58 protein-coding genes and 2 tRNA genes (1 of these 60 only partly in view) are annotated in these 56,460 nt (G+C 60.1%); 10 read left to right on the top strand and 50 right to left on the bottom strand.

Annotated elements, in window-relative coordinates:
- From ACCD00_RS05665 to ACCD00_RS05585, 17 genes are all read right to left on the bottom strand, one after another.
- Positions 1–389: the 5' portion of a FadR/GntR family transcriptional regulator gene (locus tag ACCD00_RS05665; protein WP_413422677.1), read on the bottom strand. The gene continues 328 nt to the left of window position 1, outside the view; 389 of the gene's 717 nt are visible here — the first part of the coding sequence; the start codon lies at positions 387–389; its stop codon lies off the left edge, out of view.
- A gap of 207 nt (positions 390–596) precedes the next feature.
- Positions 597–1,157 carry a DUF1285 domain-containing protein gene (locus ACCD00_RS05660; protein WP_413422675.1) on the bottom strand — a complete coding sequence of 187 codons (561 nt, stop codon included), beginning with the start codon at positions 1,155–1,157 and terminating at the stop codon, positions 597–599.
- Positions 1,158–1,173: 16 nt separating this feature from the next.
- Complete coding sequence (locus tag ACCD00_RS05655) at positions 1,174–1,782, bottom strand: DUF4823 domain-containing protein (protein WP_413422673.1); 609 nt, start codon at positions 1,780–1,782, stop codon at positions 1,174–1,176.
- Positions 1,783–1,932: 150 nt separating this feature from the next.
- Positions 1,933–2,901: a GTP 3',8-cyclase MoaA gene (locus tag ACCD00_RS05650; protein ID WP_413422671.1), complete on the bottom strand. Its 969-nt coding sequence runs from the start codon at positions 2,899–2,901 to the stop codon at positions 1,933–1,935.
- Positions 2,902–3,038: 137 nt separating this feature from the next.
- Positions 3,039–3,677, bottom strand: a complete 639-nt coding sequence (locus tag ACCD00_RS05645) for a TetR/AcrR family transcriptional regulator (protein WP_034149949.1) — start codon at positions 3,675–3,677, stop codon at positions 3,039–3,041.
- A 341-nt stretch (positions 3,678–4,018) separates the two neighbouring features.
- Positions 4,019–4,804 carry a TatD family hydrolase gene (locus ACCD00_RS05640; protein ID WP_413422668.1) on the bottom strand — a complete coding sequence of 262 codons (786 nt, stop codon included), beginning with the start codon at positions 4,802–4,804 and terminating at the stop codon, positions 4,019–4,021.
- Between the two features lie 72 nt (positions 4,805–4,876).
- Entirely contained in the window at positions 4,877–5,863 is a 987-nt protein-coding gene (locus ACCD00_RS05635; protein ID WP_413422666.1) for a DNA polymerase III subunit delta', read from the bottom strand.
- The gene (gene tmk / locus ACCD00_RS05630) at positions 5,856–6,488 is read right to left on the bottom strand and encodes a dTMP kinase (protein WP_413422664.1); all 633 of its coding nucleotides are present in this window, start codon (positions 6,486–6,488) and stop codon (positions 5,856–5,858) included. Before tmk ends, ACCD00_RS05635 begins: the two co-directional genes overlap by 8 nt.
- 19 nt (positions 6,489–6,507) lie before the next feature.
- Positions 6,508–7,740, bottom strand: coding sequence for an endolytic transglycosylase MltG (gene mltG / locus ACCD00_RS05625; RefSeq protein WP_413422662.1), 1,233 nt, complete (start codon positions 7,738–7,740; stop codon positions 6,508–6,510).
- 3 nt (positions 7,741–7,743) lie between these two features.
- On the bottom strand, positions 7,744–8,559 hold the full coding sequence (gene pabC, locus ACCD00_RS05620) for an aminodeoxychorismate lyase (RefSeq protein ID WP_413422660.1): 816 nt from the start codon (positions 8,557–8,559) through the stop codon (positions 7,744–7,746).
- Positions 8,559–9,803 carry a beta-ketoacyl-ACP synthase II gene (gene fabF, locus ACCD00_RS05615; protein WP_413422658.1) on the bottom strand — a complete coding sequence of 415 codons (1,245 nt, stop codon included), beginning with the start codon at positions 9,801–9,803 and terminating at the stop codon, positions 8,559–8,561. The genes pabC and fabF overlap by 1 nt, the downstream gene beginning before the upstream one ends.
- A 108-nt stretch (positions 9,804–9,911) precedes the next feature.
- A complete protein-coding gene (gene acpP, locus ACCD00_RS05610; protein ID WP_003175607.1) occupies positions 9,912–10,148 on the bottom strand; it encodes an acyl carrier protein in 237 nt (78 codons plus the stop codon).
- A 197-nt stretch (positions 10,149–10,345) separates the two neighbouring features.
- The gene (fabG, locus tag ACCD00_RS05605; RefSeq protein ID WP_008016438.1) at positions 10,346–11,086 is read right to left on the bottom strand and encodes a 3-oxoacyl-ACP reductase FabG; all 741 of its coding nucleotides are present in this window, start codon (positions 11,084–11,086) and stop codon (positions 10,346–10,348) included.
- A gap of 17 nt (positions 11,087–11,103) precedes the next feature.
- The gene (gene fabD / locus ACCD00_RS05600) at positions 11,104–12,042 is read right to left on the bottom strand and encodes an ACP S-malonyltransferase (protein ID WP_413422655.1); all 939 of its coding nucleotides are present in this window, start codon (positions 12,040–12,042) and stop codon (positions 11,104–11,106) included.
- Positions 12,043–12,165: 123 nt separating this feature from the next.
- Entirely contained in the window at positions 12,166–13,176 is a 1,011-nt protein-coding gene (gene plsX / locus ACCD00_RS05595; RefSeq protein ID WP_413422653.1) for a phosphate acyltransferase PlsX, read from the bottom strand.
- A 4-nt stretch (positions 13,177–13,180) separates the two neighbouring features.
- A complete protein-coding gene (gene rpmF / locus ACCD00_RS05590; protein WP_003179396.1) occupies positions 13,181–13,363 on the bottom strand; it encodes a 50S ribosomal protein L32 in 183 nt (60 codons plus the stop codon).
- Between the two features lie 13 nt (positions 13,364–13,376).
- A complete protein-coding gene (locus ACCD00_RS05585) occupies positions 13,377–13,904 on the bottom strand; it encodes a YceD family protein (RefSeq protein ID WP_007942001.1) in 528 nt (175 codons plus the stop codon).
- 105 nt (positions 13,905–14,009) lie between these two features.
- On the opposite strand from ACCD00_RS05585, the gene ACCD00_RS05580 reads away from it, so the two are divergent.
- A complete protein-coding gene (locus ACCD00_RS05580) occupies positions 14,010–14,588 on the top strand; it encodes a Maf family protein (RefSeq protein ID WP_413422651.1) in 579 nt (192 codons plus the stop codon).
- Positions 14,589–14,642: 54 nt separating this feature from the next.
- On the opposite strand, the gene ACCD00_RS05575 is transcribed toward ACCD00_RS05580, so the two are convergent.
- The 3 genes from ACCD00_RS05575 to rluC are packed head-to-tail and all read right to left on the bottom strand — an operon-like array spanning position 14,643 to position 17,268.
- A complete protein-coding gene (locus ACCD00_RS05575) occupies positions 14,643–15,632 on the bottom strand; it encodes a S49 family peptidase (RefSeq protein WP_413422649.1) in 990 nt (329 codons plus the stop codon).
- Positions 15,633–15,656: 24 nt separating this feature from the next.
- The gene (locus tag ACCD00_RS05570) at positions 15,657–16,319 is read right to left on the bottom strand and encodes an HAD-IA family hydrolase (protein WP_413422647.1); all 663 of its coding nucleotides are present in this window, start codon (positions 16,317–16,319) and stop codon (positions 15,657–15,659) included.
- Positions 16,306–17,268, bottom strand: coding sequence for a 23S rRNA pseudouridine(955/2504/2580) synthase RluC (gene rluC, locus ACCD00_RS05565; RefSeq protein WP_413422645.1), 963 nt, complete (start codon positions 17,266–17,268; stop codon positions 16,306–16,308). The genes ACCD00_RS05570 and rluC overlap by 14 nt, the downstream gene beginning before the upstream one ends.
- A 702-nt stretch (positions 17,269–17,970) precedes the next feature.
- Between rluC and rne the strand changes: the two genes are divergently transcribed.
- Positions 17,971–21,177 carry a ribonuclease E gene (gene rne, locus ACCD00_RS05560; RefSeq protein ID WP_413422643.1) on the top strand — a complete coding sequence of 1,069 codons (3,207 nt, stop codon included), beginning with the start codon at positions 17,971–17,973 and terminating at the stop codon, positions 21,175–21,177.
- Between the two features lie 68 nt (positions 21,178–21,245).
- Here the strand turns inward: rne and ACCD00_RS05555 are convergent, their stop codons facing one another.
- From ACCD00_RS05555 to ACCD00_RS05500, 12 genes are all read right to left on the bottom strand, one after another.
- A complete protein-coding gene (locus ACCD00_RS05555) occupies positions 21,246–21,860 on the bottom strand; it encodes a nucleotidyltransferase family protein (RefSeq protein ID WP_413422641.1) in 615 nt (204 codons plus the stop codon).
- A complete protein-coding gene (locus ACCD00_RS05550) occupies positions 21,857–22,840 on the bottom strand; it encodes an XdhC family protein (protein WP_413422639.1) in 984 nt (327 codons plus the stop codon). The genes ACCD00_RS05555 and ACCD00_RS05550 overlap by 4 nt, the downstream gene beginning before the upstream one ends.
- On the bottom strand, positions 22,840–25,170 hold the full coding sequence (locus tag ACCD00_RS05545) for a molybdopterin cofactor-binding domain-containing protein (protein WP_413422637.1): 2,331 nt from the start codon (positions 25,168–25,170) through the stop codon (positions 22,840–22,842). The genes ACCD00_RS05550 and ACCD00_RS05545 overlap by 1 nt, the downstream gene beginning before the upstream one ends.
- Positions 25,167–25,637 (bottom strand): (2Fe-2S)-binding protein, encoded by a 471-nt coding sequence (locus tag ACCD00_RS05540; protein WP_413422635.1) that lies wholly within the window; start codon positions 25,635–25,637, stop codon positions 25,167–25,169. The genes ACCD00_RS05545 and ACCD00_RS05540 overlap by 4 nt, the downstream gene beginning before the upstream one ends.
- Before the next feature lie 244 nt (positions 25,638–25,881).
- The gene (gene murB, locus ACCD00_RS05535; protein ID WP_413422633.1) at positions 25,882–26,901 is read right to left on the bottom strand and encodes a UDP-N-acetylmuramate dehydrogenase; all 1,020 of its coding nucleotides are present in this window, start codon (positions 26,899–26,901) and stop codon (positions 25,882–25,884) included.
- Positions 26,898–27,362 carry a low molecular weight protein-tyrosine-phosphatase gene (locus tag ACCD00_RS05530; RefSeq protein WP_413422631.1) on the bottom strand — a complete coding sequence of 155 codons (465 nt, stop codon included), beginning with the start codon at positions 27,360–27,362 and terminating at the stop codon, positions 26,898–26,900. Before ACCD00_RS05530 ends, murB begins: the two co-directional genes overlap by 4 nt.
- Positions 27,362–28,126 (bottom strand): 3-deoxy-manno-octulosonate cytidylyltransferase, encoded by a 765-nt coding sequence (kdsB, locus tag ACCD00_RS05525; RefSeq protein ID WP_413422629.1) that lies wholly within the window; start codon positions 28,124–28,126, stop codon positions 27,362–27,364. Before kdsB ends, ACCD00_RS05530 begins: the two co-directional genes overlap by 1 nt.
- Positions 28,123–28,308: a Trm112 family protein gene (locus ACCD00_RS05520; RefSeq protein WP_003179363.1), complete on the bottom strand. Its 186-nt coding sequence runs from the start codon at positions 28,306–28,308 to the stop codon at positions 28,123–28,125. The genes kdsB and ACCD00_RS05520 overlap by 4 nt, the downstream gene beginning before the upstream one ends.
- Before the next feature lie 24 nt (positions 28,309–28,332).
- Positions 28,333–29,343 carry a tetraacyldisaccharide 4'-kinase gene (gene lpxK / locus ACCD00_RS05515; protein ID WP_413422627.1) on the bottom strand — a complete coding sequence of 337 codons (1,011 nt, stop codon included), beginning with the start codon at positions 29,341–29,343 and terminating at the stop codon, positions 28,333–28,335.
- On the bottom strand, positions 29,343–29,771 hold the full coding sequence (locus ACCD00_RS05510) for an ExbD/TolR family protein (RefSeq protein ID WP_413422625.1): 429 nt from the start codon (positions 29,769–29,771) through the stop codon (positions 29,343–29,345). Before ACCD00_RS05510 ends, lpxK begins: the two co-directional genes overlap by 1 nt.
- A complete protein-coding gene (locus ACCD00_RS05505; protein WP_057400367.1) occupies positions 29,768–30,403 on the bottom strand; it encodes a MotA/TolQ/ExbB proton channel family protein in 636 nt (211 codons plus the stop codon). The genes ACCD00_RS05510 and ACCD00_RS05505 overlap by 4 nt, the downstream gene beginning before the upstream one ends.
- Before the next feature lie 98 nt (positions 30,404–30,501).
- Positions 30,502–32,736 carry a DNA internalization-related competence protein ComEC/Rec2 gene (locus ACCD00_RS05500; RefSeq protein ID WP_413422623.1) on the bottom strand — a complete coding sequence of 745 codons (2,235 nt, stop codon included), beginning with the start codon at positions 32,734–32,736 and terminating at the stop codon, positions 30,502–30,504.
- A gap of 135 nt (positions 32,737–32,871) precedes the next feature.
- On the opposite strand from ACCD00_RS05500, the gene ACCD00_RS05495 reads away from it, so the two are divergent.
- Positions 32,872–33,387, top strand: a complete 516-nt coding sequence (locus ACCD00_RS05495; protein WP_413422621.1) for a DUF2062 domain-containing protein — start codon at positions 32,872–32,874, stop codon at positions 33,385–33,387.
- Between the two features lie 153 nt (positions 33,388–33,540).
- On the opposite strand, the gene ACCD00_RS05490 is transcribed toward ACCD00_RS05495, so the two are convergent.
- From ACCD00_RS05490 to ACCD00_RS05475, 4 genes are all read right to left on the bottom strand, one after another.
- Complete coding sequence (locus ACCD00_RS05490; protein WP_007991638.1) at positions 33,541–34,320, bottom strand: ABC transporter permease; 780 nt, start codon at positions 34,318–34,320, stop codon at positions 33,541–33,543.
- The gene (locus ACCD00_RS05485; RefSeq protein ID WP_007991636.1) at positions 34,317–35,249 is read right to left on the bottom strand and encodes an ABC transporter ATP-binding protein; all 933 of its coding nucleotides are present in this window, start codon (positions 35,247–35,249) and stop codon (positions 34,317–34,319) included. The genes ACCD00_RS05490 and ACCD00_RS05485 overlap by 4 nt, the downstream gene beginning before the upstream one ends.
- 133 nt (positions 35,250–35,382) lie before the next feature.
- Positions 35,383–36,006, bottom strand: a complete 624-nt coding sequence (locus ACCD00_RS05480) for a glutathione S-transferase family protein (RefSeq protein ID WP_413422618.1) — start codon at positions 36,004–36,006, stop codon at positions 35,383–35,385.
- A gap of 43 nt (positions 36,007–36,049) precedes the next feature.
- Complete coding sequence (locus tag ACCD00_RS05475) at positions 36,050–36,709, bottom strand: transglutaminase-like domain-containing protein (protein WP_413422616.1); 660 nt, start codon at positions 36,707–36,709, stop codon at positions 36,050–36,052.
- Between the two features lie 251 nt (positions 36,710–36,960).
- Here ACCD00_RS05475 and ACCD00_RS05470 point away from each other — a divergent pair, with 251 nt between their 5' ends.
- Positions 36,961–39,408 (top strand): acyl-CoA dehydrogenase, encoded by a 2,448-nt coding sequence (locus ACCD00_RS05470; RefSeq protein ID WP_413422614.1) that lies wholly within the window; start codon positions 36,961–36,963, stop codon positions 39,406–39,408.
- A 74-nt stretch (positions 39,409–39,482) separates the two neighbouring features.
- Positions 39,483–39,890, top strand: coding sequence for a PA2817 family protein (locus ACCD00_RS05465; RefSeq protein WP_007991629.1), 408 nt, complete (start codon positions 39,483–39,485; stop codon positions 39,888–39,890).
- Positions 39,891–39,949: 59 nt separating this feature from the next.
- On the opposite strand, the gene ACCD00_RS05460 is transcribed toward ACCD00_RS05465, so the two are convergent.
- Positions 39,950–40,948: a LysR substrate-binding domain-containing protein gene (locus tag ACCD00_RS05460; protein WP_413422612.1), complete on the bottom strand. Its 999-nt coding sequence runs from the start codon at positions 40,946–40,948 to the stop codon at positions 39,950–39,952.
- A gap of 89 nt (positions 40,949–41,037) precedes the next feature.
- Here ACCD00_RS05460 and ACCD00_RS05455 point away from each other — a divergent pair, with 89 nt between their 5' ends.
- From ACCD00_RS05455 to ACCD00_RS05440, 4 genes are all read left to right on the top strand, one after another.
- On the top strand, positions 41,038–41,664 hold the full coding sequence (locus tag ACCD00_RS05455; protein WP_413422610.1) for an alanyl-tRNA editing protein: 627 nt from the start codon (positions 41,038–41,040) through the stop codon (positions 41,662–41,664).
- A gap of 636 nt (positions 41,665–42,300) precedes the next feature.
- A complete protein-coding gene (locus tag ACCD00_RS05450) occupies positions 42,301–43,524 on the top strand; it encodes a type II and III secretion system protein family protein (RefSeq protein ID WP_413422608.1) in 1,224 nt (407 codons plus the stop codon).
- Between the two features lie 119 nt (positions 43,525–43,643).
- The gene (locus tag ACCD00_RS05445; RefSeq protein ID WP_413422606.1) at positions 43,644–44,357 is read left to right on the top strand and encodes a tetratricopeptide repeat protein; all 714 of its coding nucleotides are present in this window, start codon (positions 43,644–43,646) and stop codon (positions 44,355–44,357) included.
- Between the two features lie 18 nt (positions 44,358–44,375).
- Positions 44,376–44,645, top strand: coding sequence for a DUF3613 domain-containing protein (locus ACCD00_RS05440; RefSeq protein WP_413422604.1), 270 nt, complete (start codon positions 44,376–44,378; stop codon positions 44,643–44,645).
- 199 nt (positions 44,646–44,844) lie between these two features.
- Here ACCD00_RS05440 and ACCD00_RS05435 read toward each other — a convergent pair whose 3' ends face one another.
- The 11 genes from ACCD00_RS05435 to ACCD00_RS05385 all read right to left on the bottom strand — a co-directional run bounded on the left by ACCD00_RS05435 (position 44,845) and on the right by ACCD00_RS05385 (position 54,969).
- On the bottom strand, positions 44,845–45,810 hold the full coding sequence (locus tag ACCD00_RS05435) for a type II secretion system F family protein (protein ID WP_413422602.1): 966 nt from the start codon (positions 45,808–45,810) through the stop codon (positions 44,845–44,847).
- 29 nt (positions 45,811–45,839) lie between these two features.
- Positions 45,840–46,826, bottom strand: a complete 987-nt coding sequence (locus ACCD00_RS05430) for a type II secretion system F family protein (RefSeq protein WP_413422600.1) — start codon at positions 46,824–46,826, stop codon at positions 45,840–45,842.
- Positions 46,823–48,265, bottom strand: coding sequence for a CpaF family protein (locus tag ACCD00_RS05425; RefSeq protein ID WP_413422598.1), 1,443 nt, complete (start codon positions 48,263–48,265; stop codon positions 46,823–46,825). Before ACCD00_RS05425 ends, ACCD00_RS05430 begins: the two co-directional genes overlap by 4 nt.
- Before the next feature lie 3 nt (positions 48,266–48,268).
- Positions 48,269–49,489, bottom strand: a complete 1,221-nt coding sequence (locus ACCD00_RS05420; protein ID WP_413422596.1) for an AAA family ATPase — start codon at positions 49,487–49,489, stop codon at positions 48,269–48,271.
- Complete coding sequence (locus ACCD00_RS05415; protein WP_413422594.1) at positions 49,483–49,977, bottom strand: TadE/TadG family type IV pilus assembly protein; 495 nt, start codon at positions 49,975–49,977, stop codon at positions 49,483–49,485. Before ACCD00_RS05415 ends, ACCD00_RS05420 begins: the two co-directional genes overlap by 7 nt.
- On the bottom strand, positions 49,977–50,456 hold the full coding sequence (locus tag ACCD00_RS05410) for a TadE/TadG family type IV pilus assembly protein (RefSeq protein WP_413422592.1): 480 nt from the start codon (positions 50,454–50,456) through the stop codon (positions 49,977–49,979). The genes ACCD00_RS05415 and ACCD00_RS05410 overlap by 1 nt, the downstream gene beginning before the upstream one ends.
- Positions 50,457–50,464: 8 nt before the next feature.
- Positions 50,465–51,808, bottom strand: coding sequence for a TadE/TadG family type IV pilus assembly protein (locus tag ACCD00_RS05405; protein WP_413422590.1), 1,344 nt, complete (start codon positions 51,806–51,808; stop codon positions 50,465–50,467).
- Positions 51,809–51,883: 75 nt separating this feature from the next.
- Positions 51,884–52,702 (bottom strand): Flp pilus assembly protein CpaB, encoded by an 819-nt coding sequence (cpaB, locus tag ACCD00_RS05400; RefSeq protein WP_413422588.1) that lies wholly within the window; start codon positions 52,700–52,702, stop codon positions 51,884–51,886.
- Positions 52,703–52,717: 15 nt separating this feature from the next.
- Positions 52,718–54,046 (bottom strand): AAA family ATPase, encoded by a 1,329-nt coding sequence (locus ACCD00_RS05395; protein ID WP_413422586.1) that lies wholly within the window; start codon positions 54,044–54,046, stop codon positions 52,718–52,720.
- Positions 54,047–54,048: 2 nt separating this feature from the next.
- Positions 54,049–54,573: a prepilin peptidase gene (locus ACCD00_RS05390; protein ID WP_413422584.1), complete on the bottom strand. Its 525-nt coding sequence runs from the start codon at positions 54,571–54,573 to the stop codon at positions 54,049–54,051.
- A gap of 192 nt (positions 54,574–54,765) precedes the next feature.
- A complete protein-coding gene (locus ACCD00_RS05385) occupies positions 54,766–54,969 on the bottom strand; it encodes a Flp family type IVb pilin (protein WP_008003669.1) in 204 nt (67 codons plus the stop codon).
- Positions 54,970–55,376: 407 nt separating this feature from the next.
- On the opposite strand from ACCD00_RS05385, the gene ACCD00_RS05380 reads away from it, so the two are divergent.
- On the top strand, positions 55,377–56,246 hold the full coding sequence (locus tag ACCD00_RS05380) for a helix-turn-helix domain-containing protein (RefSeq protein ID WP_413422582.1): 870 nt from the start codon (positions 55,377–55,379) through the stop codon (positions 56,244–56,246).
- A 58-nt stretch (positions 56,247–56,304) separates the two neighbouring features.
- Here the strand turns inward: ACCD00_RS05380 and ACCD00_RS05375 are convergent.
- Positions 56,305–56,380 (bottom strand) — tRNA-Gly (locus tag ACCD00_RS05375).
- 3 nt (positions 56,381–56,383) lie between these two features.
- Positions 56,384–56,459: transfer RNA gene (locus tag ACCD00_RS05370), tRNA-Glu, on the bottom strand.
- Position 56,460 lies beyond the last annotated feature (1 nt).

The following is a 56,460-nucleotide window of genomic DNA, read 5'->3' as shown; positions in this document are numbered from 1 at the left end:
TTGCAGGCCATCAGGATAGCGTCCACTTGCTCGCCCGTTGCGCGCTCGCAAGCCCAGCGCACGGCCATCGGTTCGATGGTGCGACGCAGGTCGAGCAGATCGTCGACGAAGTTTTCCGGCAAGCCGCTGCGCGACAACCAGCCGACGACCTGTGGATCGAAGAGGTTCCAGCGCCGCACCGGCAACACCCGCGTGCCTACTTTCGGACCGACCTCGAGCATGCCTTTGGCAACCAGGGTCTTGATCGCTTCGCGGATCACCGTGCGGCTCACGCCAAGTTGTTCGCCGAGGTCGGCTTCGACCTTGAGCGACTCACCCGGCTTGACCTGCCCCGTGGCGAGCCAGCATCCCAACCAGTCAACCGTCGATGCATGAAAACTGCTGGACATGGACACCTCAAAGCCGTTCGCAATGGAAGCCCACGCTAATCATCATACGATTGGATGTCAATTTGATTCTTTGGAGAAACTCATAAGCCTAATGTGGGAGCGGGCTTGCTCGCGAAGACGGAGTCACATCCGACAAAGATGTCGGCTGACCCGGCGCCTTCGCGAGCAAGTCGAATCGTCGCACCGCCGCTCCCACAGGGTTATGCGTCAGGGCTCAAGACCGATGGGGAAGAACTCGCCGCCACTCCAGACACCGAGCCAGCGCTGGCCGTCGATTTCGCGACTCACCGCCAGCTCCACCAATTGATAGAACACATTGCGGTGAATCAACGCTTCGAGGTTGCTGCGCACATGCACATAGGGAGACGGCTCCTGTGTGTCGGGATCGATCATGACGCGCATTGGATGCTCGACACCGGCCTCAGTGGTTTCATCGACGTTGGTGGTAAAGCGCAACACCTGAGCCTCGCCTTCGCCTTCCACATCCACCGCAATCGCCACGAACGGCGCATCGTCGACCTTGATGCCGACCTTTTCCACCGGAGTGATCAGGAAATAATCATCGCCATCGCGGCGGATGATGGTGGAGAACAGCTTGACCATCGGCTTGCGCCCGATCGGCGTGCCCAGGTAATACCAGGTGCCGTCGCGGGCAATGCGCATATCGATGTCGCCGCAGAAATCGGGATTCCACAGGTGCACCGGCGGCAAGCCTTGGGTCTTGGGGATTTGCCCCAGCAGGTCGTTGGCTTTTTGCGGGCCACTCATGGCGTTCTCCTTGGCATTACTGGTCGCTGATCCCCAGCAGGCTGCGCGCATATTGTTCCAGCGGCGGGCCCATCAGGTCTTCGGGTTTTTTATCGTGGAACGTCAGTAAACCGCCACGACTCTTGATGGTTGCAGTATCAATCAAATACTGGGTGCTGGTCTCGATCAACATGATCTGAATCATACCGCTGTCGATGCCGAGGCGGTCCAGGGCTTCCTGATCCAGCCACTCGTCAGAGTTGCCGATACGGTCGTCAGACTTGGCAAATCGGGTGTAGAGCAGGTAGTGCGCACCGGCGGCACGGGCTTCGCCCATGGCCTGGTCGAGGCCCTCCGGTGTACGGGCCCGGCGGACCATCGGGAAGTATTCGACGAAGCCATCGAATGCGACTTCGGCAATCACGTTGGGCCGTGGGTAAAGGGCGCTGCCCGGCGGCATGAAAGCGCCTTGGGCGATATAGACGAACGAGTCCGGCTGAATGCGCAGGTTGTTTACGCGACGGCTGTCGCTGTGATCGAGCAACCCCGCATCGCTCATATGGTAACGAGTCCCTTCGGCCATATCGCTGACGTTCATGCAGCCACCAAGTGCCAAAACGGCCAGCAGCAAAACCAGGCTACGCATCCTATCCTCCAGAGGCCAGTGTCGGAAAACCGGCGAATGGCCGTAGGATGCAGCTTTTGCGCCAGCTCATGAGCATTGTTGGCTTATCTATAGCCATCGCGAGCAAGCTCGCTCCTACACGGAGCGTGGCTTGCCCGCGATGAGGCCGGTTCAACCGCCGATGATTTTCATGACAGTCGCGCCACCAGAGAACGCCACTTCCTGCTTGTCGCCCAAGGCTTTCACCAGAAGGCGTTGCAAGGCCGGCAGCGCCTGGTGACGGGGCTTGTCCAGCAGGTCGCCGATGTAATGGCGATTGCTCGACGACAGGCAGCCATGCAGCCACCCGGTGGAGGACAGACGAAGTCGCGAGCAGGTGCGGCAGAAAGGCACGCTTTCGTTGGCGATCACGCCGAAATGACCCTGGCCGGGAATTTCATAGCGAACGGCCGTCGCATCGATCGGGGCATCGGCCTGCAGATATTCGTAGCGCTCGCCGATCAGGCTCAGCAGTTGCTGGAGGCTGACGAACTGTTGCAGAAAAGCATTGGAATCGTTGGCCAGGTGGCCCATGCGCATCAGTTCGATGAAGCGCAATTCATAACCGCGCTCCAGACAGTAGTCGAGCAACGGCATCACTTGATCGAGGTTCTGCCCGCGCAGCGGTACCATGTTGACCTTGATCTTCATGCCGGCCGCACTGGCCTCGCTCATGCCGTTGAGCACGGTGGCCAAGTCGCCGCCCCTGGCAATGCCGCGGAACGCACTGGCGTCGAGGGTATCGAGGGAGACGTTGAGGCGCCGAATGCCGGCGTCCACCAGCAGCGGCAGTTTCTTCGCCAGCAACTGACCATTGGTGGTCAGGCTGATGTCTTCCAGGCCCATCTTCCCGACCGCCGTCATGAACGCCTCGAGTTTCGGGCTGACCAGCGGCTCGCCGCCGGTAATGCGCAGACGCTCGATCCCCGCCGCTTCAATCAGGTAAGCCACACCGCGCGCCATGGCTTCGGCCGACAATTCATCCTGCGCAGCCACCAGCCGCTTGCCGTTGGGCACGCAGTAGGTGCAGGCGTAATTGCAGGCAGAGGTCAGACTGATTCGCAAGTTGCGAAAACGCCTGCCTTGACGGTCAACGATCATGGTCACTCCGGCGGAAGAATATCGGGCCGCTAAAACTTGACTCAGAAATCAAGTTTTAGCAAGTCCTCTACCTGAGTATATTCCTGCGGTACCGCGCCAAGTAGCGAAATCATGGCGCAATAAGGCAACTGAATGGCTCAGCTGCTCGGAGTGTCGGTGTCGCGCTTGCGCTTGTTGCCCATGCGCACGCCGATGTCCATGAGGAACTGGAAGAAACCTTCCTGGTCTTCCAGCACGTTGCTCCAGAACGGCGAGTGATACAGCGCGACGGCACCGTGCACCAGCGCCCAGGACGCGCAGTAATGGAAGTACGGTGGCACGTCTTCAAGCTTGCCTTCGCTGATCCGGCCCTTGATCAGCAAGGTCAGGCGTTCGAAGTTCGAGGCACGGATCTTGTGCAGCTCCTCGATCATCTCCGGTACCTGGTTGCCCTTGACCACTTTCTCTTCGAGGCGGTCGAACAGGCGATAGCGTTGAGGATCGCGCATGCGGAATTCGAAGTACGCACGGGACAGGGCTTCCTTGTCCTTGTCGACATCGGCCGAATGCAGCAATTCGTTCAAATCGCGCTCGTAGTCGAGCATCAGGCGCAGATAGATTTCCGCCTTGGATTTGAAGTGCTTGTAGATCGTGCCTTTGCCGATACCGACGGCATCAGCAATCATCTCGACGGTGACACTGTCTTCACCTTGTTCGAGGAACAGCTTGAGCGCGGTATCGAGAATTTCCTGCTCGCGGCGACGAAACTCACGGACCTTACGAGGTTCTTTATGCATAAGAAAAGGTCTGTCGGGTCAAAATTCGAAGCCGCGTATTATGCCTAACTTGCGCAAAAATGCACGGATCATCCGACCATATCTGTGCTTTCTGGTCATTCCGCGCACGTTTACAGCCTGATGAGAACGCTTCCGAAGCGCACGTATTCCAAATTTGTTTAAAAACCCGTGCCACCAAACTGGACTAGGCGCAATCCTGATCAATACTTGAAATGTCGGCGGGGCATCTCCCCCAAGTGTCACGCTGATATTGGTACCAACGGACCGCGTGCCATTGTTTTACTCCTAATGGTCTTAACCCGGATTCACCCCCCAGAACCCGGGTTTTTTTTGCCTGCGATTTAACCTTTTACGTGTGCCAGCGGGAACAGCCGCTTGAAATTGGCCGTGGTCTGCTCGGCAAACCGCTCGTAGGATTCACCGCGCAACATTGCCAGGAATTCCGCTACTTCACGCACGTACTGCGGCAGGTTTGGCTTGCCCCGATAGGGAATCGGCGCCAGGTATGGCGAGTCGGTTTCCACCAGCAGTCGGTCGGCCGGCACCTTGCTGGCCACATCGCGCAACGCATCGGCATTGCGGAAAGTGACAATTCCGGACAGGGAAATGTAATAGCCCATGTCCAGCGCGGCCTTCGCCATTTCCCAGTCTTCGGTAAAGCAGTGCAATACGCCAGCCTGGGGCAGCGCCGCCTCACGCAGCAAGTCCAGGGTATCGGTGCGGGCCCCACGGGTGTGGATGATCACCGGCTTGCCGGTCTGCTGCGCCGCCTGCAGGTGCAGGCGAAAGGATTCCTGCTGCAACTGCGCCGCTTCCGGCTCGTAATGGTAATCGAGGCCGGTTTCGCCGATGGCGACCACACGCGGGTGATTGAGCTCCTGCAACAGCCAGTCCAGCGCTGGCGCGGCACCCGGCTGCACATCCAGAGGGTGCACGCCCACCGAGCAGTCGACGTCTTCATAACGTTCGGCCAGGGCCTTGACGTCGGCCGCGTTGTCCGCGCTGACACCGATACACAGAAAGTGCCCTACCCCGCGTTGCCGGGCAGCCTCCAGGGCAGCATCCAGGGAGCCGTCGTGGGCGGCCAGGTCGAGACGATCAAGGTGACAATGGGAATCTACGAGCATAAAGGGCTGCAACTTACATCGAATGGGTGGGACGGTCGGGTGTTCTGATAATCAGAGTCTAGGCGCAGGCAGTCATCTTTGGGCAGGCAACGACGCCCATTGCACCAGCAATGCCTCCAGCAGCAGGGCTGGATTGAGGTTGGCCTTGCTCAAGACTTTCTGGCGCTGAGCGAGGATCCAGTCCTGAATATCGAGGACTTTGCCCTGGGCGCTTTTCTGCGCCAGGTATTGCACGACTTTGCGCATGTCGGCCAGGCCGAGGCCGGCTTCGTCCTGGGTCAACTGATAGCGCAGGATCAGGTTCGACCAATCGCAGAACCAGTCGAACAGGCGCAGCATCGGAATGTTTTTCCATTCCTCTGCCAGTAGCGTTGGCGACTGCTGTTGCTTGAGGAGTTTCTTCACCCCTTCGACCACTTGCGTGCGCTGTTCACGCACGCCCTGGGCCTGAAGGTTGACCGCCGCCAGTGGCGAACCGGCGGCCAGCGTCAGCAGTTCGACGCGCTCTTCTTCGGAACACTCCGGCAACGCCTGAGCCAGCCACTTCAAGCTCATGGCCTCGCCCGGCAGCGGACAGGCCTGCTGAACGCAACGACTCTTGATGGTTGGCAACAAACGGCTCGGCTGATGACTGACCAGCAACAGAACCGTATCGCCGGACGGTTCTTCAAGGCTCTTGAGCAAGGCATTGGCGGCGTTGATGTTCATCGACTCGACCGGCTCGATCAGCACCACTTTGCGACCGCCCAACTGCGCAGTCTGCACCACGAAACTGACCAGATCGCGAACCTGATCGACCTTGATCGCCTTGTCGGCTTCTTCCGGCTCCAGGATGTAGTTATCCGGGTGGCTGCCAGCCTTGAGCAACAGGCAGGATTTACATTCGCCGCAGGCGTCCAGCGCGATCGGGCGCTGGCACAGCAGGCTGGCCATCAGGCGCTCGGCCAGTGCCCGCTTGCCGATCCCGGCCGGGCCATGCAGCAGGTAGGCGTGCGCATGCTGGGCGCGACCCGCCAGGTGCTGCCAAAGGGTTTCCTGCCACGGATAGGCCTCAGCCACGGCTCAACTCCAGCAGGCGCGGCAACAAGGCATCCAGCGATTGCTGAACCTGTGCCAAAGGTTGGGCAGCATCGACCAGCACATAACGCGCCGGATCCGCCTCGGCCCGCTTGAGGAAGGCATTGCGCACGGCATCGAAAAAGGCCCGGCCTTCGAGCTCGAAGCGATCCAGGCGACCGCGAGCACTGGCGCGGGCCAATCCCACCTCGACTGGCAGATCGAAAATCAGCGTGAGGTCCGGGCGCAGATCGCCTTGAACGAAGGTTTCCAGGGTCGCAATGCGCTCCAGCGACAAGCCGCGACCACCGCCCTGGTAGGCGTATGTCGAATCGGTAAAACGATCACACAAGACCACGGCACCGCGGGCCAGCGCCGGGCGAATCACTTCAGCCAGGTGCTGGGCACGCGCGGCGAACACCAACAGCAGTTCCGTATCCGGGTTCATGACTTCGGCGACGGGGGCCAACAGAACATCACGGATGCGCTCGGCCAATGGCGTGCCGCCCGGCTCGCGGGTCAGCAACACCTCGATGCCGGCAGCGCGCAAGCGCTCGGCCAGGTATTCGCGATTGGTGCTCTTGCCGGCGCCTTCCGGGCCTTCCAGAGTAATAAACAAGCCAGTCACAGGCAGTCCTTAGTCAGAGTCATTGCGGGCTTTTCGGTGCGCTGGCATCGAGGACCGGCGTTTCAGGGGCCGGCGCAGGATCTTGCGACGGCACCTGCGGCAGCGCCTCGGGGGCCGTGTTCGGTGAAGCCGCCGGGATCGGCACCTGCTCTTGCGAAGCCTGCGCCTCCTGCGTTCCGGCTTGTTCAGCCTGGTTTGGCGGTGTCTCTGACACGGAAACGGGCGCCGGGCTGGAGCGGTAATCGGCGCGACGCTTGAGCTGGAACTCCTTCACTGCATTGTTGTGGGCATCCAGGTCATCGGAGAACACGTGAGTGCCGTCACCGCGCGCCACAAAGTAAAGGCTGTTGCCCTCCACCGGATTCAGTGCCGCATGGATGGCTTCGCGACCGACCATCGAAATCGGCGTCGGTGGCAGGCCCGCATTCATATAGGTGTTATAGGGCGTCGCTTCCTTGAGGTGAGCCCGGGTCAGCTTGCCGCTGTAGCGGTCGCCGAGGCCGTAGATCACCGTCGGGTCGGTCTGCAGCAGCATGCCTATCGCCATGCGCCGGACAAACACACCGGCAATCTGCCCACGCTCCTGCGGTACGCCGGTTTCCTTCTCGACCAGCGAGGCCATGATCAGCGCTTGATAGGGTTCGGTGTACGGCGCATCCGCGGCGCGCTGCTCCCATTCCTTGGCGAGCACTTCGTCGAGGCGGTCGTAAGCGGTTTTCAGCAGCTCGATGTCGGACATGCCGCGCACGTAACGATAGGTGTCAGGGAAGAAGCGCCCTTCCGGAAAAATCCCGGTGTGACCGAGCTTGTCCATGACCTGGCTATCGCTCAAACCATTGAGGCTGTGATCGAGCTTCTCTTCCTTGGCCAGCGCTGCGCGGACCTGACGGAAATTCCAGCCTTCGACCAGGGTCAGGCTGTACTGAACCATTTCCCCGCGTTTCCACAGGTCGATCAGGCCTTCGACGGTCATGCCCGGTTGCATGCGATATTCGCCGCTGTGCAGGGGTTGTTTGGCGAGATTGAAGCGCCAATACACGCGTAGCCAGAATGCGTCCTTGATGACGCCATTGGCTTCGAGTCGGTAGAAGGTGCGAGTCGGTGTGGTGCCCTTGGGCACATTCAGCAATTGTTCCTGGGCAATGTTCAGCGGCTGTACCAGCGCCGAATGAATTTTCCAGGCTGAAGCACCCAACAGCAGCCCTGCCAGAACCAGTCCGGTTTCCAGCAGCAGCAAGAATTTACGTCTCACGTATCAAGCATCCAGTAGTGCATGGGCAATGGATTGAAGTTTACGGGTGAGCGGCCCAACCGGCCAGCTCAGTGCTGCATAGGCACGCACCGGCCAAACGCCATATACGCTGTTGCAAACAAAGACTTCGTCAGCCCATTGCAGCTGCTCAAGAGGAATATCGGTGATTTGCGTGGGGATTCCCAGCGACTTGGCCTGAAACAATACTTCGGCACGCATTACGCCGGCCACGCCGCAGCGCTTGAGGTCAGCGGTGACGAGTACACCGTCACGCACCAGGAACAAATTGCTGAACACGCCTTCAATCACGCGCCCGGCCTGATCGAGCATCAAGCCTTCGGCATGCTCGGCGTCCTGCCATTCGGCACGGGCGAGGACTTGTTCAAGGCGATTGAGGTGCTTGAGGCCGGCAAGTAACGGCTGTCTGGACAATCGCGTGGCGCAAGGGAACAAACGAACACCCTGCTCACCATGCGCGGCAGGGTAAGCCGCAGGTGGATTGCCTTGCAGAATGCGTCGGGCCTGAGCCGAAGGATCGGGGGCATAACCGCGCAGACCGTCACCACGGGTGAGGATCAGCTTGAGCACACCATCACCCAGTGCTGCGGCGTAGGCCAGCAGTTCGCTGCGGATCAGCTCATGCCCGGCTGTTATTGCCAGGCGCGAACAGCCTTCCGCCAGACGCGCCAGATGCCGGTCCAGCAACACTGGCTGCCCGTTGCGCACGGCGATGGTCTCAAACAGACCATCGCCGTAAGCCAGGCCGCGATCCTTCAGCGACAAAGCGTCAGCCGGCTGACCGTCGACCCAGCTGTCCATCAGCCTGCGAACCGGCGGAACACCAGCGAGCCGTTGGTGCCGCCAAAACCGAATGAGTTGGAAACGACCACATCGATATCCATGTTGCGCGCCGTGTGCGGCACGAAATCGAGGTCGCAGCCTTCGTCCGGCTCATCAAGGTTGATGGTCGGCGGCGCTACCTGACTGTTGATTGCCAGCACGCTGAAGATCGCCTCGACTGCGCCCGCCGCACCCAGCAGGTGACCGGTCATGGACTTGGTGGAGCTGATCGCCAGCTTGTAGGCGTGATCGCCGAACACCGACTTGATCGCATTGACTTCGGCCAGGTCGCCAGCGGGAGTCGAGGTGCCATGGGCGTTGATGTACTGCACTTGATCGCCATTGATTTTGGCGTCGCGCAGCGCATTGGTGATGCAGCGCGCAGCACCCGCGCCATCTGCAGGCGGCGAGGTCATGTGGTAGGCATCGCCACTGGTGCCGAAACCGATCAGCTCGGCGTAGATGGTCGCACCGCGGGCCTTGGCGTGCTCGAGTTCTTCGAGCACCAGCGCACCGGCGCCATTGGACAATACGAAGCCATCGCGGCCCTTGTCCCATGGACGGCTGGCGCGGGTCGGCTCGTCGTTGCGGGTCGACAGTGCGCGCGAGGCACCGAAGCCGCCCATACCCAGGCCGCAGGCCGCCATCTCGGCGCCACCGGCAATCATCACGTCGGCTTCGTCGTACATGATGTTGCGGGCTGCCATGCCAATGCAGTGGGTACCGGTGGTACAGGCCGTGGCGATGGCGTAGTTAGGTCCCTGTGCCCCCAGGTGGATCGACAGGAAACCGGAAATCATATTGATGATCGAGCCCGGCACGAAAAACGGGGAAATCCGCCGTGGGCCGGTCTCATGCAGGGTGCGGCTGGTCTCTTCGATATTGGTCAGTCCGCCAATACCCGACCCCATGGCCACGCCGATGCGCTCACGGTTGGCGTCGGTGACTTCCAGGCCGGCGTTGCGTACCGCCTGAAAACCTGCGGCCAGACCGTATTGAATGAACAGGTCGAGCTTGCGGGCTTCCTTGAGCGACAGGTACTCCTCGACATTGAAGCCCTTTACCGAGCCGCCAAAACGGGTGGAATAGGCAGAAAGGTCGGTGTGTTCGATCAGACCAATGCCACTGCGGCCAGCCAGAATGCCCTGCCAGCTGCTCGGCACATCCGTGCCCAGTGGCGACAACATACCCATACCGGTGACTACGACGCGTCTACGCGACACAGCACTCTCCTTTTTCAAATGACGACTTTGCATCAGGCCTAAAGAAAAAACCGCACGCCATGATGGCAGTGCGGTTTTTCCATGACAGCGAGCAACGATTACAAACTATTACGCCTGGTGGCTAGTAACGTAGTCGATTGCAGCTTGTACAGTAGTGATCTTCTCGGCTTCTTCGTCAGGGATTTCGGTCTCGAATTCCTCTTCCAGAGCCATCACCAGCTCAACGGTGTCAAGGGAGTCGGCACCCAGGTCTTCTACGAAGGAAGCAGTGTTGACCACTTCTTCTTCTTTAACGCCCAGTTGCTCAGCAACGATTTTCTTGACGCGCTCTTCGATGGTGCTCATACCTTGTTTTCACTCCTAATGGACAAATTCAGGCAGCTGGCCAGTGGGTAAGTGTATAGAAAGGCTTTTCAGCTTTTCAACTGAAAGCTTCACTCCTCAAACCCGGTGACCCTATGCCTATAAAATAGATTGCAGCTTTATAACGGATTTTAGACAGCTCGTATGACATTTTTTTGAAGCAATCCGTCACATTTGAATTACATGTACATCCCGCCGTTCACCGGGATTGTAGCTCCGGTAACGTAAGCCGCACCGTCCGACGCAAGAAAAGCGACCACGGACGCGATCTCTTGAGCCTGCCCCAGACGACCCAGCGGAATCTGCGTCTGCAAGGCTTCACGCTGCGCCTCGGGCAATTCACGAGTCATATCGGTATCGATGAACCCTGGGGCCACCGAGTTTACCGTAATCGAACGCGAACCGACTTCACGCGCCAGTGCACGGCTGAAACCTTCCAGGCCGGCCTTGGCGGCAGCGTAGTTTACTTGGCCTGCGTTGCCCATGGCACCCACAACCGAACCAATACTGATAATTCGGCCCCAACGGGCTTTGGTCATGCCACGCAAAACGCCCTTGGACAGGCGGAACAGACTGTTCAGATTGGTATCGACAACGTCGTGCCACTCGTCGTCTTTCATGCGCATCATCAGGTTATCGCGGGTGATACCGGCATTATTGACCAGGATCGCCGGCGCACCGAACTGCTCCTGAATGCTCGCCAGGACTGCCGCCACGGACTCGTCGCTGGTGACATTGAGTTCCAGGCCGGTGCCCTGAATACCATTTTCCTTCAGGGTGGCGGCAATGCGTTCAGCACCCGACGCGGAGGTCGCAGTACCGATAACGATGGCGCCTTGACGACCCAGTTCCAGGGCGATGGCCTGGCCGATGCCACGGCTCGCACCAGTGACCAGTGCAACTTTACCTTGCAGACTCATGCAAGCTTCTCCTGAGTTCAGGCCAACGCTGCGCGGGCGGCAGCGAAAGCGTCTGGGGTATTGAGGTTGGATGTCGACACGCCTTCGGCGCAACGCTTGTTCAGACCGGCGAGCACTTTACCCGGGCCGCATTCGACCAGATTGGTCGCGCCCCTGGCTGCCAGCGCCTGCACGGATTCGACCCAGCGTACCGGCTTGTACAGCTGCTCGAGCAGATCGCGCTTGAGGGTTTCCAGATCGGCCGGCACTTCGGCACTGACGTTCTGGACCACAGGAATCTGCGGTGCCTGCCAGTCGATTGCCGCGATCGATTCGGCGAAACGCTCGGCAGCCGGACGCATCAGTTCACAGTGCGATGGCACGCTCACCGGCAGCGGCATGGCGCGCTTGGCGCCACGGGCCTTGCAGCCTTCGATGGCGCGATCAACCGCAGCCTTGGCGCCGGCAATCACTACCTGGCCCGGGGAGTTGAAGTTGACGGCGCTGACCACTTCGCCCTGCGCCGCTTCGGCACAGGCAGCCAGCACATCGGCATCTTCCAGACCGAGGATGGCAGCCATGCCACCCTGTCCGGCCGGCACCGCTTCCTGCATCAATTGGCCGCGGCGCTCAACGAGCTTCACCGCGTCTGCCAGCGTCAGGCTACCGGCAGCAACCAGCGCGCTGTATTCGCCCAGGCTGTGCCCGGCAACGTAAGCCGGACGCGCACCGCCTTCCGCCAGCCACAAACGCCACAAGGCGATCGAAGCGGTCAGAATGGCCGGCTGGGTTTTATCGGTTTGATTGAGTTGCTCTTCCGGCCCTTGCTGGGTCAGTGCCCACAGGTCGTAACCCAGTGCTTCGGAAGCTTCTTTGAAGGTTTCGAGGATCAGCGGATGTTGCGCGCCCAGCTCGGCCAGCATGCCGAGGGACTGCGAACCCTGTCCTGGAAAGACGAATGCGAGGGAAGCAGACATGTAACAAGCCCCTAATGATCTTGTCGTCGGAGAATGACGCCCCGCTTGGGGACGCAAGAAACTGACAGTTGGATGGCCCTTTGAACCGGGCAGTCACATTTAAGCATTGTCCGACGAAAACGCCTAAGACAACAAATCCTCCAGACGGCCATGGAGGCGCTCAGGCAAGTTCTCCTGAATCTCTATCAACGCGCGTTGAATTGCACTCTGGAAGCCCTGAACCCCGGCCGAACCGTGACTTTTCACCACGATGCCCTGCAAGCCGAGGAAGCTTGCGCCATTATGTCGCGCCGGCGCCAGATCGGCCTGCAAGCGTTTCATCAAAGGCAGCGCCAAGGCACCGACAGCGCGGGAAGCGAGGCTTTTCCTGAACAAGGCTTCGATGCGCGCGGCAATCATGGTCGCGAGACCTTCGCTGGACTTGAGCAGGATATTACCGACAAAGCCATCGCAGACCACCACGTCCGCCTCACCGCGATACAAACCATCACCTTCGATGAAGCCGATGTAGTTGATACCTCGGGCGGCTTGCAGCAACGTCGCAGCCAGCTTGACCTGCTGATTCCCCTTGATGTCTTCGGTACCGATGTTCAGCAGCGCTACCCGTGGACGGGTGATACCCAGGGTCTCGGCCGCAACCGAGCCCATGACCGCAAACTGCAACAGGTGCTCGGCACTGCAATCGACGTTGGCACCCAAGTCAAGCAGTTGGCAGTAACCCTTTTGTGTCGGAATCGCCGCCACCATGGCCGGGCGGTCAATACCCGGCAGGGTTTTGAGTACGAACCGCGACAACGCCATCAGCGCACCGGTATTGCCGGCACTGACGCAGGCCTGGACCTTGCCGTCACGCAGCAGCTCAAGGGCCACGCGCATCGACGAGTCCGGCTTGCCACGCAAGGCCTGGGCAGGTTTTTCGTCCATGGTGATGACTTCACTCGCCGGAGCAATCGACAGGCGCGCGCGATCCACAGCCGAATGGCCAGCGATCAATTCTTCAAGAAGGGAGGGTTGACCGACGAGGGTCAGGTACAGCGAGGGCGTGGCAGACAGGCAAGCAAGGCTGGCCTGGACAATGCTGCGGGGACCGAAGTCCCCGCCCATTGCGTCAATCGCGATGACTTGAGCGGACAAGTGATTACTCGTCAGCGCCCTTGTCGATCACTTTACGGCCACGGTATACGCCTTCTGGCGATACGTGGTGACGCAGGTGAACTTCACCGGTGGTTTTTTCTACAGACAGGGTGCTAGCCTCGAGAGCGTCGTGCGAACGGCGCATGTCACGGGCAGAGCGGGATTTTTTGTTCTGCTGAACAGCCATAATTGATTAACTCCTAAACGTTTGGGTCACGCTTTAACTGCGCCAATACACTGAACGGGTTGGACCGCGTTACCTCGTCCTCGCTCGGTTCGGGCTCATCTGCTCCCGCCGGCTGCTGGCATTCTTCCGGATGATGAGCAGGCACAATGGGCAAGGCGAGCAGAAGCTCCTCCTCGATCAGTGACTGCAGATCCAAAGGATCTTCGCCCAGTTCCAGCACGTCATAACCTTTCGGCAACGACTGGGTATTCGCACCCTCCTTCACCACAGCGTAACTGCATTCGCTATGGATCGGCAGGGTGACCAGCTCAAGACAACGCTGGCAAACCATTTTGACTTCAGTGTCGATAAAGCTGTGGATGACCACAGATTTACGTTCATCTCGTTCAAAAACGAATTTAGCCTGCACCGTACCGACATTGTCGGAAAGCGGGTCGCAGAGTCTCTCCAAATCGGCCAGCAGCATTTCACCTTGAAGGGTGGTGCCACGATCAGCCAATTTGCGCGGGTCAACGTGAGGTGGAATCGGGTCATTCAACATAGGCGCAGCATTATAGGGATGCACCCGCCCATGTCAAAGGAAATTCAGCCCTGTCCGTCACTTGGAAGCCTCGCTAGAATTCGCACCTGCCTTCTGGAGATGCGCATGCTGCCTTTATTACTCGCTTCCGGCTCGGTCTATCGCCGGGAATTATTGACTCGCCTGCAGCTGCCTTTCACGTGCAGCTCGCCGGATATCGACGAAAGCCATCGTCCCGGCGAATCGGCCATGGAACTGGTCAAGCGCCTCGCCGAAGAGAAAGCGCGCGCCCTGGCCGACAGCCATACCGCTCATCTGATAATCGGCTCCGACCAGGTCGCAGTGTTGGCAGACCGGATAATCGGCAAGCCCCACACGTTCGAAAGAGCCCGCGAGCAATTGCTGGCCTCCAGCGGTGCCAGCGTGACGTTTCTGACCGGTCTGGCCCTGCTCAACAGCCAGACCGGGCACTGTCAGGTCGACTGCGTGCCGTTCACCGTACACATGCGCACACTCGACACGCCCCGCATCGAACGCTACCTGCGCGCCGAGCAACCCTATGACTGCGCAGGCAGCTTCAAGGCCGAAGGCCTGGGGGTCAGCCTGTTTCGCAGCACCGAGGGACCCGACGCCACCAGCCTGATCGGCCTGCCGCTGATTCGCCTGATCGATATGTTGCTGGCCGAAGGCGTACAAATCCCCTGAGTCCAAATATTAAAAAACCGGCCTCGCAGGCCGGTTTTTCATGTCACTCCACAATCAGCGCAACGACGGACCGTTGAACCCCATCCACATCGCCAAATGCTCAGCCACGCTGGCACCGAGCTTTTTCGAGAAGCGATCGAATGCCGACTCCTGAACGGTAAAGTCCACCAGTTCTTTCTCGCCGATCACATCCCGCGCAACCGAACTGGCATTACCCAGCCCATCGATCAATCCCAGTGGCAGCGCCTGCTCGCCGGACCAGACCAGACCAGAGAAAAGCTCCGGATGCTCTTTGTCCTTCAGGCGATCGCCCCGCCCCTGCTTGACGCTATTGATGAACTGCTTGTGGGTCGTATCGAGCACACCCTGCCAGAAGGCGGTTTCTTCCGGCTTTTGTGGCTGGAACGGATCGAGGAACGACTTGTGCTCGCCAGAGGTATAAGTGCGACGCTCGACACCCAGCTTCTCCATGGTGCCGACAAAGCCATAACCGGCTGCCGTCACACCGATGGAACCGACCAGGCTGGCCTTGTCGGCATAGATCTGATCCGCCGCACTGGCGATGTAGTAGGCACCGGAAGCCCCCAGGTCGGAAATGACCGCATACAGCCTGGTATCCGGATGCAGGCCGCGTAGACGCTTGATCTCGTCATAGACATAACCCGACTGCACCGGACTGCCGCCAGGACTATTGATCCGCAGGATGACACCCTTGACCTTCTCGTCCTCGAAAGCCGCGCGCAGGCTGCCAACGATATTGTCTGCACTGGCCGGCTCCTTGTCGGCAATCATGCCCGTCACATCGATCAGCGCCGTGTAATGGGCACTGCGGGTGGCGGCTTTTTCCACATCCATCAGCGGCGAAAACAGAACAATAGCGCCGAACAGATACACAAAAGTCAGAAGCTTGAAGAATATGCCCCAGCGACGGGACCGACGCTGCTCCTGCACGCCAGCCAGCAGCGTCTTCTCCAGCAGCGCCCAGCTTTTGTCGTCACCGCTCTCTGCGCTCGCCTTGGCGGGCGCTTTCCATTCGTCGGTCATGCCATCCACCCCAAAAACAACCGGTTAAGCCTGCTGACTCAGCCAGGCATGCAATTCTGAAAAGCGGTCGATGGCCAGTCGCGGCTCATATAACTTCAACGCATCGATCGTTTGAGCACCATAGCTGACTGCCACCGAGTCCATACCGGCGTTGCGCGCCATCTGCAAATCAAAGGACGAATCACCGACCATCAACGCCTGTTCCGGGCGAACCTCGCAATGCGCGAGAATCTGCTCGAGCATCAACGGATGAGGCTTGCTGGCGGTCTCGTCAGCGGCACGGGTGATATCGAAGTAATTCTCCCAGCCATGGGACTTCAACACCCGGTCCAGCCCGCGACGGGCCTTGCCGGTCGCCACAGCCAGATGATAACCCTCGGCACGGAATGCCTCGAGCGACTCGACCACACCCTCGAACAACGGTGAAGGCACAGCCTCCGACGCAATGTAATGTTCGGCATAATGCTCGCGGAACGCGATCAGTTCGGTGTCGCCAATCTCGGGGTACAGGGTGCGGATCGCTTCCGGCAAGCCCAGCCCGATAATACCTTTGACGGCAAAATCATCGCGCTGTTCAAACCCGGAACGCTGCGAGGCAACGTGCATTGCCTCGACAATCCGACCGATGGAATCGGCCAGCGTCCCGTCCCAATCGAAGATCAGCAGTTTGTAATCAGATGGGCGCACTCAATCGCTCCACGGTTTTGGCCCACATCTCGTCGACCGGTGCCTGCAACTTCAGCTCGCCACCGTCAGGCAGCGGCACAGTCAGCATGTAGGCGTGCAGGAACAGGCGCTTGCCGCCCAGATCGCGGATTTCCTTGCTGAAACCTTCGTCGCCATACTTGGTGTCGCCAGCGATGCAATGCCCGGCGTGCAAGGTATGGACGCGGATCTGGTGAGTCCGACCGGTAATCGGCTTGGCTTCGATCAGGGTGGCAAAGTCGCCGAAGCGGCGCAGGACCTTGAACACGGTCACGGACTCCTTCCCCTCCTCCTCGTCGACCTCGACCATGCGTTCGCCGGAGCGCAGATTGCTCTTGCCCAGCGACGCACGGACTTGCTTGATCGAGCTCGCCCAGTTACCGCGGACCAGCGCCATGTAGCGTTTGTCGACGCCATCACCGCGCAACGCGGTATGCAAGTGGCGCAACATGCTGCGCTTCTTGGCGATCATCAACAGGCCGGACGTATCACGGTCGAGACGGTGAACCAGCTCGAGCTCCTTGCAATCGGGGCGCAACTGACGAAAGGCTTCGATCACACCGAAAGTCAGCCCGCTGCCGCCGTGCACCGCAATGCCCGCAGGCTTGTTGATCACGATCAGCGCCTTGTCTTCGAAGACAATCGAGGCTTCGAGTCGCTGCAGCAGGCCTTGTGCCAGTGGCACCGGCTCGTCGCGTTCAGGCACGCGCACCGGCGGCACGCGCACGATATCGCCCGTCTGCAGCTTGTACTCGGGCTTGATCCGACCTTTGTTCACGCGCACTTCGCCCTTGCGCAAAATGCGGTAAATCAAGGTCTTGGGCACGCCTTTGAGTCGGGCGAGAAGGAAATTATCAATGCGTTGGCCGGCATATTCCGGCGAGACCTCAAGCAGTTGTACGCCTGGAGTCGGGGGGGTAGTCGTCGTCATGGCGCGGATGATAACAATTTTTTATGGAATTGAAGCACTTAATCATTGCTGCTATAGTCGCGAACGTCGCCAAAAGCGGCCTGGACAGCGGACCAACGGTCAAAAACCGGCCCTGACCAACGCAATTCACCAGGACGCGAGGCCGTCCTACGGGGCTTTCGCTACGTAACGGTGGAGTTTGCAGGTGTAACGAGCGCAGGTGACATGAGGCCTGAATCACGCCACAAAGCAGAGTTTTCCACTCGTTTTGCGAGCCATATTCACGGCCAGTTCACAAAGTGCAGTCAGCTGCGAATGACCCCGAGCGAAGGCATCGGAAACAACGCCTAAATTAGCCATGATGCGTGACCTCCCCTTTCGGAGCTCACGGTAAATGCCAACCCGCTGCGGATTCTGCGCGCGGCAGCACCCGAATTATCAGGGATACGTGTAGGGTGGAGATGCACAACCGCCGGACTGTGTAGCAACAGGATTTCTCAAGACGCTTCATCTCGTCCACAGCCGCTGGTTGATTCCTCCTCCTGACTGAGTGCTTAAGTAGCCACAGCAAGCAGGACGCGTACGTCGCGATGAAGGCCCACATTGGCCGGACTTCGCTGGACACGGGAAATGGCCAACCACTCCCGACGCACCTGACACCGACCGTGAGAAGTCGTGTGTGCCGAACGCCGTTTCCGGCAGCCCGGAAACCGACGGTACTACATGAAAAGAATGCTGATTAACGCAACTCAACCCGAAGAGTTGCGTGTTGCACTGGTAGATGGCCAGCGCCTCTACGACCTGGACATCGAATCCGGTGCACGCGAGCAGAAGAAGGCCAACATCTATAAAGGCCGGATTACTCGCATCGAACCAAGCCTTGAGGCTGCCTTTGTCGATTTCGGCTCTGAGCGCCATGGCTTCCTGCCCCTCAAAGAAATCTCCCGCGAATACTTCAAGAAAGCCCCGGAAGGTCGCGTCAACATCAAGGACGTCCTGAGCGAAGGCCAGGAAGTCATCGTTCAGGTCGAGAAAGAAGAACGTGGCAACAAGGGCGCCGCCCTGACCACCTTCATCAGCCTGGCCGGTCGTTACCTGGTGCTGATGCCGAACAACCCGCGTGCCGGCGGTATCTCCCGTCGCATTGAAGGCGAAGAGCGCAACGAACTGCGTGAAGCCCTGAACGGCCTGGTTGCCCCGGCCGACATGGGCCTGATCGTGCGCACTGCCGGCCTGGGCCGCAGCAGCGAAGAAATGCAGTGGGACCTCGACTACCTGCTGCAACTGTGGACCGCCATCAAGGAAGCCTCGCTGGACCGCGCCGCGCCGTTCCTGATCTACCAGGAAAGCAACGTGATCATCCGCGCGATCCGCGACTACCTGCGCCAGGACATCGGCGAAGTGCTGATCGACAGCGTTGAAGCCCAGGACGAAGCCCTGACCTTCATCCGCCAGGTGATGCCGCAGTACGCCAGCAAGATCAAGCTGTACGAAGACAGCGTTCCGCTGTTCAACCGTTTCCAGATCGAAAGCCAGATCGAAACCGCTTTCCAGCGCGTTGTCGAACTGCCTTCCGGCGGCTCCATCGTGATCGATCCGACCGAAGCCCTGGTGTCCATCGACATCAACTCGGCGCGCGCCACCAAAGGCAGCGACATCGAAGAAACCGCGCTGCAAACCAACCTTGAAGCGGCCGAAGAAATCGCCCGTCAGTTGCGCCTGCGTGACATCGGCGGCCTGATCGTCATCGACTTCATCGACATGACCCCTGCCAAGAACCAGCGCGCCGTGGAAGAGAAAGTCCGCGAATGCCTGGAAGCCGACCGCGCTCGCGTGCAAGTCGGTCGCATCTCGCGCTTCGGCCTGCTGGAAATGTCCCGTCAGCGCCTGCGTCCATCCCTGGGCGAAAGCAGCGGCATCGTCTGCCCGCGTTGCAACGGCACCGGCATCATCCGTGACGTTGAATCGCTGTCCCTGGCGATCCTGCGCCTGATCGAAGAAGAAGCCCTGAAAGACCGTACCGCCGAAGTTCGTGCACAAGTGCCGATCCCGGTGGCTGCGTTCCTGCTCAACGAAAAACGCAACTCGATCACCAAGATCGAACTGCGCACCCGCGCCCGCATCGTCATCCTGCCGAACGATCACCTCGAAACGCCGCACTTCGAAGTGCAGCGCCTGCGTGATGACAGCCCGGAAGCCGCGACCAACCAGTCCAGCTACGAAATCGCCGCTGCCGCTGCCGAAGTCGAAGAAGTCCAGCCAGCTGCTGCAACCCGCACCCTGGTTCGCCAGGAAGCGGCGGTCAAGACAGCCCCGGCCCGCGCCAACGCTCCGGTTCCGACCGAAGTCGCCGCTCCGGCCCCTGCTCCGGTCGCCGTGCCAGAGCCAAGCCTGTTCAAAGGCCTGGTGAAGTCGCTGGTGAGCCTGTTCGCCACCAAGGAAGAGCCTGTCGCGCCGGTTGTCGTTGAAAAACCTGCCGTCGAGCGTCCGGCCCGCAACGAAGAGCGTCGCAACGGTCGCCAGCAAAGCCGCAACCGTACTGGTCGCCGCGATGAAGAGCGCAAACCTCGCGAAGAACGTGCCCCGCGTGAAGAACGCGCACCGCGCGAAGAGCGTCAGCCTCGCGAAGTTCGCGAGCCTCGTGAGTCCCGCGAAGAAACGCCGGCAGTCGCCCGCGAAGAACGCGCACCGCGCGCTCCTCGTGAAGAACGTGCACCGCGCGCTCCGCGCGAAGACCGCAAGCCTCGTGGCGAGCGCGAAGAACGCGTTCGTGAACTGCGCGAGCCTCTGGATGCCGCTCCGGCCGCTCCGGCCGCTGCTGCTACCGCTGAAGAGCGTCCAGCTCGCCAGCCACGCGAAGAACGCGCTCCACGCCCGCCGCGTGAAGAACGTCAACCACGTGCCGAACAAGCTGCCGCAGCCGCAGCCGAAGAAGAACTGACCACCAACGAAGAGCAACTGCAGGAAGAGGGTCAGGAAGCCGCCGAAGGCGATCGTCCGCGCCGTCGTTCCCGTGGCCAGCGTCGTCGCAGCAACCGTCGCGAGCGTCAGCGTGACGCCAACGGCAACGTGATCGAAGGTTCGGAAGAGTCCGAGTCCGGTGAAAACGCTGAAGCACCAAGCGTTGCCGACCTGGCCGCCGGCCTGGCTGTCACCGCAGCCGTCGCCAGCAGCGTGATCAGTGCTCCGGCTGAAGCAGAAGCCAACGTGCAAGCCGAACGCGCCACTGCCGCGACCCTGGAGTCTGCTCCAGTTGAAGCGCCAGTCGTTGAAGCGACCACGCCGGTTGAAGTCACCGCATCGCCGGAAATCGAACTGGCGCCAGCGCCTGAGGCACAGCCTGCCGTTGAAGCGGCCGCCGAGCCGGCTCCCGTGGTTGAAGCACCTGCCGTGGTTGCAGAGGCCGTCGTCGAGACCGTGACTGAAACCGTTCGCGAAGTACGTGAAGAGCAAACCGCGTTCAACTGGGTGGCCGAGCCAGCCGTCGCTGAAGCAGCTGCACCAGCCGCTGAAACCCAAGTGGCTGAAGCCATGGTTTCCGAGCCGGTAGTTGCCGCAGCGGAGCCGACTCCAGCGCCGGTGGTTGAAGCACCGGTCGTTGAAGCACCGGTCGTTGCCGAAGCGCCTGCACCGGTAGTCGAGGCCGCGCCTGTCAGCGCCCTGACCCCAAGTGGTCGTGCGCCTAACGACCCGCGTGAAGTGCGTCGTCGCAAGCGTGAAGCCGAGCGTCTGCAGAAGGAAGCCGAACTGGCCGCCGCTGCTGCTCCGGCTGAAGCGGTTGTCGCTGCCGAACCCGCACCGGTTGCCGCTGAAGTGGCTGCCGAGCCGGTTGAGTCAGTGATCCACGAAGCACCACGCTCCGTTCAGGAAGCGGTCGAGCAACACGAACAGGCCCAGGAAAAAGAGCACGAGCCTAAACCTCTCGTCTGATTCCAACGGCTACTAAAAAGCCCCGCCTGGTGATCCAGGCGGGGCTTTTTCATGTCTCGAATTCACAGTTATCCCTTGTCGGAGATCCAGGCGGGTTTGAAGATCAATGCCTGCGGCACATCCACATCCCACAACACACCGGGATCATCCAGCACAACTTCAACCACCCGCCCCTGCGCAAACAGTGCCTTGGCCCCACGATCACCCGATAGAGCCATCAACCCTGGGCCGAAGCTGCGTCCAAATCCTACCGGGTGCGCGTATTCGCCGCCCTGAAGCGGCACACTGATGCAATCATCTGCCATCTGCTCCACCACTTGCTCAATGCTCGAGGGAAGGATGAACGGCATATCCCCCAGCACCATCAACCAGCCATTGAGTTGCGCACACGACGCCACCCCGGCCGCAATGCTGTCACCCATTCCCGTCGATTCGATCAGGACGATCTCGCAGCCATACGCCTTGGCCATACGGATGACTTGCGGGCGATCCGCGGTTGTTACCAGGACACGCTTGTCCAGAGCGACAGGCAGATTGACCAATGTGTGCTCAATGACGGATCGAACCGCACCGTCACGACCGGTGCAATCGGCCAGCAATTTATCCTTTTCGACGCCCGCCACCTGACGAAACCGACTGCCCCGCCCCGCCGCCAATACGATGACGCCGATCGACTCGCTCATACCCTCTCCTGCAGGATCTTCTTCTGCTTCAGTTCGACGCCATTTTTGACCGCGACGATTTCCGCCATGAGCGACAGGGCAATCTCCGCCGGATTATGACTGCCGATGTGTAAACCGATCGGACCATGCAAGCGGTCAATCGCCGATTGCGACAAACCCAGTTGAGCCAGGTTCTCCCGGCGCTTCTGACTGTTGACCCTCGAACCCAGCGCCCCGACGTAGAAAGCCCTGGAATCCAGGGCCGTGAGCAGTGCCATGTCGTCCAGACGCGGATCATGGGTCAAGGCCACGATGGCCGTGCGTTCGTCGGTCTGGATATTCAATACCGCCTCATCCGGCATGCCCGAAACGAATCTTCCGTGCTGCTCCTCCCAGCCGTAGACGAACTCGGTACGCGGATCGCAAATCAACACCTCGAAATCCAGCAGGCGGGCCATTTCAGCGACGTAGCGCGACAGCTGCCCCGCGCCGATCAGCAGCAGGCGCCAGCGTGGACCGTAGATTGAGCGCAAGGTCTGGCCGTCGAACGTCAACACGTCAGTTTTATTGGCCGACTGCAACAGCACTTCGCCAGTGGCCAGGTTCAGTTCACGCGCAACGATTTCATGGGCCTCGCAACGAGCGAGCAATTGCTCGACCCAATCCCCATCGTCGATACGTTCCTCGGTCAAGCGCAAGGTGCCACCGCAGGGCAAGCCGAAACGTGCGGCTTCCTCGCGGGTCACGCCGTACGTGATCAATTGCACCGGCGGCCCGTCTAGCGCCAGGCGCCCGTCGTGCAGCCGGGCGATCAAGTCATCCTCGACGCACCCGCCCGAGACCGAACCAATCACCATCCCGTCTTCACGCAAGGCCAGCATGGCACCGGGTGCCCGGGGCGCAGTGCCCCAGGTTTCGACCACGCTGTACAACACCACCCGCTGACCAGCGCGATGCCACTGCAACACGCTGCGCAGGACATTCAGATCGGCGCTGTCCATCAGGCTCTGGCCTGCTGCCAGCCCGACAGCTGATAACGAACCGGCAAGTTGCGGATGCGTTTGCCGGTGGCAGCAAAGATCGCATTGCACAATGCCGGCGCAATCGGTGGCACGCCCGGTTCACCGACACCGCCCAACGGGACATTGCCCGGCGGCATCACCAGATGCACGGCCACCTCTTTCGGTGCCAGGGACATGCGTGCCACTTCGTACATGTGGAAGTTATCCTGCTGGACCTTGCCGTCCTTGAAGCTGATTTCCCCCAGCACCGCATTGCCCAGGCCCATGACGCAGGCGCCCTCGAACTGCGCGCGAATCCGCTCGGGGTTGATCTGCGGTCCGCAATCGACGGCGATGTCGGCCTTGTGCACCACCAGCGTGCCGTCGTCCTTCACCTCCACCTCGATTACCGCCGCCACATACGTCACGAAGCTGTAATGCACCGCCAGGCCCAGACCGCGCCCCTTGGGCAACTCGCGCCCCCAACCGGCGGCTTTGGCGGCGGTCTCCAGTACCGTGCGCAGTCGCGCGGTATCGATCGGATAACGCTCGGGGGATTCGCCGTAGTTCCACTCTTCACTCAAGGTGCGCGGGTCAATCTGACGATCGGGGCCGAGCAATCTGATCTGGTATTTCAGCGGGTCTTCCCCGGCCTTGTGCGCCAGTTCATCGATAAAACTCTGGATCGCGAAGCCATGGGGAATGTTCGACACCGAGCGATACCAGCCGACCCGGGTATGCACCGTTGCCTCGGGGTTTTCCAGGCGAATGTTGGGGATTGCGTACGCCATGTTGGTGAATCCCATGCCCAGTTCGAACGCCGCCTCATGCTTCATGCCCGGCGCAAACAACGCAGTGATGCTCGGCGCCACCGTACGGTGCAACCAGCCGGACGGCAGGCCATCCTTGTTCAGGCCGGCCTTGAGGTATTCGACCGATACCGTGTGGAAGTACGAACAGTGGATATCGTCTTCGCGGGTCCATTGCACCCGCACCGCTTTGCCGGGGAATTCCTTGGCGAGGATAGCGGCTTCGATGATGAAGTCGGGCTTGGACTTGCGCCCGAATCCGCCACCGAGCAGGGTCACGTTGAACATGACGTTGTCGAACGGCAGGCCCAGGCGTTCAGCGATCCGCTCCCGGGTGACCTGCGGTGCCTGGCTTGGCCCCCAGGCTTCGCACGCACCGTCCTTGAACCGGGCAATGGCGACCATCGGCTCCATCGGCGACTGTGACAAATGCGGCAAGTAGTAGGACGATTCCAGCGTGCTATCGGCGCTGGTCATGGCCTCATCGAGGTTGCCGGTATTGCGTACCACCTTGCCGGGCTTGAGCGAGGCGGTTTCAAGCTCCTTGCGATAGGCGATCGAGTCGTAGCTGGCGTTAAGCCCGTCGTCCCACTCGATTTTCAATGCCTCGCGGCCCTTCATCGCCGCCCAGGTATTGCTCGCCACCACGGCGATACCGCCGAGTGGTTGAAACTCCGAAGGCAAAGGCCGGCTTTCGATCTGCAGCACTTTGACCACGCCCGGGACTTTCATCGCCGCGCTGCCATCGTAGCTTTTGACTTTGCCGCCATACACCGCGGGCCGCGCAATGGTCGCGTACAGCATGCCGTCGAGATGCACATCGGCGCCGTACACCGCACGGCCGTTGACAATGTCTTCACCATCGATGGCCTTGGTGCCTTCCTTGCCAATGTAGCGAAATTCCGAAGGCTGCTTGAGTTTCAGGCTGTCCCGCGCAGGAACGGGCAACGCAGCTGCAGCGGCAGCGAGCGCCCCATAGCCCAACTCGCGACCGGAAGGTTCATGGATGACTTTATGCAGTTGCGCGTGACACTCGCCTGCCGGCACTTTCCACTGGTTGGCAGCGGCTTGTTCGAGCATGGTCCGCGCGGCGCCACCGCAGCGGCGCATCGGCTCGTACCAGTGACGCATGCTGCGCGAGCCGTCGGTGTCCTGGTTGCCGAAGCGCACTTCATCGCCTGGGGCCTGCCGCACCCTGACCATCGCCCAGTCGGCTTCCAGTTCATCGGCCACCACCATGGTCAAACTGGTACGCACGCCCTGGCCCATCTCCGAGCGGTTGCAGATCACGGTCACCGTGCCATCCGCAGCAATGCTCACATAGACTTTCGGATCGTCGACCCAGCCGTGGGGCATGCCGTCGGCGCCGAACTTCTTGTCTTTTTCTTCGGCAAAAGCGTCTTGCCAGCCCCAGCTCGCCGCCAATACCAACGCACTGGTGGCGCCTACGCCTTTCAGAAAACCACGGCGACTGAGCTGGCTCAGATTGCTCAGGGCGAAATCATTCGGTAACCGGCTCATGCCTTGGCCTCCTTCAGGTGAGTGGAGGCCTGGCGGATCGCCGTCTTGATACGGTTGTAGGTGCCGCAGCGGCAGATGTTGCCGACCATGGCCTCTTCGATCTGCTCGTCGCTCGGGTTCGGGTTGGTCTTGAGCAGCGCGGTGGCAGACATGATTTGCCCGCCCTGGCAGAAACCGCATTGGGCGACCGCCGTGTCGAGCCAGGCCTGCTGCACGACTTTGCCGACCGGGTCGGCGTGCAGGTTGTCGATGGTGCTGACGTTCTGCCCGACGACTGAACCGATGGGCGTGATGCAACTGCGCGCCGGAGCCCCTTCGATATGAATGGTGCAGGCCCCGCACAGGCCCATGCCGCAGCCGAATTTGGTGCCGTTGTAACCGGCCACGTCGCGGATGGCCCAGAGCAGCGGCATGTCCTCGCTGACGTCGAGTTGATGGTCTTGACCGTTGAGCTTCAGGGTAATCATGGGCACGCCCGCATAGTATTGGGTTATGGGGTCGAGCAATCTGCCGCCCGAACATCGGCGGTTGGCATTACGCAGATCGACTCAGGCTAATGGGCTCTCTTGTGCAGACGCAAACGGTCTGCACCGGGCCTTTGATGGAACAAGTGTGTGCATCGTTAGCTGACTAAGTTAACCGAGCATTAACAAAAAAGCCCTGCACAATAAACACTGTGCAGGGCTTTTTGATCCGTCCGGAAAGCTTAGCTCAATACCGGTTCGGCTCCATTTCCAGGTCAACATGGAAACGTTCTGAAATGTCTTTCTGGATACGCTGCGCCAGGTCGAGCAACTGCAAACCGGTCGCTCTGCCGTAGTTGACCAGCACCAGCGCCTGCAATTTATGCACGCCCGCATCGGCTTCGCGGAAACCTTTCCACCCTGCACGCTCGATCAACCAACCCGCGGCCAGCTTCATCTGCCCGTCGGGTTGCGCATAGGCCACCAGGTCCGGGTATTCGCCCTTGAGCCGTGCAGCCAGCGCCGCCGATACCAAAGGGTTCTTGAAAAAGCTGCCGGCGTTACCGAGCACGGCCGGATCTGGCAGTTTTTCGTTGCGGATGCTGCAAATGGCCTGGCTGACCTCACTGGCGGTCGGATGCTCGATGCCTTGTTCGGTCAGGCGCTGACGCACCGGGCCGTACTCCAGATGCAAATGCGCGGCGCGGTCGAGGGCGAAACGCACACGCAGGATCAGCCAACGCCCCGGTTCCTGCTTGAACAGGCTGTCGCGGTAAGCGAAGTTGCATTGCGCCAGGCTGAAGTCGCGCAGTTCGCCGGTCTGGCGATCGAGTGCGGTCAGGCCGGCGAACACGTCCTTGATCTCGACTCCATAGGCGCCGATGTTCTGCATTGGTGCCGCACCGACGGTACCGGGAATCAGGCTGAGGTTTTCCAGGCCGGACAACCCCAGGGCCAGTGTGTGTTGCACAAATGGATGCCAGGGCTCGCCCGCCTCGGCCTCGATCACCACTTTGCCGGCGTCATCGCTCAACACGCGAATCCCGCGAGTGGCCATGCGCAGCACCAGTGAATCGATATCCGCCGTCAGCAACAGGTTGCTGCCTCCGCCGATCACCAGCACCGGGACATTGTGTTCCAGGCCATAGGCCAGGGCTTCACGCACATCGGCGTCGCTACGGGCCTCGGCAAACAGCCGGGCCTGGACATCCACGCCAAAGCTGTTGAACGGCTTGAGCGAAACCTGCGATTGAACCTGCAAACTCATAACCGTCCCTTCAGTTCGATGACCAGCAGATCGCTGGCGCGCTCGATCAGGTCCAGCACCTGCTCGAAGCCTTGTTCGCCGTCGTAGTAAGGGTCCGGCACTTCATCGATTGGCGACTGGTAGCGACGCAGGAACAGGTCGAGTTCGGCCTTGCCCTGGGCCGGCTGCAAAGCCTTGAGATGGCGCAGGTTGCTGTTATCCATCGCCAGGATCAGATCGTAGGTGGCGAAATCGGCGCGGGTGACTTGCTGGGCGCGCTGGGCGGACAAGTCGTAACCGCGCAGCTTCGCCGCGGCCTGACTACGCTTGTCCGGTGCCTTGCCGACATGCCAGTCACCGGTGCCGGCGGAAGCGACTTCGACCAGTTCAGCCAGCCCCGCTTCACGCAACTTGTGCCGCAGCACGCCTTCGGCCGTGGGAGAGCGGCAGATGTTGCCCAGGCAGACAAACAGAACCCGCATCACGCCTCCAGAAGGCGACGAACGCGCTCAAGATCTTCAACAGTGTCGACGCCGGCTGGCGGCGCGATCAGTGCATCGGCTACGTGGATCCGCACGCCGTGCCACAGGGCACGCAACTGCTCCAGGCTCTCGGTGTTTTCCAGCCAGCACGGGCCCCAGCTGACAAAATCCTGCAGGAAACCGGCACGATAGGCATAGATGCCGATATGGCGACGATACGGCACACCTTGCGGCAACTGCTCACGGCTCACCGCGAACGCATCCCGCGCCCAGGGCAAGGTGGAACGACTGAACGTCAACGCCAGGCCGTTGAGGTCGCTGACGACCTTGACCACGTTGGGATTGAACAGGGTGTCCACGTCTTCGATCGGCTCGGCCAGGGTGGCCATGCGCGCTTCGGCGTGGGCAGCCAGGTTGGCGGCGACCTGATCGATCACGCTCGGCGGGATCAGCGGCTCGTCGCCCTGGACGTTGACCACGATGGCGTCAGGCGCCAGGCCCAGCTTCATCGCGACTTCGGCCAGCCGATCGGTGCCGGAGTTGTGATCTTCACGGGTCAACACCACTTCGGCACCAAAGCCTTTACAGGCCTCGACGATGCGCGCGTCGTCGGTGGCCACCACCACCCGCTCGGCGCTGCTTTTGCTCGCCTGTTCCCAGACGTGCTGAATCATCGGCTTGCCGGCGATCAGCAGCAGCGGTTTGCCCGGCAGGCGGGTGGAGGCATAACGCGATGGAATGACGACGGTAAAGGCTGTGGTCATTTATCCAGGCGCTCGTCGGTGGTCAGGGTGCGCGCTTCCGATTCGAGCATCACCGGGATGCCATCGCGAATCGGGTAGGCCAGGCCTGCGCCCTTGCTGATCAGCTCGGTTTTGTCGGCGCTGAGCTTGAGCGGGCCTTTGCAGACCGGGCAAGCGAGGATGTCGAGCAATTTGGTGTCCATGAGCATTCCCTGGAAAAAACGGAGTTAAGGCAACAAACGAGCCGGTAACAGACGCATCAGCTGTGTGTCGAACCAGGCCACGAAGGCCGGCGATGGCACAGCATCGACCGCCAGGTACCACCAATCGGTGGCGGCAAAGGCACGGCATTTCACCGCGTCTTTTTCCGTCATCACCAACGGCAACGACGGCGCGAAATTCAAAGTCTCCACGCTGTATTCGGCGTGGTCGGCAAACGCATGTGGAACCGGCTTCCAGTGTAGCGTTTCGAGGGTCTTGAAGAAACGTTGCGGATTGCCGATGCCGGCCACCGCGTGCAGGGCCTGGCCGCTTTGGAAGTGGTCGAGGGGACGCCGTTCGCCGCTGCGCAGATTGACCAGCGCGGTGGGCTGCAATTGAAAGGCAAACCCGTCAGTGCGGTCAGCCGCGGCGCCGTTGTAGAGGACCGCGTCGACGCTTTGCAGGCGCTCGACCGGCTCACGCAATGGCCCGGCAGGCAGGCAACGGCGATTGCCCAGGCCGCGGGCGGCGTCGATCAGCACCAGTTCCAGGTCACGGGCCAGGCGGTAGTGCTGCATGCCGTCGTCGGACAGGATCAGGTCCAGCGGCTCACTGGCCAGCAACGCTTGGACAGCGTTGCTGCGATTGGGGTCGATCATCAGCGGCACGCCCGTGCGCTGGACGATCAGCAACGGCTCGTCACCGGCGACGTCGGCGCTCTGCTCGGCCTCGACCCGCCATGGCAACTGCGGCGGTCTGGCACCGTAGCCGCGGCTGACCACACCGACCCGCAGGCCGCTGCGCTGGCAGTGCTCGATCATCCATAGAATCAGCGGCGTCTTGCCAGTGCCACCCACGGTGATATTGCCGACCACGATCAACGGCACCGGCGGCTGGTAGATCTCGCCCTCACCCGCCAGAAAGCGCTTGCGCTTATGCATGACCACGCGCCGGTACAGCCACTCCAGTGGCTGCAACAGTTTCAGGGCCGGATGACCTGCGTACCACGCCGCCAGCAATCGTTCGGACATGGCCATCAGGATGCGGGGGGTGCCGCTTCGACAGTGGTCATGCGCAAATGGCTGAAACCGAGCTTGCCGGCCGCATCCATGGCGGTGATGACAGACTGATGCTGCGTCTTGCCGTCAGCACTGATCGACAGTGGCCGGTTGGTGTCGCCATTGGCTTCCTTTTGCAGCGCGTCCATCAGGGAAGCCAGGTCGCTTTTCGGCAGGATCTGGTTATTCACCGAGAACACGCCGTCGGCGCTGATGGCGATGTCCAGCGGCTTGTTCTGGTCTTCGGACGGAGAGCCGCTGACCGCTTCCGGCAGGTCGACGCGCAGCTGGGTCTCACGGGTAAAAGTGGTGGTCACGACGAAAAACAGCAGCAGGACAAACACCACGTCGATCAGCGACACGAGGTTGATGTCCACGTTCTCCCGTTGCTTGCGGCGGAATTTCACGCTTTGCCCTCAGCCAGATCAACGTCACGGTCGCCCTGCACCACTTCAACCAGCTTGATGGCTTCCTGCTCCATGCCCACGACGAGCTCATCGATGCGCCGTTGCAGAAACCGGTGGAAGAACACCGCCGGGATACCGACGATCAGGCCCGAGGCCGTGGTAATCAAGGCTTTGGAAATACCGCCGGCCAACACTGCGGCGTTGGTCATCATGCCCGTGCCCATGAACGAACTGAAGATATCGATCATGCCCAACACGGTACCCAGCAGCCCCAGCAAAGGCGCCATGGCGGCAATGGTGCCCAGCGCGTTGATGTAGCGCTCCAGCTCGTGAATCACCCGGGCAGCGGCCTCTTCGATGCACTCTTTCATGATCTCGCGACCATGTCTGGAATTGGCCAGGCCGGCCGCCAGGATCTCGCCCAACGGGGAGTTGGCGCGCAGTTCCTTGAGTTTTTCCTTATTGAGCTGTTTGTCCTTGATCCAGACCCAGACCTGCCCGAGCAAGTGCTCCGGGGTCACGCGGCTGGCGCGCAGCGTCCAGAGGCGCTCGGCGACGATGGCCATGGCCACGATGGAACTCAGAATGATCGGCAGCATCATCCAGCCGCCGGATTTGACCAATTCCCACACAGTGACAGTCCCCTCGAAAAAGTGCGCCACTCTAACATAGGGGGTGGAAGCACCGAAGACCGTGATGTCGCATCCGGTCGGGCATTAATAGCGCTCGCTTATTGGTTCGAGGGCGGCGGATCGCGCCAGAAACGCCGTTCCTGGCGCATTGACCACGGCGGCTCGAAGCGTCCCAGTTGCAGACGAATGGCACCGTGTTCTGCACTGTCGTAGATCGCCATTCCACGTTTTTGATAACGCGCGATCACCGTGGGATGCGGATGGCCAAACGAATTGCCCTGGCCACGGGAGATCAGCGCACCTTTAGGTTGCAGGACATCCAGAAGGGCCCCGGACGACGAGCTGCGACTGCCGTGGTGTGGCGCCTGCAGCCAGTCGGTGGGCAGGGCCAACGGGCTGTCCAGCAGGGCCCTCTCGGCGGCGGCATCAATGTCACCACTCAACAGCAACCGTTCGCCATTGGCCTCGATCAGCAGGACACAGGAGTTCTGATTGCTGTCGCCGGCCAATGGCCAGTGCCAAAGCTGGAAATCGACTTCATCCCAGGTCCATTGCCGTCCACTCTCACAACGCTCGGCCTGCAACTCCACGGGCAAGTCTGACGGTTCACCACTGACCACCTGTTTCACCGGCAAGCCCTTGGCAACCGCCCGGGCACCGCCTGCATGATCGGCATGGGCGTGACTGATCAGCATCAGGTCGATGTCCTTCACCCCCAGTTTGCGCAACGCCGGCAGCACCACCCGCTCCCCCTGGTCGAGTTCACCGAAACGCGGTCCGGCGTCATACAGCAACGTGTGATGCCGGGTGCGCACCACGATCGCCAGACCCTGGCCGACATCCAGTTGCCAGACTTCGGCCCTGCCTTCCTGCACCATCGGCCTGGGCGAAAAAACCAGGATCAACAGCATGGGCCACCCTAACGGGCGCATCGGTACGCCTCGCGGCAGCAATAGCAAAAAGGCGCCAAAGGCACCGATTGCCCAGGCCCATAGAGGGACTGCCATGGGCACCCACGCGGGAACCTGACCGGAGACGAGCCCCAATCCCCTGAACCACCAGTCGATCAAGCCGCCCGCCAGCCACAGCAAGTTCTCACCCACGTAAGGCACCGACAGCAACAGCGTCCCGAGCAACGATGGTGGCAGTACCACCAGACTGATCCAGGGCACGGCGAACAAATTGGCCAGCGGCCCGCTGAGACTGATGGGCAACCCCAGTGCCAGTAATAACGGACACAGTCCGATTGCAATCAGCCACTGGGCGCGGGTCCAGGATTGCCACCACCGCCAGGGCCCCAACCGGCCGCCGAAGGTAAATATCAAGATTGCCACAGCCGCGAAAGACAGCCAGAAACCAGGCTGAAGACTCGCCAGCGGCTCCAGCAGCAAAATGCCGTTGAGTGCCAACAACAGGGGCCACCATGCACCGAGATGGCGGAACTGCAGACGCCACAACAACACCAGACCAAGCATCAGGCAGGCTCGTCGCACCGGCACCTCGAAACCGGCCAGCATCCCGTAACCCAGCGCAGCGGCGAATGCCAGGCCACACGCCCAAGGCAACCATGGCAGACGGTTCGGCCATAACCCAAAGCGGGCCAGGCCGGCGATCAGCAGATACACAGCTCCCGCCAGCAATCCGATGTGCTGCCCGGAAATCACCAACAGATGCACCGTGCCGGTGTCCTGCAATACCTGCCAGTCTTCACGGCTCAGCCCGGCGCCGTCCCCGAGTACCAGCGCCGTCAACGCGCCGCTTCGCCCCTGGGCATCCACCGCCAGCAAGCGCTGACGGACTCCGTCGCGCCAGGCCCATTGGGCTGGCGCAAGGCGTTCGCCCGCCTTGATCGTCCCGGTCGCCCCGATGCGCTGTGCCAGCAACCAGGCCTGGTAGTCGAAGGCCTGCGGATTGAGGAGCCCGACCGGGCGCTTCAGCTTGACTGCCAGGCGCCAACGTTCGCCACTATTCACCGGCGGCCCGCCATACCAGGCCAGACGCATTTGCCGCGGCAGCCGGGTACGTCGAGACTGGATGTCGGTCAATTCGAAACGCACGACACCGTCGTCATGCCGGGGCAAACCTGTGACCCGCCCTTCGACCCAACGGGTTTCTCCGTCCAGCGCCGGCGGCAACCGGTCATCCAGCGCCCACTGCGCATTCGCGCAGGCCCAACTCAAACCGAACAAATAAAACGCCAGCGGATACGTCCTGAACGGCAACAACATCAAGCCCGCCACCGGCATCGCCAGCCACAACCAGACCGGCGGTAATGCCGGTAAAAAACGCAAGGTCAGCAGACCCAACGCCAGCGCCATCATCCCTGTGCGCATAAGCCCGTCCTTGAGAGTCCCCTCCAAGGCTTAGCCCGCCCGTCGCGCAGGCGCCGTTATCAATTGTCACAAAGTCTGAATGGGGCGTTCATAGAATCCAGACATACTTGCCACCCTGACCGACCGAGAAGCCTTATGCCCCGGCGCTTATTCAAACGTTACATGCCAGACCCGATGAGTATCAGGGAACACAAGTCCTTACGCTTTCTCGGCACACTGTTGCATGACCCCAACCTGTGGCACCTCAACCGCCACTCCGTTGCCCGCGCCATGGCGGTGGGCCTGTTTGCGGCGTTCCTGCCGATCCCGCTGCAGATGTTGCTGGCGGCAATCCTCGCCATCATCGTGCGCGGCAACATGCCGATTGCCGTGAGCCTGGTCTGGCTGACCAACCCGATCACCATGCCCGCCGTATTCTTCTGCACCTACCAGACCGGCGCCTGGCTGATGGACGTTCCCGCCCGGCAGTTGCCGGACTCACTGACCTGGGAATGGATCAGGGGGGAAATCTCGACCTTGTGGCAACCGTTTCTGTTGGGCTCGGTAGTGACGGGGCTGGCACTCGGTGCGCTGGCCTACTTCCTGGTGATGATGTATTGGCGCTGGTGGGTGGCCAGGCAGTGGAAGCGGCGCAAGAAGAGCCGGATGTGAGAATGCAAGACGGCCTCCACTTGGGAGGCCGTTTTATTTTGGTGTCCGGACTGGCGCCATCGCGAGCAAGCTCGCTCCCACAGGGGATCTACTTAGCGACATAGATCGAGTGTGGGAGCGGGCTTGCTCGCGAAACAGACGACTCGGTATTTCTCAGGTACGCATCCCGCGCCCGCTGACCAGCAACCGTGCACAACCGAAATACAGCACCACGGTCGCGACCAGCATGAAGGCGATGGCCACGCTGATCCGGATATCCGATACGCCGAGGATGCCGTAACGGAATGCGTTGACCATGTGCAGCACCGGGTTGGCCAGGGACACGGTCTGCCAGAACGGCGGCAGCAAGGTGATCGAGTAGAAGACCCCGCCCAGGTAGGTCAGTGGCGTCAGCACGAAAGTCGGAATGATCGAAATGTCATCGAAGTTGCGCGCAAACACGGCATTGATGAAGCCCAGCAGCGAGAAGATCGTCGCGGTCAACACCACCACCAGAATGGTCACGCCCAGGTGATGCACCTGCAAATGCGTAAAGAACAGTGACAGCAGGGTCACGATGATCCCCACCATCAAGCCGCGCAGCACGCCGCCCAGGGTGTAGCCGATCAGGATGGTGTGCGGCGACAACGGCGAGACCATCAATTCTTCAATGGACCGCTGGAACTTGCTGCCGAAGAAACTCGACACCACGTTGCCGTAGGAGTTGGTGATCACCGACATCATGATCAGCCCCGGCACGATGTACTCCATGTAAGTGAAGCCACCCATGTCGCCGATCTGCCGACCGATCAGATTACCGAAGATCACGAAGTACAGGACCATGGTGATGGCCGGCGGCAGCAAGGTCTGCGGCCAGATCCGGGTGAATCGCCGGACTTCACGGTAAACGATGGTGTTGAGGGCAACGAGGTTGGGGCGCAGCTCTGAACTCATACTGCCACCTTCGACAGATTTTTCTCCACCAGGGACACGAACAACTCCTCGAGGCGATTGGTTTTGTTACGCAGGCTCAGCACTTCGATGTTCTGCTGTGCCAACTGGGTGAACAGCGCGGTGATGCCCATGGACTTGTCCACCTGGACTTCCAGGGTGTGGCTGTCGATCAGCCGGGACGGGTAGCCGAGCAACTGAGGCGCGGCTGGCAGAACGCCCTTGAGGTCCAGCAGAAAGGTTTCGACATGCAGTTGGCTGAGCAGCTGACGCATGCTGGTGTTCTCGACGATGGTGCCGTGGTCGATGATGCCGATGTTGCGGCACAACTGCTCAGCCTCTTCCAGATAGTGGGTGGTGAGGATGATGGTGATGCCTTTCTGGTTCAGCTCGGTGAGGAAGCTCCACATCGAGCGACGCAGCTCGATATCCACCCCGGCAGTCGGTTCGTCGAGGATCAGCAGGCGCGGTTCATGGACCAGCGCGCGGGCGATCATCAGGCGACGCTTCATGCCACCGGACAGTGAACGCGAAGGCACATCCTTCTTGTCCCACAGGCCGAGCTGGGTCAGGTACTGTTCGGCGCGTTCCTTGGCGATTTTCGCCGGAATGCCGTAGTACCCGGCCTGGGTCACGACGATGTCGAAGGTCTTTTCGAACTGGTTGAAGTTGAATTCCTGAGGCACCACGCCGATGGAGCGTTTGAGCTGCGCAGGATTTTTGTCCAGGTCGTGGCCGAAGATATTCACTGTGCCGCTGGTCTTGTTCACCAGGGTCGAGAGAATGCCGATGGTCGTGGACTTGCCGGCGCCGTTAGGGCCGAGCAAGGCGAAAAAGTCACCTTCGGCGACATCCAGATCGATACCATTCAGGGCCTGGAAACCGTTGCCGTAGGTTTTGGTTAGCTGCCGGATGGACAGAGCGGAACTCATATCGGATTTACGCACCAAGAAGGGAAGAAAGGGTCAGGTAAGGGCGGGCGGCGCGCATTGCAACCACGTCGCATGAGCGCAATGGTGCTTGTCGCCGCCACACAAGTACAGTCAAGTGTGTCGATAGTGAGTATTAAGTCAACGCGGTCATGACGGCTTTGCGATACGCCGGACGCTGTTGCAATCGTGCATACCAGGCTTCCAGATGAGGCTGCGGCGCACGCTCGATCGGCATCTCGAACCAGGCATAAATGAAACTGCCCAGGGGAATATCGCCCATGCCGATCTCGTCTCCGGACAGGTAGGGTTTGTTCGCCAACGCCTGATCGGCCATCGCCAGCAGCGTGTCGCATTCCTTGATCGCGGCCTTGATGGCGGGCCAGTCCTGCTGGTCTGCCGGGGTACGCAGCACACCCCAGAACACGGTACGGAACGGGCCGGCAAAGCTCGAGGTGGTCCAGTCCATCCATTTGTCGGCGCTGGCACGGGCTTGCAGATCCGCCGGATACCAAGTCGTGCCATCGGCGTGAAGGGCCATCAGGTAACGCACGATGGCGTTGGACTCCCACAACACAAAACCATCGTCTTCCATCACCGGAACCCGACCGTTGGGGTTCATCGCGCGGTACTCGGGCGTATCGACGACACCGAAGGCGCCACCGGCATCGATAGCCTCGTAGGACAGCCTCAGTTCTTCGGCGGCCCACAATGGTTTTCTGACATTCGATGAGTTTTTCCGACCCCAGATCTTCAGCATGACCGCCTCTTTTTCGGTAAGTGGGCAGGCAGCATACGCCGGATCAGGCACGACTCAAATCGCTCTGCATGTCGCCCAACAGCGGTTGCTGTTGCTCACCGAACAGGTGCGGATAGCATTTTTCCAGGTGCTCGAAAAAGAACGCCTCAGGTACGTCGGCGAACTGGCCGTGATCGACCAGGTACTCCATCAGCTTCGCGCCATCGCGGTTGAAGGGATGAAAAACACTGTCGTTGATCCCGTCGAATTCCAGCGGCGCCACATTGAACAGGTCGCAGAGTTTCCGGTTGAACGCGGGTGTCGCCTTGATCCAGCGATCCTGCAAATAAAACTCGGTGTAGCCGTGCATGGCGAACATGTCGCTCTTGAGCAATTCAAGCAGCCTTGGCGTCGACAAATGATTGCGCACATCCGCCAGGCCGATCCGCGCGGGAATCCCGCAATGCCGCGCCGCGCCTGCCAGCAACGTGGCCTTGGGCACGCAGTAACTCTCCCCGGTCGCCAATGCATGACTGCCGCGCAGGGTCTGCGGATCGCGACTGAATGTGTACGGGTTGTAGCGCACCGCTTCACGCACGGCGTAATAGAGGCTGATCGCCTGCTCAATCGGATCGCGACTGGCGCCACGATGTATTTCGGCGAACTCCACCACCGACGGATGGTCACTATCGATGAAGCGGCCGGGACTCAGGTACTCGTGCATGAGAATAATCTCCTGGGGAAGCCCCGAGTCTAGCGAGAGCTTCAGCACAGAGATAACGACGTTTCGGCCAAACATGGGCGCTTTGCCGTTCACTCGATAAACGCTTTTCCCACGTGTGTGGCGGCCCGCCTGCCGCACGAAAATCATCCGGGGTTTTCAAGATTCCAATCACATCGCTCAGGCCTGCCTGTTTTGCGGATGCCGTCTAAGCTCTGAGGGCTGGTTCGCCCTGGTTTCACGGAGGAATGAATATGCTGCTGTTGTGGATACTGGTTTTGCTGGTCGGTATTGCCTGTTTGGCCCACCGCCGCATCGCCCCGCTCCCCACCCTGGTCGTCGTGGCCGTCTATGTCGTGGCAATGGGCGCTTTCAGTCGCGCGCCGGGCTGGTTGCTGCTGGTCCTCTGGGTCTTGATCGCCGCCGTCGCCGCGCCCTTGCTGCTGCCCGACCTGCGCCGCAAATTGTTCAGCACACCGATATTCAACTGGTTCCAGAAAACCCTGCCGCCCATGTCGCAAACCGAACGCGATGCCATCGAGGCCGGCACGGTCTGGTGGGACGGCGAACTGTTCAGTGGCCGTCCGGACTGGAGCAAACTGCTGTCCTATCCCAAAGCGCAATTGAACGAAGAGGAACAGGCTTTCATCGACGGGCCGACCGAAACACTCTGCGCCATGGTCAATGAATGGCAGCTCGGTCAAACCATGGACCTGCCGCCCGAAGCCTGGACATTCATCAAGGACAACGGCTTTTTCGCCCTGATCATCCCCAAGGAGTTTGGCGGCAAGGGCTTTTCCGCCTATGCCCACTCGCAAGTGGCGATGAAACTGGCGAGCCACAGCGGCGACCTCGCCTCCACCGTGATGGTCCCCAACTCCCTCGGCCCGGCCGAACTGTTGCTGCATTACGGCACCGACGAACAACGCAATCATTACCTGCCACGCCTGGCACGCGGCGACGACATCCCGTGCTTTGCCCTGACCGGTCCGCTGGCCGGCTCCGACGCTGGCGGCATGCCGGACTCCGGAGTGATTTGCAAAGGGCAATGGGAGGGCCAGGAAGTCCTCGGCCTGCGCCTGAACTGGGAAAAGCGCTACATCACCCTCGGCCCGGTGGCCACCCTTCTCGGCCTGGCCTTCAAGGCCTATGACCCGGATCACCTGCTGGGCGAACAGGAAGACCTGGGTATCAGCCTGGCATTGATACCGACTGACACCGCCGGTGTCGAGATCGGCCGCCGGCATCTGCCGCTGGGCGCCGCCTTCATGAATGGCCCGAACTCAGGCAAAGACGTGTTCGTCCCGCTGGAGTTCCTCATCGGCGGCCAGGAAATGCTCGGCAAAGGCTGGATGATGCTGATGAATTGCCTGTCGGTCGGGCGTTCGATTTCCCTGCCGGCGGTGGGCACCGGCATGGCCAAGTTCACCAGCCTGGTGACGGGCCAGTACGCTCAGGTTCGCGAGCAGTTCAATGTACCGATTGCCGCTTTCGAAGGCATTCAGGAAGCCATGGCCCGCATCGGCGGCAACGCCTGGATGATGGACGCCGCGCGGATGCTCACCGCCAACGCGGTGGACCTCGGCGAGAAACCGTCGGTGCTGTCGGCGATTCTCAAGTACCACCTGACCGAACGCGGCCGCGAGTGCATCAGCCACGCCATGGATGTGCACGGCGGCAAGGCGATCATCTTGGGGCCGAACAATTATCTCGGACGCATGTGGCAGGGCGCGCCGATCTGCATCACTGTGGAAGGCGCGAACATTCTCTCGCGTAACCTGATGATTTTCGGCCAGGGCGCGATTCGTTGCCATCCCTTCGTCCTCAAGGAAATGGCGCTTGCTGGCCGTGAAGACAAGGATCAGGCGCTCACAGAGTTCGATGGCCTGCTGCTCAAGCACATCGGCTTTGCCGTGAGCAACGCCGCCAGTACTCTGGTGTTGAATCTTGGTTTCGGGCACCTGGAACACACCCCGGGCGACAAACTCAGCCAGGGCTACTTCCGCGCACTCAATCGTCAGGCCGCTGCTTTCGCCATGCTCGCCGACCTCAGCATGATGCTACTGGGAGGTGAACTGAAACGCCGGGAGCGTCTGTCCGCGCGGTTGGGTGACGTGCTGAGCAACCTTTACCTGGCCAGCGCCGCCCTCAAGCGCTACCACGATCTCGACTCACCGCAGTACATGACGCCGCTGCTGGCCTGGGCCATGGAGGAAAGCCTGGGGCAGGCCGAACGCGCCATGGATGAACTGCTGAGCAACTTCCCGAACAAGGTCGTGGGCTGCCTGCTGCGGGTGATCGTGTTCCCGTTCGGTCGCCGGCACAAAGGGCCATCGGACAAACTCGCGGCCGAAGTCGCTGCGTTGATTGGCCGCGCCAAGGGCGACCCGGCCCTGGAGGAATTGCTCCTGGGTTGCTATCGCCCGCAAGCGAGCGACGATCCGGTGGCTGCATTGCAACACGCCTGCAATCTGTTGAGCGCCGCACAGCCGCTGTACAAAAAGCTGCATGTGGCACTCAAGAGTGGCCAGGTCAAACCGCTTCCCGGCGAGTCGCTGATCGATGCCGCGTTCGAGGCTGGCGTGTTGCAGCCGGTGGAGGCCCAAACCCTGCGTGAAGCCGAGGCGGCCCGGCGCAAGGTGATCGATGTCGATGACTTTGACCAAAAGGCTTTGGCACTGGCCAAGGGAAAAGTCCGCTGATCCCTTCAAACATGTAAAAACGGGCGCGGGCGCTTTATACTCCCGCGCCCGTTTTGCTCTTGAGGACTTATCTCGTGTCCAACATCGTTGCCGATCATCTCGTTTTACTCGACCACCTGCGCAGCATCCTGGTCGCCGTAGGTGAGGCCGAGCAGGTTCCCGAAGAAAGCCATGCCTTGTTCCTTGAGCGCTTCGACGAACTGCTGGCGTCACTGCCGATCGATCCGATCGAAAGCCAATACCTGGGCCAGGACATCCTGACTCAAGTCATTTCCCGTTATCCGCAAATCGCCCACCTGATTCCACGGGATCTGCTGTGGTATTTCGCCGGTGACTGCCTGCACTACTTGTCCGATGAAGAAATCGACCTGTATCAGGCACTGGAAGAGCGTCGCTTCGAAGCCGAACAGAACGACGAACCGTTCGACTGGAACCAGGAAAAGCAGCTGCTGGCGCTGTCGAACCAGGACAGTAAGCACTGATCCCCCGACTGATTCACGCAAAAGGCCCGCATGGTTGAACATGCGGGCCTTTTTTGCGTTCAGAACAAGCCCTCACTCTCCGGCAGTTCATACTCCGATGGCGACCAACCCGGACCATTCGACCTGCCCGGCTTGCCCAACGTCGGCTCCTTCTCCAGACACTCCACCAGGTAATCAATCAACACCCGAAGCTTGGGAGGCAGGTACCGGGTTGGCGAGTGCAACAACCAGGCGCCGCCGTGATAGGACGCCAGAAAGGTCCAGTCCGGCAGCACTTGCACCATCAACCCCTTCTCCAGGGCATACCGCGCCGTGAAATACGGCAGGCTGCCAATCCCGATGTGCTGCAACACCGCGCCATAACGCACGCCGGTGTGATTGGCGGCATACCGCCCACGCACACCGACGGTTACGGTTTTGCTGCCCTTCTTGAATTTCCAGCGTGCATCGCTCGGGGTTTCGCCCAGGTAAATGCAACTGTGGTTGAGCAAGTCATGGGGATGAGTCGGCGTACCGTGCTCGGCCAGATACTGCGGTGTGGCGCAGAGCAAATGATCGATCGTCAGCAACTGCCGCCCCACCAGCCCCGCAGGCGGCCGGTCGGTGATGCGAATCGCCAGGTCGACGTGATCGTCAATCAGATCGACCTGACGGTCCTCAAGCAACATCTCCACATCCACTTTGGGATAACGGCGCAAAAACTCCGGCATGTGCGGGTGAATCACGATCCGGCCCACCGCTTTCGGCACGCTGATACGCACCAGCCCTTCGGGTTCATCGGTGAACTGACCACTGATTTCCATCACTGACCGGGCGGCATTGACCATATCCTGGCAGCGCTTGAACACCTCCTCGCCACCGTCACTCAGGCGCAGCTTGCGCGTGGTTCGTTGCAGCAACCGGGTCGCGAGCGCCTTCTCCAGACGCGAAATGCTACGACTGACCGCCGAGGGCGAAGTACCCAACTGGCGAGCCGCCTCGGAGAAACTGCCCGTCTCGACAACCTTGACGAAAATCGCCATTTCACCCAGCAGCGGCAGCGGAAGATTTATGCTCACAGCGCAACAGTCCTTTGATGTTTGCCCGGATTATCACGCATTTACCGGCTTTCTATAATAAAAACAGATATTCAATACGAGCCTGGAATATGACGCTGCGCCTTTTTTTCCATAGTGATGAGCTCAAGGCCAACGTGGAAGTCCTGGAATGCATCCCCCACGAAAACGAGTTTGCCGTGGTCTTGCGAGCAACCCTGTTCCACCCTCAAGGCGGCGGACAGCCTTGCGACACCGGCTGGATCGGCGAAAGCCAGGTGCTGCGCGTGGTCCAGGATCCCGAGCTGATCATTCACTTTGTCGACCGCCCCGTAAAAACCGGCATGACTCAAATCCGCGTCGACGAACAACAGCGGTTGTTCAACACGCGCATGCATTCGGCCGGGCATTTGATCGGGCACTTTGTACAAGCCATGGGCTGGATGCCGATCAAGGCGCATCACTGGCCTGGTGAAGGTCGTGTGCAATTCAAACCGGGTAACTCGGCGCAGGACGTTGAGGCCCGGACAATTGAGCAGGGCATCGGGCAGTGGATCGACCACGACCTGCCGCGCCTGACCTCACTGCGCGAAGGCGTCCGGGAGATCGGTTTCGGTGAACTGCCCGCCTACGGTTGCGGCGGCACCCATGTACGTAGCCTGAAGGATTTGGGCGCGATCACGATCAGCACCCTTTCGCAAAAGAAAGGCACGCTGTCGGTCCACTACCACGTGGACTGAACACAGGGCGTTCGTGAGACGCCTGACTTTTTCGATGCAAGCATTGCCTGGAACGCAAAAGGCCCGCTCAGTCAGACTGGCGGGCCTTTTTTTGCTTCAGCGCAACGGGTCGACATCAGGCGAGCGCATTGCGCTGCGACCCCGCCCACCCGCCTGGCTCCAGTCTTTGCACCAATGGTTTTCTTAAAAATCATGGCACTTTGGATTGATTGAACTACCTTCAAACAATAAGAAGTCATGACGGACCGAATTTCCACGTCAGCTTCAGTGATCAGATAGCGGACTGGCAAAAGGAGTTACCTCACCATGATCCTGGCAGGCGTTTTCCGGCTCTGTACCTTCAGTGCCGATTACTTTGCGGGGGAACCAGGTTGGCGGACCGTACCGTCCACAGGCGCGAGTATCGCTCCGACAGGCAGTCCAGGTAACCGGATCACTAAAAACCGTTTCAGCAAAGGTCGCTCGCTGTCCAGCCGGATCAGCGAATTGCACCCGCTCGTGTGTAGTACGCAAGGAATAACGCCAGGGCCGTGGATAAGAGGTCTGGCGCATTGGGGGGGATAGCCCGATCCCCGTGAAGTGATCCGAGACAACCAAGTCTGCCTAAAGACGGCCTATCCAGTGAGGATGTACCAAATGAGCCTTCATCCCGTGCCCGCTTTCAAGCGAATTATCCATGGCCTGTTCTGGGTGGGCCTCAGCGTGGATGCGGCTCAGGCCGCGCCGGCCAACTGTCCGCAACTGGAAAATTGGCCGACAACGTACGAGGTCGGCCAGGGACTGCAGAGTGAACTGCGCAGCCCCGTTCCGGTAACGCAACTGGCGGTGGGTGACCCGAAAATTGCCGACGTGCAACCCAGCGGCAGCAACGCTTTCATACTCACGGGCATTGCGCCGGGGACCACCAGCCTGATGGTCTGGACCGCCTGTTCGAAAACGCCGCGCCAAAGCATGGTGTTCGTCAAGGGTAAAGCCACGTCGGCGCTGACCAGCGTACCGTCGGTGCCTTCCGACGACCCGCTGCTGCCGAGCCAGGTGCAGACCGATATCCGCTTCGTTGAAGTCAGCCGGACCAAGCTCAAGGAAGCCTCGGCCTCGATTTTCGGCATCCGGGGTAACTTCCTGTTCGGCTCGCCGAGGACCTTGCCCACCATCGGCGGCATTGTCACGCCGTCGATACCGGTGAACAACAATAACTTCAACCTCACATTTGCTACCGGCAATACCCTGGTGGCGCTCAACGCGCTGGAAGGCAGCGGTTTCGCCTACACCCTGGCGCGACCAAGCCTGGTCGCGCTCAGCGGGCAGAGCGCGAGCTTCCTGGCCGGCGGTGAAATACCGATTCCGGTGCCCAGCTCAGGCAGCGATAACGTGTCCATCGAGTACAAGGAATTCGGTATCCGCCTGACCCTGACGCCGACCATCGTCGGGAAAAGCCGTATCGCGCTGAAGGTGGCGCCGGAAGTCAGTGAACTGGACTTCACCAACGCCGTGAGCATCGCCGGCACGGTAGTCCCGGCCCTGACCGTGCGCCGTACCGATACCAGCATCTCCCTGGCCGACGGCGAAAGCTTCGTCATCAGCGGCCTGATCAGCTCCCGCAACAATTCCCAGGTGAACAAGTTTCCAGGGCTGGGCGATATCCCGGTTCTGGGCGCGTTTTTCCGCGACAACACCATCAACCGTGAAGAGCGCGAACTGCTGATGATCGTCACCCCGCATCTGGTCCAGCCACTGGCGGCCAATGCACAACTGCCGTCACTGCCTGGCGAGCAGCTGCGTAATTACGACCCGAATTTCTACCGCATGTTCTTCCTGGAAAATGGCGACTTCGACAGTCTCAGCGGGCTCTCGCAATGAACCGAAGCCTGAACCGGACTTGCCTCGCCCTCACTCGTAATGGTGACGTTGAACGCTTGCCGGGCCAGCTGTATTGCCATTGGCCAGGCGTTCAACGTGTTGTAGCCAGAGGACATTCGATGAAAGCAGTCATTGCAATAACGGCGACATTGATGCTCGCAGGTTGTGCCAGCAATGGCCTGGCTTCGCGCCCGGCCAGCTGTGCCAAGCCCGGTTCGGAGCAAGAACTGGCCCTGAACCTGGCCGACAGCATGGCCGACGAAGGCCGCTTGTATGCCAGCCTGGCGAATCTGGAAGGTTTGTCCGATAACCTGGTCCAGGTTCGCCTGCGCAAGGCTCGGGTGCTGCGCATGATGGGGCACAGCAGCGAAGCGCAGCCGTTGTACGAAAGCTTGCTCGGCACCTGCCTGGCGGCTGAAGGGGAACATGGCCTGGGCCAGTTGGCCGCTGCCAGAAACGATAACACCGTCGCTGCCACTCACCTTGAGCGCGCGGTGAAGATGGCGCCCACCGACGAAAGAATGCGCAATGACCTGGGGGTCGTCTACCTCAATCAGCGACGGATCCCAGAAGCGCGCTTTGAGTTCATGACCGCCCTGGAACTCAAGCAGGGAAACACACTGGCGGCACTCAATATGGTGACGCTGCTGATCTACCAGGATAACTGGAAGGGGGCTGCCGAACTCGTGACCCGCGCCGACTTGAGTCCCAAGCAAGTCGCAGAGGCTCAGACCCGCGCGGAAAAACTCAAGGTCTCCGCCAAAAAAGTGGTGGCTTCCGATGGCAATCGCGGGGCTGAGGTAGCCGATGCCTCTGCCAGTGCGAACAAGTAGAACGTACGAGGAGTCGAGATGAATACCAAAAGGCTGTTGATCCTGTGCATGGCTAGCCTGTCCACCACTGCCTGGGCTATCGAGCCGGGCCCCTCTTCGCCCTATCAACAAGGCACCGAACAGTGGTTGCAGCTGCAGATTCGCGGCGTGGTTGCCTCCCCTATACTGCAAACCGCTTCGGCCACCGAACGTGACCTTGCCATGCAGCGCTGGCTGAATAGCTTCAACTACCCGATTCCGCAATATTTTGACCAGGATACAGCGGGACAAATGACCATCGGCAACTGAGGCCTTTCGATAGGTGATCAGCCTCTGGCGTAGTCCAGAGTGGCCTGGCTAAAAAGCCAGGCTTAATCACGTGTGCAGGAAAATACAGCCCAGGTATCAAAAAGTGGAGCAGGCGATTGGAGTGAATACACTCCGTTCGCCTGCTCCACCGCGTTCTTATGCAACACAGCCACCTTGTTCTACAGCAAACCACTCCCGCTCACTTACCGAATGCTCTGAGTGCCCCGATCATGGCCGGGCCGATAGCGACCAGGAAGAAGCTCGGCCATAGACAGAAAATCAGCGGAAATACCAGCTTGGTACCGACTTTCGCCCCCATCTCTTCGGCAGCTTGCGTACGCCGGTCACGGAACTCATCGGCATAGATGCGCAAGGTGTCGGCCACGCTGGTACCAAAGCGGATACTCTGCGCCAACAGGCTGACCAGCCCTTGTACGTCATCCAGGCCAGTGCGCAGGGCCAGTTGCTTGAGCGCCTCGGTACTGGAAATGCCCGCGCGAATTTGCGCATTGACCAGGGCCAGTTCTTCAGCCAGTTCGACCTGACTGACCGACATCTCCTCAGCCACCCGTTCGATGGTCGTGGGCAAGGCCAGGCCCGACTCCACGCACACCACCATCAGATCCAGCGCATCCGGAAACGCAGCACGCAGCCGACGTTGTCGCAACTGCTTGCGCTTGTCGACATACAGCGATGGCACCAACCATCCGATACCGGCCACCAAGACCACCAACAGCAGCCCCATGGTCAGGGACAGCTTGGGAATCATCGGCAACAGCAGCAACGCAATACCGATCAATAACAGCGGCAACATCAAGCGCACCGCCCAGTACATCTGCACCGCCGACGAAGAACGGTACCCCGCATGCGTCAACAGGGTCTGGGTGGCAGACGTCTGAGCCGAGTCGGCCGAAGCAAAGCGCTGGCCGACCCGCTCCAGCAACAGTTGCAGGTTACCCGGAGCTTCCTGCCCGGTCGTGTTGCCTAAATGACCACGCTTGATCAGCGCCAGACGACGCTGCACCGGGTCCTGAAGTCCCATCATCAGCAAGATCACGGCGAGGACCGCAAGCACCGTACTCAAACCGATCGCGCCAAGGAACAACAGGCGCGCCACCTCCTCATTCCCCGTGAACCGACTGAACAACCCGAGCAAAAAGTCCATGACCTGTACCTCCCGGTAGCGAATACCGCTCAAACCTGAATCCGGATGATTTTGCGTATCCAGAAAATCCCGATCAACATGGCGCCGAACGCCCCGATGATCATCTTGCGGCCTGTGGGATCATTGATCAGCACAGGCATGTAACTGGGGGTGGTAACTATGATCGCGATCGCCAGCACGAAGGGAATCGCCACCAGCACCCAGGCCGACATGCGCCCTTCCGCCGACAAAGTTTTGACTTTGCGCTGAAAGCGGAAGCGCCCGCGAATCAGCCGACTCAGTCGCTCCAGAACTTCAGTCAGATTACCGCCAGTCTCGCGATGGATGAGGATCGAGGTCACCAGCATCATCACCGTCATGCTCGGCATGCGTTCCAGCAGGCCGAGCATGGCCCGGCGCACATCGTTGCCAAAGTTGATATCGGCGAAGGTCAGGCCGAACTCATGAGCCACCGGCCCCCTGTGCTCCTCGGCCACCAGGCGCAGGGTTTCGTTGAACGGGTGCCCGGCACGCAGAGCGCGGCACATGGCATCCAGCGCATCCGGCAGGCCTTCCTCGAACTCAGCGAAACGCTTGCCACGGTCGCGAGAGATTTTCAGTATGGGTAACCAGAAGACCGCGAAGCCCGTGATCAGCGCCATCCACCAGACTGACGAGACCATCCAGATCGAGATACCCGCCGCCCCCCCCAGTACCAGCCCCAGCAGCAATACCCGGTAGGCCCGGTATTCGTGTCCGGACTGCTCAATCATTTGCGTCAATGTCTCCATAAAGGGCAGCTGTTCAAGCCTGGCCTCCAGAGGCGACAAGCGCGTCAGGTATTTTTGTCGCAATACCGTCTGCATGTTGGGCTGATTGTTGGCTTTCTCCAGTACATGCAAACGGCCGCGGATGCGCTTGCGCATCTTGCCGGCCTCGCCAAACACCGGCACTGCAACGCTCTGGGACAGGAGAAAGACGGCGATAAACACCATGCCGAGGAACATCAGAATGAATTCACCAGGAATATTGTTCATGACTGCCGTGCCTCCATCCACTCAGGCCTGAACATCTCAAGCGGCAACTCGATGCCACGCTTGGCCAGCACATCACGGAAAGCGGGGATCATGCCGCTGGGCCGATAGTCACCGAGCACTTCGCCGTTTTCACCCATGCCATGGCGCGCAAAGGAGAAGATTTCGGTCATGGTGATGATCTCGCCTTCCATGCCGTTGATCTCCTGCACACTGACCAGGCGGCGCTTGCCGTCTTCCTGGCGCTCCAGCTGGATCACCACATCGATGGCCGATGCGATCTGCTGACGCATGGCCTTGATCGGGAAGGTCGCCCCGGTCATCGACACCATGTTCTCGATCCGCCCCAATGCATCGCGTGCGGTGTTGGCGTGGATCGTAGTCAACGAGCCGTCGTGGCCGGTGTTCATCGCTGTCAGCATGTCCAGCGCCTCGGCACCGCGCACTTCGCCGATCACGATACGGTCCGGTCGCATCCGCAGGCTGTTGCGCACCAACTCCCGCTGGCTCACCTCGCCACGCCCCTCGATATTCGAAGGCCGGGTTTCCAGTCGTACCACATGGGGCTGCTGCAGTTGCAGCTCGGCCGAGTCTTCGATGGTGACGATCCGCTCGTTGTGCGGGATGAAACTGGACAGCACATTGAGCATGGTGGTCTTGCCGCTGCCGGTACCGCCGGAAATCAGCACGTTCAAACGCCCACGGACAATCGCCTTGAGCAGCAGGGCAATGGCCGGGGTCAAGGTCCCTACCTGGATCAGGCTGTCGGTATTGAGCAGGTCCACCGCAAAGCGCCGGATCGACACGCTCGGGCCGTCGATGGCCAGAGGCGGGATAATCGCATTGACCCGCGAACCGTCCTTGAGCCGGGCGTCCACCAATGGCGAGGACTCGTCGATACGCCGCCCCAGGCTGGAGACGATACGGTCAATGATGTTCAGCAAATGCTGATCATCGCGAAAGCGCACATCGGTGCGTTGCAGTTTGCCGAAGCGCTCGACATAGACCGAGGCATAACCGTTGACCAGAATGTCGGACACGCTGTGGTCAGCCAGCAATGGCTCCAGAGGGCCAAGGCCGAGTACCTCGTCGGTGATCTGCTTGATGATCAACTGACGGCTGGAAGTACTCACCGGTGCCGAATGCTCATCGAGCAGGCGCTGGCAAATATCGCGAATCTGCCGAGCGGCTTCTGCCTGTTCAAGGGAGTCCAGCAAGGACAGGTCCATGACCTTGAGCAACTGCTGGTAGATCTTTTCTCGCCACTCGGCTTCCACCGGGGTGACCTGACTTTTGGTTTCGTAAAGAACATCTGGCGTTGCGCGCTCCCACGCCATTATTTCCTCTGCCGGATCCGGCAGGTCGTCACCTGGCTGGTTAACCGGCGATGAGGCAGGTTTACCGGACTGTTTGCGCAAGCGGTTACGAAAGTCGCTGATCATGGGTCACCCCCCGAAAAAACGGTTGAAGGCGCGTTTGAACACGCCTTTTTTTCCAGCCATCTGGTTGCCGAGCAGGTCATCGGCCACGTTGCGCAGGGCAACGGTGATCGCCGCCTTCGGCGCATGCAGCCCCAACGGCACACCCGTGTTCTGACTCTGGCTGACCAGGTTGAAGTCGTTGGGTAATTTCGACAGGTTCGTGCAGCGCAGCGCCTCGCCGATATCCTTGAGGCTGACCGCTGCCCCCTTGTCATAACGGTTGACCACTATCTGCAATTGATCCCCACGCACGCCCAGGTCTTCGCGAAGAATCCGTACCAGGGAGCTGGCATCGCGCAGATGGCTGACGCTCTGCTGCACCACCACGTACACCCTGTCCACCTGTTCCAGCACGGAGCCGGTGAGGTGGTCGATTTGCCGCGGCAGATCGACCACTACCCAGTCATAGCTGGCGCGGGCCAACTGCATCAGGGTGTCAAGTTGCTCGGGTTGAGCATCCTGCGGCAGACACAGCTCACCGGCCCGGCCACCCAGCACGTGCAAGGTCGGGCTGAAGTGGCTGCAAAATCCGCGTAATGCGACGCTGTCCATGCCGTCGATCTGATGCAACACCTCCAGATGGCTGTGTGTCTGCGCCACATCCAGGTAATGCGTCACGCTGCCAAATTGCAGGTCCATGTCCAGCAACAGGGCACTGCCACCCTTCATGCTGAGCTGCTGAGCCAGGTTGCAGGCAAGCATGGTGCCGCCGGATCCGCCCTTGGCGCTGATCACGGCGAGCAATTTCCCTTCTGTCCCGCTGCCGCTCCGAACCTCCATGACCAGGCGATTCAAGGCGGCGACCAGTTCTGTCTCGGCGACGGGCTCCGGCAGGACGTCACGGGCGCCGGCCTGCATCGCCAGGCGCATGCCCTCCTGTTCGCTCAACAGTCCGCACACCAACATCGGCGGACGCTCATGGGCCGGGCGCTGCAACAGTGCCGACAGCTCCTCGCGCCACAGGTGGCTGACGCGCAACAGCAGCAGATCGGGCATCCGGTCCAGACCGTAGAGCGGGTCGACGTGCCCATTGCTCACCAGGCGAGTGCTCACCTCCAGGCTGGGCATGCGTTGGCAGACGCTCTGCAGGTCGCGCAATGACGTGGCATCACGGCTGCTGATCAGCAACCTGAGCCCGGCTTTGCCTGTCGCACTGGAAAGTGGAGTGTCCTTGGTATTCAGCATGGCGTGATCTCCCCGGAATCGGAATGACGCCCAAGGCTTTCGCGTGGCAAGGTGGCCCTGAATGCAGGCAGGGTTATGGGCACGCCGAACCCGGGAATAAACAGGTTGAAAACGAAGTTTTGCAGACTCAACTGGACATAACGGACGGCACGAAAACCGTTGACGCTGACCAGGTCGCCGGGGTTTGCCACCACTGCACCGTTGACGTCCAGATAGGTCAGGGTCAGGTTGGTGGTAGCCAGATTGCTGATCAGCTGGCTCGTACCTGCGTCGGTCGCGGCATTGAAGATCGCTCGTCGCAAAACCACCGGATCGCTGATATTGCACACCGCCGCCAGGCGCGCACCCCGCCGCACGGCTTCATCCAGCGCATTGACCGTGAAGTACGCGCGGCCCATTTCCAATACGCCGAACAACAGCGTGAACACCAGCAGACCAATGACGGCGAACTCCACCGTATAGGCACCGCGCATATGTTTTCTATTCATCACAGGGCCCTCATCACAGTAGTGGCGACCAGCGGAATGCCCAGTGCAATCGAATTACCAAAAAAACCGGGAAGCGATCCTGTGCAATTGCCAGCGCCAATTACCGGGCAGAACGTGTAAGTGATGGTGACCCGCACATGGTCGGTGCCCACTGCGGCAACGTCCACGTTGCCAGTCGTCAGGCCTGACACCACAGCGGTCCCGGTGTTGGCAGGCACGCCATACACCGCAACGTTTTTCGTCTGGGTCAGTAGCGTATTGCTCAGAGCAACCGCACCCAGCGTCGAGTTCCAGGCATTGCTGGCGACGAAACGGTCGGCATCGCGGCTGGCCTGCAGCAGCACGTTGTACTGATAGAGCATGCGGCCGAACTCACCGAAGGCCAGCATCAGCAACAGCAACACCGGCAGGACCAGGGTGAATTCCACCATGGCCAGACCTTGTTGGTGCTGCCGACGTTTAAATCCGTGAATTCGCATGACGCCTCCTACGAGTCAGTGCTCGGAGTGCCGCTGCCGGTGAGGTAGGTTTTGTAGAGCTGAATGATCTGCGGGCCGGAATCGGTTGACGGCGAGGGGCCGGCCACGTTGTCGCCTTCGCACTCCTTCACGAACTGGCCGAAGATCTGCGCGTCCCCGCCACCGCCATCCATGGGCTGCACAACGAAATAGCAGCCAAAACCGAGAACGGGGATCGAGGTTGCACCATTATTTTTTCCGGAGCAGTCGCCCACCACGATTTTCATCATCCGGCGCTCGAACACCCCATTGTTCTGACAGCCACTGGCCCCTGCCACACACGCAGCAACGCTCGCACGCCAGTCGTTGTAGTCCAGTATCGCATTGCCGCCCGCGGTGAGATTGCCATTGCTCGAGGTGACGGTTTGCCCCTGGTACTTCGCTTGTGGGGGATTGACTGAGTCGTCGTAAGTGATGGCGGGGTTGCTGGACGTGGTCACGAGGTCCGGCGGATAGTCCGAGGCACTGACCGGGCCGTCGTAGATGCCGAAGCGCGTATTCAGGCCTTGAGACGCAGGGCCGACCTTGTTGCCAGGGGCGGTCGGGACCTCTTGCCCCACATTGCGGCAGACGGAGCCACCTCCGGCCATATCCTCCCTGACTGAACTGCCGCCCGAACCAAAGTCGAGCAACTGAAAGTTGCCAGGACCAATGGGCGACGAATTGCCGGCAGCCGTCTTCAATACCTGCAGATCCCCATACTGGAAGCCCCAGAACATGCCGGCGCCAGGGTTGTACTTAGTCGGGTCGCCACAGACCATCAAAGGCGCGAGATCGCAGGGGCTGGTGGGGCTGGGGCCAGCGGTGGCAATCGCCGCCACCGCTTTGGTTCCCAGGCCGCCAGCGCCGAATGCCTGGGCGAAACTCCAGAAAAATCCCGTCAGGTTATAGCTCGGTACCGATACCCGAACGTACTTGGCATTCGCCGGCCCGGGGTAGGAGAACGGGCCATAGACGCTGCTTGCCAGTTCCACCACTGCAAATGCACCTGCATTGCCGCCGACTGCCGTGGCCAATTCGTTGTTGCCCGTGGCATTGGCATTCTGTACCAGCGTATTGAGCGCGGCGGTCTTCGTCGTACTGGCACTGTTGATGGCCCCCCCCACCTGACTCAGGGTCTTGGCACCACTCAGGGCGGCGGCGTCCACCGCATTCTGCAGGCGCGTTTTGTTCAGCAGCATATGCCCGCCGTCCAAAGCCAACGCCGCCACCATGGTCATCGCCGCCAACGCGATCACCATCAATACGCTCACCGATCCTTCCTGGCGCCTTGGCGTCGAAGTGAACGGCCGCTGAATACGAAGATTCATCATCAAGCCCTCGATTGCCGATACTGATCCGGATCGGCTCCGCCAATACCGTGGTGCCCATGTACCTGTTGCGCCCTGTCAGCGAACTCTGACTTCTATGGCTTCGGTTCCGCGGATAATGGTGATTGCCCCGCCACCCTCGCCACGGCTGCGCGGTACCACGCGTTTTGGCTCCGCGACGGCGGCTACAGTCATGGCCGGCGCAACAGGTGCAACAGGCGCAGCGGCCGCGGTTTTCTTCTCGAGATTCAGTGGGTTACGCAGCGCCAATTGCAACTTGCCTTCCGTCTGCGCCGTGACCAGGGCTTCCGCTTCAGCGGTCGACATTTCCAGCGTCACCGCGCGCACCACGACCGGCTGGGTCTTGTCGGTACCCGCTGTCTGATCCACCGCCAACACCCGCAAGTTCTCGAGGATGGTCCTGGACGTGGCGCTGTTACTGCCGGAATTGGTGGTTTTGGTCGCCAGTACATCGACCCGGTTACCCGGCAACAGGAATCCGCCCACGCCGACCACATCGTCCACCCGTACCGATATGGCGCGTTTATCAGGCGCAATCAAAGAGGCCAGGGTACTGCCACCCAGGTGCTCGCTCAGACGCGCACCGCGCACGATGTCGCCGCGCAGAATGTCGAACGTTGCGATCTTGCCCACGGTTTTTTCGCTGGCATCGAAGGCATCGTCCGGGATCGTATCCATGGGCATGCGTACGGTCGTGACCTGCTGGGCCTCGACCATCTGCCCGAATGGAATCTCTACCGTGGCGACCACCACGTTTCGGAGGTGGTCATCCGGGCTGGCATTGAGCCGCGCGCTCAGCCAGGAGTCGGCCATCCACGCAGCCCCAAGGCCCATCGCCAGAGAAACGCCTATCAAGGTAAGAGTACGAGAGCTCATGTCAGTATCTCCGTATCAAAGAAAGTCGAGCTGGACGAAATAGTTGTGCCAGGCCCATTCCAACTCTTTCGGTGACAGTGGTCCGGAACCGCCCATGTAACGCTGGCGATCGAGTGCCATGTTCAGGAGATCGCGGGGATGGCAAGGCACCAGGGGCATGCCTTCACTTGCATAAAGCCTTTGCAGCGCATAACGCACCAGCAGCGGGTCATAAGCAATACCCAGACGCTCGCTTTCCATACGCCAGATTTTTTCGTACTGCTCCGGCTTCAGGTAACCGAACTGCAGCTTGTAGCCAATCCGGCGAAGGAAGGCCTCATCGGCCAGCTCCAGGGGATTGAGGTTGGTGGAAAACACCAGGATCAGATCGAACGGCAGCTCGCAATGCCGACCGCCGCCCAGGTTGAGGAAATCGCGTTTTTCTTCCATCGGGACGATCCAGCGATTCAACAGCTCGGCGGGAGCCATGCGCTGACGTCCCATGTCGTCGATGATGAACAGGCCATTGCTGGCCTTGAGTTGCAAGGCAGCCTGGTATTGACGGGTGAAGGGGTCATAGCGAACGTCCAGCTGTTCCATGCTCAACTCACCGCCAGTGATGACGATCGGGCGTTTGCAGCGCAGCAGTCGACGGTCGATCCCTTCGTTGAGCATCAGATTGTTCTGTTGAACGTTATCATCGAGCCGCTGATGCACCTGCGGGTCATAGATCTCGATCACCGACTCGTTGATAACGATGGCATGAGGGACCCAGATGGCCTCGGCGAACAGACGGATCAGCCGGGTACTGACATAGGTCTTGCCGGTACCCGCGGGGCCATAAATCATGATCGCGCGCCCGGAGTTCATCGCCACACCCAACTGATCGAGCATCCCCTCCGTGAGCACTACGCCAGCAAGGGCATTGTGCATATCGTTGGCAGTGATGCGACCATGGTGAATGGTCTGTAGCTTGATCAGGGATCGGTAGGTACTCACCGGGAAGGGGGCCGCTCCGATATAGCCACTGCGCGACAGGGCATCGCGGGCGACACTGCGACCACGTTCGGTCAGGCCATAACGCAGCATCTGCCCGCCCGTTTGATTTACCTGGCCAAGTACTTCGACACGACCATCCTTACGCAGAAACGCCAGGACCTCTTCAAGTACCGCGCCGGTCAGCGCCAGGCGCTCCACCAGCCGCGACATGTCCAGCACACCGGCATCAAACAAATGCTTGCACACCAACTCGCCGAGAAAACTGTCGGTCAGGCCGGTTTCGCGGATAGTGCACGGCTGAGGAGCCAGTCGTTGCACCGCGTCCCGATCGCTGGGGTAGGCATCACTATCGACGATGACGTGCATGTCTAACCTCCGAATCCAACGGTAACTTGCCAGTAGATGCTGTTCAAAGTGCCGATCAATATTGCAATCGAATATGGGAAAGGCTTGCCGGCTACTTCATCTGAAGCTGGCGCCAGATAAGCCTGCGCCCTTAGAATCAGCAAATAGCGTCCCAGGGTCTGACGCAATTGACCGCGAACCAGCACGATCAATAAACCGCATACACCACCGGCTATCAGGCTGAACATTGCAGCCCACAACGCGAGCTGGAACGGTAGAAAACTGCCGACCATGGCCATCAACTTGACGTCACCGGCAGCCATGCCACCGAAGGCGTACATCGGCAGAAACAGCGCAAAACAGATCAGGATCCCCAGCAGGCTGCCACCCAATCCGCTGACACCGCCTGAATGCATTTGACCGATCAATCCCAAGGCAAGACCCACCAGGACGAGCATGTTGGGAATACGGTGGCGAAGCAGATCGCTCACCACCGCCACGCCCAAAAGTCCCATCAATAAAACCATCGAGAGCAGTTCCGTGGACATGGCATGTCTCCCTGCGGGTATTAATCGTTAGCACGCACGCTTCTATTGGCGGCCTTGAGCAGCGCAGTGATTTGCGCTCCCTACGCTAAATTGACAGAGACAACGCGAAGTCCATTGAGAAAGTTGCCGGCGCCCTATCAGAAAGCGGCAACCGGCTGCCCCATGGACTTCGACGGTCCTCCCCGGCGGGAATTAAGCTGCCGGGACGCAGGCGGCCCCCTTGAGCGCATCGCACAGGGCCTGAATTTTGGTCTTAACCTCAGTACCAAGAACCGTGAACAATCCGACCACAAGCGCCGTAACCAACCCGCCGGCTACTGCGTATTCCACAACGGTCAGACCATCTTCGTCCTGGATGAACTTCACTACCGAAGCCTTGATTGTTTGCATGATCATTTTGCCCACCTCACTCGAATGTTGTTTTTTTCTGAGGCAGTACGTTCTGTGCTGCCTGAGTGCAACACTAGTCAGGGGCAAGGCATGGGCGTTAGGAAGATTTTGCACATCGCTAGGACTTTTTTGCGGGGCGGCCAAATACGAGGTCATTGGCCTTTGCAGAAGTAACGGGAGGGATAAACAAGGCATTGAAAAGCAAAGGCAATTGTCATTGATTCACAAGCGACAAGCGGTTTATCCGGAATCGACGAAAACACACCAACAAACACTCGCCCGGGCTGCCTTCCAGGCAATCCATATAGCGAATAGAACTAAAAATTGTCATTCCTATCAGGATTAAATCTGCAAAGTGATAGCACCTTGGCAATACTGGCGAAGAGAGTCACCAAGAACCTCAGAGTAAAGACATGACGTCGAATGTAACCAGAAGGCCATCACTCCTGTGGTTCGATCTGACTCATGATCGGTCCACGAAAGAACTCGTCGCGCAGTTCGAGGACATCTGCGACTGCAATCTGGCGAAAAACTCCGTGCTGCCCGTCAGGGAACAGGCAGACATGATCTGCATCCACTTTGATCGCCCCGACACGCAAGGCTTGAGGCTATTGCTGGAGATCAAACGCACCACACCCAGCATCCCGATCACCATGTTCACCGTGCAGCACTCGGAGGAACTGGCGGTATGGGCCATGCGCTCCAGCGTCTGGGAATACATGGTGCTCCCGCTCTCGACCAGCGAGAGGAAGCGTTACCTGACGGCGTTGCTGCAGCTCTGCGAGCTGCGCCGAAATGCCAACAGCCGCGGCAAGTCATCGCAGATCGACCACTCCCCGGCCCTGCCGGACAGCATCCGGCTGACCTCGGGACACCAGAAACACCAGGCGCTGAGCAATATCATGCTGTACATCGAACAGCACTTTCGAGACAGCATCGATCAGAGGGAACTGGCACAGCGCTGCGGCATGACGACATTTCGCTTCAGCCGCCTGTTCAAGGAAGCCAATGGACTTGGCTTCACGGATTACATCCTGGACAAGCGCATGAACTTCGCAAAAGATTTGCTCGACAACAGCCAGATGCCGATTACCAGCATCGGCTATGAGGCCGGCTTCAAGGATCCTTCCTATTTCGCTCGTGCCTTCAAGCAGTTCGCCAACTGCACGCCCAGCGAATACCGCCTGGCACGCCAAATCAAAGCGGCGGCAGCTACGCAACCGGTGCAGGATGAAGAAACCACTGACGCGCTCGAAAGCCTGGTACAAAGCCTCGGCGGTTGATCCGGTTTTTTACGCGCAAACAAAAACGCCGCTCAATGAGCGGCGTTTTCGTTAAATATGGAGCGGGAAACGAGACTCGAACTCGCGACCCCGACCTTGGCAAGGTCGTGCTCTACCAACTGAGCTATTCCCGCAAATGGCGTCCCCTAGGGGACTCGAACCCCTGTTACCGCCGTGAAAGGGCGGTGTCCTAGGCCACTAGACGAAGGGGACA

The organism is Pseudomonas sp. Pseusp3 (genome assembly GCF_047304225.1).
GTDB lineage: Bacteria > Pseudomonadota > Gammaproteobacteria > Pseudomonadales > Pseudomonadaceae > Aquipseudomonas > Aquipseudomonas fluorescens_CD.
This window is presented reverse-complemented; position numbering and strand designations above follow the sequence as displayed.

Bases quoted from the DNA above. Each gene is read 5' to 3' on its own strand.
- ACCD00_RS05660 (WP_413422675.1), bottom strand. From the start codon at position 1,157: ATGAGTGGCCCGCAAAAAGCCAACGACCTGCTGGGGCAAATCCCCAAG.
- ACCD00_RS05655 (WP_413422673.1), bottom strand. From the start codon at position 1,782: ATGCGTAGCCTGGTTTTGCTGCTGGCCGTTTTGGCACTTGGTGGCTGC.
- ACCD00_RS05650 (WP_413422671.1), bottom strand. From the start codon at position 2,901: ATGATCGTTGACCGTCAAGGCAGGCGTTTTCGCAACTTGCGAATCAGT.
- ACCD00_RS05645 (WP_034149949.1), bottom strand. From the start codon at position 3,677: ATGCATAAAGAACCTCGTAAGGTCCGTGAGTTTCGTCGCCGCGAGCAG.
- ACCD00_RS05640 (WP_413422668.1), bottom strand. From the start codon at position 4,804: ATGCTCGTAGATTCCCATTGTCACCTTGATCGTCTCGACCTGGCCGCC.
- pabC (WP_413422660.1), bottom strand. From the start codon at position 8,559: ATGGACAGCTGGGTCGACGGTCAGCCGGCTGACGCTTTGTCGCTGAAG.
- acpP (WP_003175607.1), bottom strand. From the start codon at position 10,148: ATGAGCACCATCGAAGAGCGCGTCAAGAAAATCGTTGCTGAGCAACTG.
- fabG (WP_008016438.1), bottom strand. From the start codon at position 11,086: ATGAGTCTGCAAGGTAAAGTTGCACTGGTCACTGGTGCGAGCCGTGGC.
- fabD (WP_413422655.1), bottom strand. From the start codon at position 12,042: ATGTCTGCTTCCCTCGCATTCGTCTTTCCAGGACAGGGTTCGCAGTCC.
- rpmF (WP_003179396.1), bottom strand. From the start codon at position 13,363: ATGGCTGTTCAGCAGAACAAAAAATCCCGCTCTGCCCGTGACATGCGC.
- ACCD00_RS05585 (WP_007942001.1), bottom strand. From the start codon at position 13,904: ATGTTGAATGACCCGATTCCACCTCACGTTGACCCGCGCAAATTGGCT.
- ACCD00_RS05580 (WP_413422651.1), top strand. From the start codon at position 14,010: ATGCTGCCTTTATTACTCGCTTCCGGCTCGGTCTATCGCCGGGAATTA.
- ACCD00_RS05575 (WP_413422649.1), bottom strand. From the start codon at position 15,632: ATGACCGACGAATGGAAAGCGCCCGCCAAGGCGAGCGCAGAGAGCGGT.
- rluC (WP_413422645.1), bottom strand. From the start codon at position 17,268: ATGACGACGACTACCCCCCCGACTCCAGGCGTACAACTGCTTGAGGTC.
- rne (WP_413422643.1), top strand. From the start codon at position 17,971: ATGAAAAGAATGCTGATTAACGCAACTCAACCCGAAGAGTTGCGTGTT.
- ACCD00_RS05555 (WP_413422641.1), bottom strand. From the start codon at position 21,860: ATGAGCGAGTCGATCGGCGTCATCGTATTGGCGGCGGGGCGGGGCAGT.
- ACCD00_RS05550 (WP_413422639.1), bottom strand. From the start codon at position 22,840: ATGGACAGCGCCGATCTGAATGTCCTGCGCAGCGTGTTGCAGTGGCAT.
- ACCD00_RS05545 (WP_413422637.1), bottom strand. From the start codon at position 25,170: ATGAGCCGGTTACCGAATGATTTCGCCCTGAGCAATCTGAGCCAGCTC.
- ACCD00_RS05540 (WP_413422635.1), bottom strand. From the start codon at position 25,637: ATGATTACCCTGAAGCTCAACGGTCAAGACCATCAACTCGACGTCAGC.
- murB (WP_413422633.1), bottom strand. From the start codon at position 26,901: ATGAGTTTGCAGGTTCAATCGCAGGTTTCGCTCAAGCCGTTCAACAGC.
- ACCD00_RS05530 (WP_413422631.1), bottom strand. From the start codon at position 27,362: ATGCGGGTTCTGTTTGTCTGCCTGGGCAACATCTGCCGCTCTCCCACG.
- kdsB (WP_413422629.1), bottom strand. From the start codon at position 28,126: ATGACCACAGCCTTTACCGTCGTCATTCCATCGCGTTATGCCTCCACC.
- ACCD00_RS05520 (WP_003179363.1), bottom strand. From the start codon at position 28,308: ATGGACACCAAATTGCTCGACATCCTCGCTTGCCCGGTCTGCAAAGGC.
- lpxK (WP_413422627.1), bottom strand. From the start codon at position 29,343: ATGGCCATGTCCGAACGATTGCTGGCGGCGTGGTACGCAGGTCATCCG.
- ACCD00_RS05500 (WP_413422623.1), bottom strand. From the start codon at position 32,736: ATGCGCACAGGGATGATGGCGCTGGCGTTGGGTCTGCTGACCTTGCGT.
- ACCD00_RS05495 (WP_413422621.1), top strand. From the start codon at position 32,872: ATGCCCCGGCGCTTATTCAAACGTTACATGCCAGACCCGATGAGTATC.
- ACCD00_RS05490 (WP_007991638.1), bottom strand. From the start codon at position 34,320: ATGAGTTCAGAGCTGCGCCCCAACCTCGTTGCCCTCAACACCATCGTT.
- ACCD00_RS05485 (WP_007991636.1), bottom strand. From the start codon at position 35,249: ATGAGTTCCGCTCTGTCCATCCGGCAGCTAACCAAAACCTACGGCAAC.
- ACCD00_RS05480 (WP_413422618.1), bottom strand. From the start codon at position 36,006: ATGCTGAAGATCTGGGGTCGGAAAAACTCATCGAATGTCAGAAAACCA.
- ACCD00_RS05475 (WP_413422616.1), bottom strand. From the start codon at position 36,709: ATGCACGAGTACCTGAGTCCCGGCCGCTTCATCGATAGTGACCATCCG.
- ACCD00_RS05470 (WP_413422614.1), top strand. From the start codon at position 36,961: ATGCTGCTGTTGTGGATACTGGTTTTGCTGGTCGGTATTGCCTGTTTG.
- ACCD00_RS05455 (WP_413422610.1), top strand. From the start codon at position 41,038: ATGACGCTGCGCCTTTTTTTCCATAGTGATGAGCTCAAGGCCAACGTG.
- ACCD00_RS05450 (WP_413422608.1), top strand. From the start codon at position 42,301: ATGAGCCTTCATCCCGTGCCCGCTTTCAAGCGAATTATCCATGGCCTG.
- ACCD00_RS05445 (WP_413422606.1), top strand. From the start codon at position 43,644: ATGAAAGCAGTCATTGCAATAACGGCGACATTGATGCTCGCAGGTTGT.
- ACCD00_RS05440 (WP_413422604.1), top strand. From the start codon at position 44,376: ATGAATACCAAAAGGCTGTTGATCCTGTGCATGGCTAGCCTGTCCACC.
- ACCD00_RS05435 (WP_413422602.1), bottom strand. From the start codon at position 45,810: ATGGACTTTTTGCTCGGGTTGTTCAGTCGGTTCACGGGGAATGAGGAG.
- ACCD00_RS05430 (WP_413422600.1), bottom strand. From the start codon at position 46,826: ATGAACAATATTCCTGGTGAATTCATTCTGATGTTCCTCGGCATGGTG.
- ACCD00_RS05425 (WP_413422598.1), bottom strand. From the start codon at position 48,265: ATGATCAGCGACTTTCGTAACCGCTTGCGCAAACAGTCCGGTAAACCT.
- ACCD00_RS05420 (WP_413422596.1), bottom strand. From the start codon at position 49,489: ATGCTGAATACCAAGGACACTCCACTTTCCAGTGCGACAGGCAAAGCC.
- ACCD00_RS05415 (WP_413422594.1), bottom strand. From the start codon at position 49,977: ATGAATAGAAAACATATGCGCGGTGCCTATACGGTGGAGTTCGCCGTC.
- ACCD00_RS05410 (WP_413422592.1), bottom strand. From the start codon at position 50,456: ATGCGAATTCACGGATTTAAACGTCGGCAGCACCAACAAGGTCTGGCC.
- ACCD00_RS05405 (WP_413422590.1), bottom strand. From the start codon at position 51,808: ATGATGAATCTTCGTATTCAGCGGCCGTTCACTTCGACGCCAAGGCGC.
- cpaB (WP_413422588.1), bottom strand. From the start codon at position 52,702: ATGAGCTCTCGTACTCTTACCTTGATAGGCGTTTCTCTGGCGATGGGC.
- ACCD00_RS05395 (WP_413422586.1), bottom strand. From the start codon at position 54,046: ATGCACGTCATCGTCGATAGTGATGCCTACCCCAGCGATCGGGACGCG.
- ACCD00_RS05390 (WP_413422584.1), bottom strand. From the start codon at position 54,573: ATGTCCACGGAACTGCTCTCGATGGTTTTATTGATGGGACTTTTGGGC.
- ACCD00_RS05385 (WP_008003669.1), bottom strand. From the start codon at position 54,969: ATGATCATGCAAACAATCAAGGCTTCGGTAGTGAAGTTCATCCAGGAC.
- ACCD00_RS05380 (WP_413422582.1), top strand. From the start codon at position 55,377: ATGACGTCGAATGTAACCAGAAGGCCATCACTCCTGTGGTTCGATCTG.